This is a genomic window from Sphingomonas sp. Leaf62 (genome assembly GCF_001421915.1).
GTDB lineage: Bacteria > Pseudomonadota > Alphaproteobacteria > Sphingomonadales > Sphingomonadaceae > Sphingomonas.
Genome location: NZ_LMLN01000008.1, coordinates 31,944 through 82,029 on the forward strand (window position 1 = coordinate 31,944; position 50,086 = coordinate 82,029).

At 67.0% G+C, this 50,086-nt stretch carries 49 protein-coding genes and 1 tRNA gene; 24 read left to right on the forward strand and 26 right to left on the reverse strand.

Going from position 1 to position 50,086, the window contains the following annotated elements:
• Positions 1-98 precede the first annotated feature (98 nt).
• Positions 99-1,313: a tyrosine-type recombinase/integrase gene (locus ASE91_RS05515; RefSeq protein ID WP_056623681.1), complete on the forward strand. Its 1,215-nt coding sequence runs from the start codon at positions 99-101 to the stop codon at positions 1,311-1,313.
• Between the two features lie 220 nt (positions 1,314-1,533).
• On the opposite strand, the gene ASE91_RS19240 is transcribed toward ASE91_RS05515, so the two are convergent.
• Entirely contained in the window at positions 1,534-2,307 is a 774-nt protein-coding gene (locus tag ASE91_RS19240) for a hypothetical protein (RefSeq protein ID WP_156357692.1), read from the reverse strand.
• Positions 2,308-2,522: 215 nt separating this feature from the next.
• Here ASE91_RS19240 and ASE91_RS05520 point away from each other — a divergent pair.
• The 3 genes from ASE91_RS05520 (at position 2,523) to ASE91_RS19905 (ending at position 3,210) form a co-directional block, all read left to right on the forward strand.
• Positions 2,523-2,598 (forward strand) — tRNA-Ser (locus ASE91_RS05520).
• A 177-nt stretch (positions 2,599-2,775) separates the two neighbouring features.
• The gene (locus tag ASE91_RS05525; RefSeq protein WP_056623684.1) at positions 2,776-2,970 is read left to right on the forward strand and encodes a hypothetical protein; all 195 of its coding nucleotides are present in this window, start codon (positions 2,776-2,778) and stop codon (positions 2,968-2,970) included.
• Between the two features lie 84 nt (positions 2,971-3,054).
• Positions 3,055-3,210, forward strand: coding sequence for a hypothetical protein (locus tag ASE91_RS19905; RefSeq protein ID WP_162233628.1), 156 nt, complete (start codon positions 3,055-3,057; stop codon positions 3,208-3,210).
• 25 nt (positions 3,211-3,235) lie between these two features.
• On the opposite strand, the gene ASE91_RS05530 is transcribed toward ASE91_RS19905, so the two are convergent.
• On the reverse strand, positions 3,236-4,540 hold the full coding sequence (locus ASE91_RS05530) for an MFS transporter (RefSeq protein WP_056623687.1): 1,305 nt from the start codon (positions 4,538-4,540) through the stop codon (positions 3,236-3,238).
• Between the two features lie 123 nt (positions 4,541-4,663).
• On the opposite strand from ASE91_RS05530, the gene pgsA reads away from it, so the two are divergent.
• From pgsA to ASE91_RS05545, 3 genes are read left to right on the forward strand one after another with little or no spacing between them, the layout of a single operon-like run.
• Positions 4,664-5,230: a CDP-diacylglycerol--glycerol-3-phosphate 3-phosphatidyltransferase gene (gene pgsA / locus ASE91_RS05535; protein WP_056402572.1), complete on the forward strand. Its 567-nt coding sequence runs from the start codon at positions 4,664-4,666 to the stop codon at positions 5,228-5,230.
• Positions 5,230-5,487, forward strand: coding sequence for a molybdopterin converting factor subunit 1 (moaD, locus tag ASE91_RS05540; protein ID WP_056623690.1), 258 nt, complete (start codon positions 5,230-5,232; stop codon positions 5,485-5,487). The genes pgsA and moaD overlap by 1 nt, the downstream gene beginning before the upstream one ends.
• Positions 5,484-5,930: a molybdenum cofactor biosynthesis protein MoaE gene (locus ASE91_RS05545; RefSeq protein ID WP_056002903.1), complete on the forward strand. Its 447-nt coding sequence runs from the start codon at positions 5,484-5,486 to the stop codon at positions 5,928-5,930. The genes moaD and ASE91_RS05545 overlap by 4 nt, the downstream gene beginning before the upstream one ends.
• A 322-nt stretch (positions 5,931-6,252) precedes the next feature.
• On the opposite strand, the gene ASE91_RS05550 is transcribed toward ASE91_RS05545, so the two are convergent.
• Together ASE91_RS05550 and ASE91_RS05555 are read right to left on the reverse strand one after the other, a co-directional pair.
• Complete coding sequence (locus ASE91_RS05550; RefSeq protein ID WP_056623693.1) at positions 6,253-6,942, reverse strand: fasciclin domain-containing protein; 690 nt, start codon at positions 6,940-6,942, stop codon at positions 6,253-6,255.
• Between the two features lie 104 nt (positions 6,943-7,046).
• On the reverse strand, positions 7,047-7,946 hold the full coding sequence (locus tag ASE91_RS05555) for a hydrogen peroxide-inducible genes activator (RefSeq protein WP_056623695.1): 900 nt from the start codon (positions 7,944-7,946) through the stop codon (positions 7,047-7,049).
• Positions 7,947-8,072: 126 nt separating this feature from the next.
• Here ASE91_RS05555 and ASE91_RS05560 point away from each other — a divergent pair, with 126 nt between their 5' ends.
• Both ASE91_RS05560 and ASE91_RS05565 read left to right on the forward strand, forming a co-directional pair.
• A complete protein-coding gene (locus ASE91_RS05560; protein WP_056002912.1) occupies positions 8,073-8,615 on the forward strand; it encodes a peroxiredoxin in 543 nt (180 codons plus the stop codon).
• A 114-nt stretch (positions 8,616-8,729) separates the two neighbouring features.
• Complete coding sequence (locus tag ASE91_RS05565; RefSeq protein WP_055822545.1) at positions 8,730-9,251, forward strand: carboxymuconolactone decarboxylase family protein; 522 nt, start codon at positions 8,730-8,732, stop codon at positions 9,249-9,251.
• Between the two features lie 190 nt (positions 9,252-9,441).
• On the opposite strand, the gene ASE91_RS05570 is transcribed toward ASE91_RS05565, so the two are convergent.
• Positions 9,442-10,203 (reverse strand): sulfite exporter TauE/SafE family protein, encoded by a 762-nt coding sequence (locus tag ASE91_RS05570; protein WP_056623698.1) that lies wholly within the window; start codon positions 10,201-10,203, stop codon positions 9,442-9,444.
• A gap of 151 nt (positions 10,204-10,354) precedes the next feature.
• On the opposite strand from ASE91_RS05570, the gene epsC reads away from it, so the two are divergent.
• Positions 10,355-11,038 carry a serine O-acetyltransferase EpsC gene (gene epsC, locus ASE91_RS05575; protein WP_056002918.1) on the forward strand — a complete coding sequence of 228 codons (684 nt, stop codon included), beginning with the start codon at positions 10,355-10,357 and terminating at the stop codon, positions 11,036-11,038.
• The gene (locus tag ASE91_RS05580; RefSeq protein WP_056623701.1) at positions 11,038-11,379 is read left to right on the forward strand and encodes a DUF2794 domain-containing protein; all 342 of its coding nucleotides are present in this window, start codon (positions 11,038-11,040) and stop codon (positions 11,377-11,379) included. Before epsC ends, ASE91_RS05580 begins: the two co-directional genes overlap by 1 nt.
• Positions 11,380-11,431: 52 nt before the next feature.
• On the opposite strand, the gene ASE91_RS05585 is transcribed toward ASE91_RS05580, so the two are convergent.
• The 9 genes from ASE91_RS05585 to ASE91_RS05625 all read right to left on the reverse strand — a co-directional run bounded on the left by ASE91_RS05585 (position 11,432) and on the right by ASE91_RS05625 (position 20,329).
• A complete protein-coding gene (locus ASE91_RS05585) occupies positions 11,432-12,457 on the reverse strand; it encodes a hypothetical protein (protein ID WP_056623704.1) in 1,026 nt (341 codons plus the stop codon).
• Positions 12,458-12,661: 204 nt separating this feature from the next.
• Positions 12,662-13,075 carry a Fe-S oxidoreductase gene (locus ASE91_RS05590; RefSeq protein WP_156357693.1) on the reverse strand — a complete coding sequence of 138 codons (414 nt, stop codon included), beginning with the start codon at positions 13,073-13,075 and terminating at the stop codon, positions 12,662-12,664.
• Positions 13,076-13,153: 78 nt separating this feature from the next.
• Positions 13,154-13,846: a phosphate regulon transcriptional regulator PhoB gene (gene phoB / locus ASE91_RS05595; RefSeq protein WP_056002930.1), complete on the reverse strand. Its 693-nt coding sequence runs from the start codon at positions 13,844-13,846 to the stop codon at positions 13,154-13,156.
• 2 nt (positions 13,847-13,848) lie between these two features.
• A complete protein-coding gene (phoU, locus tag ASE91_RS05600; protein WP_056002933.1) occupies positions 13,849-14,550 on the reverse strand; it encodes a phosphate signaling complex protein PhoU in 702 nt (233 codons plus the stop codon).
• A gap of 10 nt (positions 14,551-14,560) precedes the next feature.
• Complete coding sequence (gene pstB / locus ASE91_RS05605) at positions 14,561-15,343, reverse strand: phosphate ABC transporter ATP-binding protein PstB (protein WP_056623711.1); 783 nt, start codon at positions 15,341-15,343, stop codon at positions 14,561-14,563.
• Positions 15,343-16,554: a phosphate ABC transporter permease PstA gene (gene pstA / locus ASE91_RS05610; protein WP_082453843.1), complete on the reverse strand. Its 1,212-nt coding sequence runs from the start codon at positions 16,552-16,554 to the stop codon at positions 15,343-15,345. The genes pstB and pstA overlap by 1 nt, the downstream gene beginning before the upstream one ends.
• Before the next feature lie 91 nt (positions 16,555-16,645).
• The gene (pstC, locus tag ASE91_RS05615; protein ID WP_056623714.1) at positions 16,646-18,028 is read right to left on the reverse strand and encodes a phosphate ABC transporter permease subunit PstC; all 1,383 of its coding nucleotides are present in this window, start codon (positions 18,026-18,028) and stop codon (positions 16,646-16,648) included.
• Complete coding sequence (locus ASE91_RS05620) at positions 18,028-19,059, reverse strand: substrate-binding domain-containing protein (protein WP_056623779.1); 1,032 nt, start codon at positions 19,057-19,059, stop codon at positions 18,028-18,030. The genes pstC and ASE91_RS05620 overlap by 1 nt, the downstream gene beginning before the upstream one ends.
• Positions 19,060-19,126: 67 nt before the next feature.
• A complete protein-coding gene (locus ASE91_RS05625; protein WP_056002945.1) occupies positions 19,127-20,329 on the reverse strand; it encodes an ATP-binding protein in 1,203 nt (400 codons plus the stop codon).
• Between the two features lie 87 nt (positions 20,330-20,416).
• Here ASE91_RS05625 and ASE91_RS05630 point away from each other — a divergent pair, with 87 nt between their 5' ends.
• The 4 genes from ASE91_RS05630 to ASE91_RS05645 are packed head-to-tail and all read left to right on the forward strand — an operon-like array spanning position 20,417 to position 22,950.
• A complete protein-coding gene (locus tag ASE91_RS05630; protein ID WP_056623716.1) occupies positions 20,417-20,818 on the forward strand; it encodes a hypothetical protein in 402 nt (133 codons plus the stop codon).
• A 5-nt stretch (positions 20,819-20,823) separates the two neighbouring features.
• Positions 20,824-21,099, forward strand: a complete 276-nt coding sequence (locus ASE91_RS05635) for an HPr-rel-A system PqqD family peptide chaperone (RefSeq protein ID WP_056623719.1) — start codon at positions 20,824-20,826, stop codon at positions 21,097-21,099.
• Positions 21,089-21,952, forward strand: a complete 864-nt coding sequence (locus ASE91_RS05640; RefSeq protein WP_056623721.1) for an HprK-related kinase A — start codon at positions 21,089-21,091, stop codon at positions 21,950-21,952. The genes ASE91_RS05635 and ASE91_RS05640 overlap by 11 nt, the downstream gene beginning before the upstream one ends.
• Positions 21,949-22,950: a nucleotidyltransferase domain-containing protein gene (locus ASE91_RS05645; RefSeq protein ID WP_056003072.1), complete on the forward strand. Its 1,002-nt coding sequence runs from the start codon at positions 21,949-21,951 to the stop codon at positions 22,948-22,950. The genes ASE91_RS05640 and ASE91_RS05645 overlap by 4 nt, the downstream gene beginning before the upstream one ends.
• 244 nt (positions 22,951-23,194) lie before the next feature.
• Here the strand turns inward: ASE91_RS05645 and wecC are convergent, their stop codons facing one another.
• The 4 genes from wecC to ASE91_RS05665 form a co-directional block, all read right to left on the reverse strand.
• Positions 23,195-24,448, reverse strand: coding sequence for a UDP-N-acetyl-D-mannosamine dehydrogenase (wecC, locus tag ASE91_RS05650; protein ID WP_056623724.1), 1,254 nt, complete (start codon positions 24,446-24,448; stop codon positions 23,195-23,197).
• Positions 24,441-25,565 carry a non-hydrolyzing UDP-N-acetylglucosamine 2-epimerase gene (wecB, locus tag ASE91_RS05655; protein WP_056623727.1) on the reverse strand — a complete coding sequence of 375 codons (1,125 nt, stop codon included), beginning with the start codon at positions 25,563-25,565 and terminating at the stop codon, positions 24,441-24,443. Before wecB ends, wecC begins: the two co-directional genes overlap by 8 nt.
• Before the next feature lie 99 nt (positions 25,566-25,664).
• Positions 25,665-26,450, reverse strand: a complete 786-nt coding sequence (locus tag ASE91_RS05660) for an SDR family NAD(P)-dependent oxidoreductase (RefSeq protein ID WP_056002962.1) — start codon at positions 26,448-26,450, stop codon at positions 25,665-25,667.
• 24 nt (positions 26,451-26,474) lie between these two features.
• Complete coding sequence (locus tag ASE91_RS05665) at positions 26,475-27,149, reverse strand: HAD-IA family hydrolase (RefSeq protein WP_056623731.1); 675 nt, start codon at positions 27,147-27,149, stop codon at positions 26,475-26,477.
• A 62-nt stretch (positions 27,150-27,211) separates the two neighbouring features.
• Between ASE91_RS05665 and glmU the strand changes: the two genes are divergently transcribed.
• The gene (glmU, locus tag ASE91_RS05670) at positions 27,212-28,576 is read left to right on the forward strand and encodes a bifunctional UDP-N-acetylglucosamine diphosphorylase/glucosamine-1-phosphate N-acetyltransferase GlmU (protein WP_056623734.1); all 1,365 of its coding nucleotides are present in this window, start codon (positions 27,212-27,214) and stop codon (positions 28,574-28,576) included.
• Between the two features lie 19 nt (positions 28,577-28,595).
• Positions 28,596-30,419: a glutamine--fructose-6-phosphate transaminase (isomerizing) gene (gene glmS, locus ASE91_RS05675; protein ID WP_056623737.1), complete on the forward strand. Its 1,824-nt coding sequence runs from the start codon at positions 28,596-28,598 to the stop codon at positions 30,417-30,419.
• 152 nt (positions 30,420-30,571) lie between these two features.
• Here glmS and ASE91_RS05680 read toward each other — a convergent pair whose 3' ends face one another.
• From ASE91_RS05680 to ASE91_RS05690, 3 genes are all read right to left on the reverse strand, one after another.
• Positions 30,572-31,456 (reverse strand): glycosyltransferase family 2 protein, encoded by an 885-nt coding sequence (locus ASE91_RS05680; RefSeq protein ID WP_056623740.1) that lies wholly within the window; start codon positions 31,454-31,456, stop codon positions 30,572-30,574.
• Positions 31,457-31,463: 7 nt separating this feature from the next.
• Complete coding sequence (locus tag ASE91_RS05685; protein WP_056002977.1) at positions 31,464-32,486, reverse strand: polysaccharide pyruvyl transferase family protein; 1,023 nt, start codon at positions 32,484-32,486, stop codon at positions 31,464-31,466.
• A 254-nt stretch (positions 32,487-32,740) separates the two neighbouring features.
• Positions 32,741-33,496: a DeoR/GlpR family DNA-binding transcription regulator gene (locus ASE91_RS05690; protein WP_056623743.1), complete on the reverse strand. Its 756-nt coding sequence runs from the start codon at positions 33,494-33,496 to the stop codon at positions 32,741-32,743.
• 206 nt (positions 33,497-33,702) lie between these two features.
• Between ASE91_RS05690 and ASE91_RS05695 the strand changes: the two genes are divergently transcribed.
• From ASE91_RS05695 to ASE91_RS05710, 4 genes are all read left to right on the forward strand, one after another.
• Positions 33,703-36,516: a TonB-dependent receptor gene (locus tag ASE91_RS05695; RefSeq protein ID WP_056623746.1), complete on the forward strand. Its 2,814-nt coding sequence runs from the start codon at positions 33,703-33,705 to the stop codon at positions 36,514-36,516.
• 168 nt (positions 36,517-36,684) lie between these two features.
• Positions 36,685-37,848 carry a histidine-type phosphatase gene (locus ASE91_RS05700; protein ID WP_156357694.1) on the forward strand — a complete coding sequence of 388 codons (1,164 nt, stop codon included), beginning with the start codon at positions 36,685-36,687 and terminating at the stop codon, positions 37,846-37,848.
• A gap of 13 nt (positions 37,849-37,861) precedes the next feature.
• Positions 37,862-38,386 (forward strand): gamma carbonic anhydrase family protein, encoded by a 525-nt coding sequence (locus tag ASE91_RS05705; RefSeq protein WP_056623750.1) that lies wholly within the window; start codon positions 37,862-37,864, stop codon positions 38,384-38,386.
• Positions 38,383-38,673: a YdeI/OmpD-associated family protein gene (locus ASE91_RS05710; protein ID WP_056623752.1), complete on the forward strand. Its 291-nt coding sequence runs from the start codon at positions 38,383-38,385 to the stop codon at positions 38,671-38,673. The genes ASE91_RS05705 and ASE91_RS05710 overlap by 4 nt, the downstream gene beginning before the upstream one ends.
• A 236-nt stretch (positions 38,674-38,909) precedes the next feature.
• On the opposite strand, the gene ASE91_RS05715 is transcribed toward ASE91_RS05710, so the two are convergent.
• Complete coding sequence (locus ASE91_RS05715; protein ID WP_056623781.1) at positions 38,910-40,406, reverse strand: UxaA family hydrolase; 1,497 nt, start codon at positions 40,404-40,406, stop codon at positions 38,910-38,912.
• A 69-nt stretch (positions 40,407-40,475) separates the two neighbouring features.
• On the opposite strand from ASE91_RS05715, the gene uxaC reads away from it, so the two are divergent.
• Complete coding sequence (gene uxaC, locus ASE91_RS05720; protein WP_056623755.1) at positions 40,476-41,885, forward strand: glucuronate isomerase; 1,410 nt, start codon at positions 40,476-40,478, stop codon at positions 41,883-41,885.
• Positions 41,882-43,297 carry a mannitol dehydrogenase family protein gene (locus ASE91_RS05725; RefSeq protein WP_056623758.1) on the forward strand — a complete coding sequence of 472 codons (1,416 nt, stop codon included), beginning with the start codon at positions 41,882-41,884 and terminating at the stop codon, positions 43,295-43,297. Before uxaC ends, ASE91_RS05725 begins: the two co-directional genes overlap by 4 nt.
• Before the next feature lie 254 nt (positions 43,298-43,551).
• On the opposite strand, the gene ogt is transcribed toward ASE91_RS05725, so the two are convergent.
• Positions 43,552-44,067: a methylated-DNA--[protein]-cysteine S-methyltransferase gene (ogt, locus tag ASE91_RS05730; RefSeq protein WP_235530345.1), complete on the reverse strand. Its 516-nt coding sequence runs from the start codon at positions 44,065-44,067 to the stop codon at positions 43,552-43,554.
• Between the two features lie 112 nt (positions 44,068-44,179).
• Between ogt and ASE91_RS05735 the strand changes: the two genes are divergently transcribed.
• Positions 44,180-44,950: a bifunctional transcriptional activator/DNA repair enzyme AdaA gene (locus ASE91_RS05735; RefSeq protein ID WP_082453840.1), complete on the forward strand. Its 771-nt coding sequence runs from the start codon at positions 44,180-44,182 to the stop codon at positions 44,948-44,950.
• A gap of 360 nt (positions 44,951-45,310) precedes the next feature.
• Here ASE91_RS05735 and ASE91_RS05740 read toward each other — a convergent pair whose 3' ends face one another.
• Genes ASE91_RS05740 through ASE91_RS05750 form a run of 3 tightly spaced genes read right to left on the reverse strand, consistent with a single transcriptional unit; the run spans position 45,311 to position 49,745 of the window.
• Positions 45,311-47,302, reverse strand: a complete 1,992-nt coding sequence (locus tag ASE91_RS05740) for a M3 family metallopeptidase (protein ID WP_235530346.1) — start codon at positions 47,300-47,302, stop codon at positions 45,311-45,313.
• An 11-nt stretch (positions 47,303-47,313) separates the two neighbouring features.
• Positions 47,314-48,666 carry an L-serine ammonia-lyase gene (locus ASE91_RS05745; protein WP_056623764.1) on the reverse strand — a complete coding sequence of 451 codons (1,353 nt, stop codon included), beginning with the start codon at positions 48,664-48,666 and terminating at the stop codon, positions 47,314-47,316.
• Complete coding sequence (locus ASE91_RS05750) at positions 48,663-49,745, reverse strand: PLP-dependent cysteine synthase family protein (RefSeq protein WP_235530347.1); 1,083 nt, start codon at positions 49,743-49,745, stop codon at positions 48,663-48,665. Before ASE91_RS05750 ends, ASE91_RS05745 begins: the two co-directional genes overlap by 4 nt.
• Positions 49,746-50,086: the final 341 nt, after the last annotated feature.

Below are 50,086 nucleotides of genomic sequence, written 5' to 3' on the forward strand. Positions count from 1 at the left end.
AGGCCACGGTCAAACTGTGCGCCGTGTTCGACCACAAAACAACCGAATTGGATGTGCCTGACTGGCACATTGGTTCGTGCTTTCAGATAGGAAACTAGATGCTGACCAACGCCGCGGTGCGATCCGCGCGGCCGAAGCCGTGCGCCTACAAGCTGTCCGACGGGCAGGGCCTGCACCTGTATGTCGCGCCGACCGGGCTCAAATCATGGCGTGTGCGATTCCGCGTCGCCGGCCGCGAGCAGCTGCTGGTGGTCGGCCAGTTTCCCGATATCGATCTGACGGCCGCACGCGAGGCGGCAGCAGCTGCACGGGACGCGCTGCGCGCCGGGCGAGATCCGCGCGAGGAGCGCGCAGCGCGTGTCGAGGTCGACCGGACGTTCGCCACCGTTGCCCGCGCGTGGCACGCGCACTGGCGATCGAGCTGGACGGACGTCCACGCCGGCGACGTCATCACCAGCCTTGAGCGGGACGTGTTCCCGGCGATCGGCGGACACGACGTCGACGATATCGGTGCCGGCGACATCCGCGACCTGCTGCGCGCCGTTGAGGCGCGCGGCGCGATCGAGACCGCGAAGCGCCTGCGCCAGCGCATATCGAAGGTGTTCGGCTTCGCAATCGCCAACGAGCTGGCCGAGGTCGATCCGTCGACAGCAGTCCGTCATGCGCTGTCGGCTGCGCCGATCGCCGGCGAGCAGCTGGCGCTGATCACGCTCGACGACGCGCGCGAGCTGTTGGCCGCGTCGACCGCCGCCGGCGGCCCGGCGATCGTCGATCTGGCATCGCGCTTCCTCGCGCTGACCGCTGTCCGGCAGGGCACGCTGCGCGGCATGCGCTGGGACGAGGTCGAGGGGCTCGACTGGACGGGCGACGTGGTGGGCCCGGCCGCGCCGGTGTGGCGCGTGCCGGCGGCACGCATGAAACTGGCGAAGGCAAAGAAGGGCGACGCGCGGTTCGACCACCTCGTGCCGCTGTCGCGGCAGGCGGTCGAGATCCTCCGCATCGTCCGCGCGTTCGGCATCGACGCCGACTTCGTCTTCGGCCGCCTGTCGGAGAGCGCGATCGGCGCGCTGTATCGGAAGGCCGGCTTCGCCGGCCGGCATGTGCCGCACGGTTGGCGCGCCACCTTCTCGACGATCCTGAACGAGAAGCTGCCGGCGGAGCGGGTGACGATCGACCGCGCGCTGGCGCACGCGGGGAAGAAAGAGGCCGACGTGAACGTGAAGGTTGAGGGTGCGTACAATCGATCGAAGCAGATCCGCGCGCGCCGTCGGCTGATGCAAATCTGGGCCGATCTCCTGTTACCCGCGGCCTGACCTGTCCCCGCGGGGGGCGGGGCGGCTCTTTCGGCACGGTCCGTGCTCGTCCCCGTCGCTAAGCCTCGGGGCGGCGCAGCCGCCCTGTCCCGCGGCGTCCACGGGACGCGAGGGTTCGTCTGCCGGGCGGTGGCAGGCGGGGACAAAACGCAAGGCGGGTCGGTTGGGCTGGGTGGTGCTGACTATTGATGCGTGTCGCGGAAGCGACACCTTCTCATCTTCATTCTGAGGGGGGAGACAGTCCATTATCCAGACTCGGGCCTGATCCTCGATCGAAGCACGCGCCTAAGTCGGCAAGGGCCGCAGCTAGGCTACCGCACGCGGCCGGGCGGGGAGCAGGGCTTGGCGTGGGTGGGGGTGGCGCTGTTGGGCGCTGTTTGGCCCGCAGCACCATGCGGGCCTTCACGCGGGCGAGTAGTTGGCGAAACCGGTCACGGACGTTGCGGCCGGCGCGGGAGGCAATGCGCGCCTCGTCGACAAAATAGCTGTTGTTCGTTTGCTGGCGGATCGGACCGCCGGGTACCGGGTCGCTTATGCGTATTGTGCGTCGAACCCATCCTATGAAGCCGTGACGCTCGAGGCGCTCCTTGCAGTCCATTACCGTCTGCCTGACATAGCCGGTCGCTTTCATCAGCTGACTGATCGCGGGATCGATCTTCCCAGACTGAAATTCGTGCCAGTGACCGCGCAGGATCACGCTTAAGAGGTTGATCGCGTATTCGCCAAGCGGTCGTCGGCCTGTTCGCTTTCGTTCGAACAGGTCGAACTCGCGGGCTGTCGCTACCAGTGCGTCAATGGATGCCAGTGTTGCAGCTTCGCTGCCGTCGGCCAACCGAAGGGACACCTGCGCACGGCTGTCATGGACGTCATAGCTCTCGCGGTGGACAGCGCGATCGCATCCGCGCTCCCGGCCCGCAAATCGTGCGCCGGCGTTGCGGATGAGGGCGCGTGATGCGCGAGCGATTTCACGGGGGGTCGAAGGGGTAAGCGACATCGGTCGGCTCCCAACAGGGAAGTCGATGGGCGCACGAAAGCGCCGCCAGAACCGGGGTCTGACGCCGCTAGTGCGTGGGTTAAGGAGCGCTGATCAGGCGCGTTTCCGATGGTGGGATCGGTGCCGAGCGGCTCCGGTGTTTCTCCGGTGACGCGTCGATTTCGGCACAGTTTGCCTTAGGGGCGCTTCACCCCTGCAATCCCTCCGCTTGCCCCGAAGCCGTTGAAATCCGGCCTGTCGGGTGCGATGGCATTGCAGAGGTCAGGGGTTCGATCCCCCTCGGCTCCACCATTTCCAAAAGACCCCGCGGCGACGCGGGGTTTTTTGTTGCCTGCGCCCGGTGATCCGAACACGATATGCGGTGTACCGCCAACGCAGCTGCACATAGGTGGCAAAACGGTCGAGAAGCCCGCGCGATTAAACCAGTATAGCGAACGGAACAGCAACAGCCGCTAGCGCAAATCCCCTATGATTGGGGTCCAAGCGCTGCCATATCGTTCGCGACTGTTCGCATTTTCCGGGTTACGCGCCGCCGACCGCGTGCTGATCGACGCATTGCTCGATCAGCGTCAGCGCGGCATCGCACCGCGCCGCGACATCGTGTCGGAAGGCGAGGTGTCGCGATTCGTGCATCTCGACCGGACGGTGGCGGTGGCGGAGTAGCCCGTGTCGTGCGTCCCGCTTCCGGACGGGCGGGGCACGATCGGCGTTGGGCGAAATCGTGATTAATTCGTTAAGGCGGTCATGATGAAACCGCAGCCGATCACTCCGCGCCGCCACCCGTTCCGTGCCAGCCTGCCCAAGCTGGCGAGCGTGCCGCTGTCGAACGAGGACAGCGACCTGAAGCTGTTCGCGGTCAGCTTCACCGCGTTCTTCATCTGCTTCTATACGTTCCTGCTGTAGGGCACGGCGCCGGCCTGCGTCCCGTTCAGGCCGGACAGCCGTCTTTGCACGCCCTGTTCAGCCGTGCGGCGAGCCATGCCGAGATCAGACACATGCCCGCGACGATCAGCAGCATGTCGGTCGGACCCAGCCCGGCCTTGGTCAGCAGGATCACGCTGATCGCGCCGACGGTCATCGACGCGCAGTTGACGACATTGTTCGCCGCCACCGTCCGCGCGGTCTGATCCTTGGTCACGGTGGTGGTCAGGAACGCATAGAGCGGCACCACGAACATCCCGCCGAAGATCGCGATCAGCGCCAGCGTCGCAAGCAGCAACAGCGACTGCGGATGGGTCACGAAGTCGACCACGCCGTACAGGCTGTCGCCCGGTGCCGGCACCCAGTTGCGCGCCTCGAACGCGAAGGCCAGCACGAACACCGCCATCGCGATCACCGATGCGGGCGAATAGCGCGCGGAGATGCGCCCCTTCAGCAACGCGTTGATGATGACCGATCCGATCGCGACCCCGATCGAGAAGATGGCGATGGTCAGCGACGCGACCTGCTGATCGGCGGTCAGGACGTTCTTCACCAGCACCGGGAAGATCACGATCAGCACCGACCCGATCGTCCAGAAAAAGCTGATCGACAGGATGGCGAGGAACAGGCGACGGATATGCATCGTCGCGGCGATCAGATGCCACGACGAGGTCAGCGGATTGAAATTGATCGTGAGTTCGGGGCCGCTGCGCGGGGCCGGCGGCACGAAGCGCGCGGTGAACCAGCCGATCAGCGACACGACAACCACCAGCCCGGCGGCCCATTCGACGCTGATCCAGCCCGCGACGATCGTACCGGTCAGCACCGACAGATAGGTCGCCGCCTCGATCAGGCCGGTGCCGCCCAGCACCTGATCGTCATCAAGATGCTGGGGCAGGATCGCGTATTTGATCGGCCCGAAGAACGTCGAATGAACGCCGAGCATCACGACCGCGCTGAGCATCATCACCACGCCGGTCGTCACATAGCCGGTCCGCGCGATCAGCATTCCCGCCGCGCCATAGAGCATGATGCCGATTTCCGCCGTCTTGACGATGCGGATGATCCGCGCCTTGTCATGCGTATCGGCGAGCTGGCCCGACAGGGCGGAAAGCAGGACGAACGGCAGGATGGCGAGGCCGGTGGCCAGCGCGTTGAAATTCTGTTCGCTCGCCGGATCGCGGAACAGTTGGTAGGTCGCGAACAGCACCATCGCGTGTTTGAAAAGGTTGTCGTTGAACGCCCCCAGAAACTGGGTGACGAACAGCGGCAGGAAACGGCGCTGCTTCAGCAACCCCAGCGCATTCATCATTCGGAAAACGACCTAGTCAGTGTCCCCGCAGGGTGTGGCGGCGGTGTAGCCGAGCCGAGCCGCCCGCTTCAATCGCCGATTGCCGCTTTCGCGCGAGGGGGCCGGGATGCTAGACGACCCGTCGTGTTGACGCTTCCCAATATCCTGACGCTGTCGCGTATCCTGGCGGTGCCGCTGCTGGTCGCGTTCCTGTGGTGGCCGATGTGGGAGGCGGGATATGCCATCGCCTTCGCCCTGTATTCGCTGATGGGAATCACCGATTATTTCGACGGTTACCTGGCGCGCGCGCAAGGGACGGTGTCGAAGCTGGGGGTGTTCCTCGACCCCATCGCCGACAAGATTATGGTCGCGGCGGTCATCCTGATGCTGGTCGGCACGCGGCATGACGTGGCAATCATCACCGGCATCCACCTGATCGCCGCGCTCGTCATCCTGCTGCGCGAGATCGCGGTATCGGGCCTGCGCGAGTTCCTGGCGGGCATTCAGGTATCGTTGCCGGTGTCGAAGCTGGCCAAGTGGAAGACGACGCTGCAACTGGTCGCGTTCGGCGCGCTGATCCTCGCCGGGGCGGTGCCTGCCTATGCGTTCGTCCATGTCACCGGGCTGGTGTGTCTGTGGGGGGCGGCGGTGCTGACCGCCATCACCGGCTGGGACTATCTGCGCGTCGGCCTGAAGCATATGGACAGCTGATGCCGGTCGACATCCTCTATTTCGCATGGGTGCGCGAGGCGATCGGGCAGGGCAGCGAACGGATCGACCCGCCCGCCGACGTGACCACCGTCGCCGGCCTGATCGACTGGCTGGCGGCGCGTGGCGGCGGCTATGCGGTGGCGTTCGAGGATCGCGACCGGCTGCGTGCGGCGGTCGATCAGGCGTTCGTGCCGCTCGACACCCCGATCGCGGGGGCGCGCGAAGTGGCGATCTTTCCCCCGGTAACCGGCGGATGATCCGCGTCGTCGTACAGGACGCGCCGATCGATCTGGCGGCGGAATTCGTCGCTGCCGAGGCCGAAGATGCCGGGGCGGTGGCGACCTTCACCGGGCTGGTGCGCGGCGATGACGGTGTGACCGAACTGGCGCTCGAACATTATCCGGGGGCCACCGAGCGCGCGCTGGAGGCGCTGTGCGAACAGGCCGTGGCGCGCTGGGATCTGGCAAGGGCGGTGGTGGTTCACCGCGTCGGGCCGATGGTACCCGGCGACCGGGTGGTGTTCGTCGCCACGACCGCGCGGCATCGCGGCGCGGCACTGGAGGCGTGTGCGTTCCTGATCGACCGGTTGAAGACCGGTGCGCCGTTCTGGAAGCGTGAGCGCCGTGGTGGTGATGCACGCTGGGTCGAGGCGCGGTCGAGTGACGATGCTGCAGCGGCGCGGTGGGGGCCCGAAGCGTAGTATCGGAGCCTGTCCTTCGATCCGCTATTTCGATTTCGCTCGACGGCTGCGCAGAACGAATGGCCGAGAACTCAATCTGAAGCCGGCCTTACCCGCTGGGTTCGAGTAGCGATCGAGCGAAGTCGAGAGCGCGTATCGAGAACGGGGTTCCGCCAGGGTAACCTGTGAAGGGTTCGCCCGGGGCCGGGCGTTCTCGACGGACGCTCCTCGACAGGCTCGAAGCGGTTCGAACCGAACGGAATTTCTAGGGCGTAGGGCCATGCCAACGAAAAGCCGGGCGGGATCGCTCCCGCCCGGCTTCGTCGTTCGACCTGAACCCGGATCAGCCGAGCTTGGGGGCAAGCACGCCGTTCACGACATGAACGACGCCGTTGGACTGCTGCACGTCATATTGAGTGACATAGCTCTTGCCGCCACCGACATCGGTCAGCACCAGCGCGCCGTTTTCCAGCGTCGCCTTGATCGGCTGCCCTTCGACGGTGGTCAGCGTGGCGGTGCCGCCGCCAGCCTCGATCTGAGACTTCAGTGCCGCCGCGTCCAGCTTGCCCGCCACGACGTGATAGGTCAGCACCTTGGTGAGCGATGCCTTTTGCTCGGGCTTCAGCAGCGTATCGAGCGTGCCGGGGGCGAGGCGCCCGAATGCTTCGTTGGTGGGGGCGAAGACGGTGAACGGACCCGGACCCGACAGCGTCGCGGTCAGGTCGGCGGCCTGCACTCCCTTGACCAGCGTCGACAGGTTGCTTGCCTTCGATGCGTTGGCGACGATCGTCGCGGTCGGCAGCATCGGTGCGCCACCGACCATCACCGGTGCGGTAGCGGCCGCGTTGGTGTTCGCTTGCGCGCCGGTCTGGACGGTACCGACAGGGGTAGCCACGGTCGCCGTGGTGCCGGTCTGTGCGCCGGTCGTCGCCGTCGGGGCGGGCTGTGCCGGCTGCGCCGGGGCGGTCTGGGCATGGGCCGCGCCGGCCAGCGACAGGCTGAGGGCGGCGGCGGAAATAGTAGCGCGAATCATCGGTTTTCTCCGGTGGTTGCGGTGAATTGATGCGCGGTGCGTCGCGCACCGACCCCGGAAATACGGTTCAACCGCAAAAACGGTTCCCCCCGGACGGAGCTGGATCAGCCCCGCTCAGCGGTCAGCACGTCGGCCAGCAGGCGGAAATCGCGTTCGCGCGGCGAGGCGCGCCGCCATACCAGCGCAATGCGACGCTGGGCGTTTTTCGACTCGATCGGTCGAGCGGTGACCCCGGTATGTTCGAGGATGCCGGCGTCGATCGCCATCTGCGGCAACATCGTGGTACCCAGCCCATTGTCGATCATCTGGACGATCGTGTGCAGCGACGTGCCCATCATCATCGCCTGCCCACGCACTTCGGGTTGTTCGCAGGCGCGCAGCGCATGGTCCTTCAGGCAATGCCCGTCCTCGAGCAGCAGCAGCCGTTCGGGATCGATGTCGTCGGCGACCAGCGGCGCGGTGTCGCCGCTGTCGTTGCCGGGCACGGCGAGCAGCAGCCGATCCTCGAACAGCGGCGCGACCTCGACCTCGCCACAGCCATAGGGGAGTGCCAGCAGCACGCAGTCGGTGCGGCCATGGTGCAGCCCCTCGCACGCCGCCGCGCTCGGTTCCTCGCGCAGGAACAGCTTCAGGTCGGGATAGTCGCGGCGCAGGCGGGGGAGCAGGCGCGGCAACAGGAACGGGGCGATGGTCGGGATGACGCTCATCCGCATTTCCCCCGACAGCGGGCGGCCGGCGGCGCGCGCCATGTCGGTTAGTTCCTCCGCTTCGCGCAGCACCTTGCGCGCCTTCAGGACGATGCTCTCGCCTAGCGGGGTAAACCGAACGACCCGGCGAGTGCGCTCGACCAGCACCACGCTGATCAGCGTTTCGAGTTCGCGGATGCCGGCGGACAACGTCGACTGGGTCACGAACGATGCCTCGGCGGCGCGGCCGAAATGGCCGGCGTCGTGCAGCGCGACCAGATACTGAAGTTGCTTGAGCGTGGGCAAGTACACCGACATGCGGCCCACTTATCGACTGCGCCGATCAATCCCAAGGGGAATTCCGATTGGAACGGTCCGTGCCGTACCCTATATCGCGATGCAGCAATTCACGGTGCGGCGACGCACCAAAAGAAAGGGCAATTCATGCTGACCGTTGGCGACACGCTTCCCGAATTCACCGTTCCCGTCCAGCAGGGCACCGCAGCGCTGCCTGCCGGCGAAACGCTGAGCCACGACGCATTCCCCGGCAAGTGGAAGGTGCTGTTCTACTGGCCGAAGGACTTCACCTTCGTCTGCCCGACCGAGATCGTCGGCTATAGCGAGCTGAAGGAAGATTTTGCCGATCGCGACGCCGTGCTGATCGGCGCGTCGACCGACACCGCGCATGTCCATCTGGCATGGCGCAAGTCGGACCCCGATCTGGCCGCCGCCGACTTCCCGTGGATCGCCGATAATGGCGCGGTGTTGGCCAGCAAGCTCGGCATCCTCGACAAGAACGAGCATGTCGCGTTCCGTGCGACCTTCATCATCGATCCCGACAACGTCATTCAGGCGGTGCAAGTCAACGGCCTGAACGTCGGTCGCAACCCGCAGGAAACGCTGCGCGTGCTCGACGCGCTGCAGACCGACGAACTGTGCCCGTGCAACTGGAACAAGGGCGACGACGTCCTCCAGGTCGCGGCCTGATCCTTTCGGGAGCGGGCATTCGGTCCGCTCCCCCCTTTTTTCGGCACCCCAGCGCAGACCCGGCGACGCGCCCGGTCGGCTGGGGTGTCGTGTATCTGCTGTATGGAGACGCCCATGTCGCTCAAGGAATTTGCGGGCCAGCTGCCCGATTTCGCCAAGGATATCCGCCTGAACGTCGGTTCGCTGCTGAACGAGACGGTGCTCGACCCGCAGAAGAAGTTCGGGACGATGCTCGCCTGCGCGCACGCCACCGGCCACAAGCCGCTGGTCGAGGCGGCCGAGGCGGAAGTCGCCGACAAGCTGTCGCCCGAAGCGGCGAATGCGGCGCGCGCGGCGGCGGCGGTGATGGCGATGAACAACGTCTATTACCGCTTCGTCCACCTCGCGAAGAACAAGGAATATGGCAATCTGCCCGCCAAGCTGCGGATGAACGTCATCGCCGCGCCGGGGATCGACAAGGTCGATTTCGAGCTGTTCAGCCTCGCGGTGTCGGCGATGAACGGCTGCGGCATGTGCATCGACGCGCATGAGGACGTGCTCAAGAAGCACGGCGTGAAGGCCGAGGTGATCCAGGGCGCGGTGCGGATCGGCGCGGTGCTGGCGGCGGTCGCTACCGTACACGCTGCGGTGGCTTGAAGAAGATTGGGTTCACGCGAAGGCGCGAAGACGCGGAGTGATTGCGGCTTACGATCGTCCCGCGATAGCGGGACTGTCACCTCTGCCGCAGCGTACTAAACGGCTGATCGCTACGCGATCGGCTTCCTCTGGCGAGCCTCCTCCGCGTCTTCGCGCCTTCGCGTGAACCAATTCTTCCTCCTGAACAGACCTACGACAACGCCCGATACACACTGTAAAGGCTGGTGATCGTCAGCACGATGCCGACCAAGATCAGCAGCGTGCGCGCCGGGATGTGCTTGGCGAACATCGCCCCGAACGGCGCGGCGACGATTCCGCCGATCAGCAGCCCGGCGACGGCGGTGGTGAACGCCTCCAGCCCGAGATGGATCAGGAACGTCGCCGAGATGCTGACCGTCAGGAAGAATTCGACGGTGTTGACCGTGCCGATCGTCGTGCGCGGCGTGGCGCCCTGAACCAGCAGGTTGGACGTCACCACCGGCCCCCAGCCGCCGCCGCCCGCCGCGTCGAGGAACCCGCCGATCAGGCCCAGTGGGGCGATGACCTTCGGCTCCCTGGGCTTGGGCGGATGGCGCAGGCCGCGCCACAGCAAATAAAGGCCGATCGCCGCCAGATAGGTCATCACGAACGGCCGCGTCACCGACGCGTCGAGCGATGACAACAGATACGCGCCGGTCACGCCGCCCGCGACACCCGGCAGCAACAGCCGCCAGAACAGTTTCCAGTTCACGTTCTTGTGCAGCACATGACTGATCCCCGACACCCCGGTCGTGAAGCATTCCACCACATGGACGCTCGCCGAAGCGGTGGCGGGCGGCACACCGAGCACGCTGATCAGCAAGGTCGACGAAATTACCCCGAACGCCATGCCGAGCGCCCCATCGACGATCTGGGCGGCAAATCCGGCGGCAACGAATTCGGCCAGACGCGTCCAGTCGATATTCTCGAACATCCAAATTCCTTCGACATCGGCTCAAGCGGCGGACAGTGATGACGGCAAACGACAATGCCTACAAGATACATAGGGTTTGTTACGCCTACAGCATGGCTTGGCGGCGGGCGGCCGGGTGCTTACATGCGATCGTCGTTTAAGGGGATTGCCCATGTTCGCGCGGCTGGTGCGCTATCTGGATTCGATCAAGGCGCGGGACCCCGCGCCACGGTCGCGCGCGGAAATCCTGACGTATCCGGGCGTATGGGCGGTGGCGCTGCACAAGGTCGCGCACCGGTTGTTCAAGGCGCGCCGGTATTTCGCGGCGCGCTGCGTGAACCATATCGCCCGCTTCATGACCGCGATCGACATCCATCCTGGCGCGACGATCGGGCGGCATTTCTTCATCGACCACGGTTTCGTCGTCATCGGCGAGACGGCCGAGATCGGCGACGGCGTCACCATCTATCAGAACGTCACGCTCGGCGGGACCAGCCCCGATAACGGCATCGCCGGCAAGCGCCACCCGACGATCAGCGACGGCGCGATCATCGGGTCGGGCGCGCAAGTGCTGGGGCCGATCACCATCGGCCGGCGCGCGCGGGTCGGCGCCAATGCGGTAGTAACGAAGGATGTGCCGGAGGGCACGACCGTTGTCGGCATCCCGGCGCGCCCGACCGTCGTCGAGGGTGGGCAGGCGGGCGACCCGCGCTTCGTGCCCTATGGCACGCCGTGCCGCGACATGTTCGATCCACAGACGCAGCGGATCGAGCTGTTGCGCTGCGAACTGGAAACGCTGCGCCGGCGGCTGGACGAGGTGCTGGCCGAACAACAGGACCAGCGCGACCGCGCCTGATGGGGGTCGTCACACCCTTTCCTGCCGCGCGCGAGCCGGGACAGATCGGGTTCGACCGCGCCGAACTGACGCGCATCCTCGATCTCTATGGCCGGATGGTCGCCGCTGGGCATTGGCGCGATTATGCGATCGATCTGGGGCGCGACGCGGCCGTGTTCAGCGCCTTTCGTCGCGCGACCGAACGGCCAGAATTCCGGATCGAGAAGCGGCCTTCCTTACGCAACAAACAGGGCATGTGGGCGCTGGTCGGCGAAGCGGGTGCGGTCGTCAAGCGCGGCCACGAACTGGGGCCGGTGCTGGCCCCGGTCGAACGACGGCTGATGAAGCTGGTCGAGGAATAGAAAAGGCGGCCCCGGTTGCCCGGGGCCGCTAGAGGTCGCACTAAGGAATGTTTCAGGCCATCGCCACGGGCGGCAGGCGTTCGCCCAGACCGCCGAGCACCCCAACTACCGTGCGGCGCATCGGTTGCCAGAATACCGACAGCGTCAGCAGCGCTGAGCCGATGACGAAGGCGGTGAACGCCGCCGACAGTTCGACTGCGCCGGCTTTCTCGAACAAGGCGTAGAGCGCGTAGAGGACATAGGCGAGGCTGGAGACCAGCAGCGCGCGGCGGTCGACGGCCAGCGCGACGATGCCGAACAGGATGTAGAGCGCGATCACGACCGCCGCCATCGGCAGCGTGACGCTGGGTCCGAACACGCCGAGCAACTGGAACAATGAATGCGCGATCAACGGCGCGGCGACGAGGTGCAGCCAGAAGGCGACGTCGCTGCGGCGGGTGCGACGATCGCGGTCGCTCATGTCCCAGCGCATCGCCGCGACGAACACGCCAAGGCCGCCGAGCAGAGTGATCGGGTAGACATTGTCCTTCAGCACCGGGAAGGCAGCGACCAGAAGCGCGGCGACGGTCGCGACCAGCGCAGCGGCACCGGCGGCGACGGTGATCGGCACCATGAACCGACGCCAGTGCAACCATGCCCCGCCGGCGGCGGCGATGCCGATGCCGGCAACGATCATTGCGGTGGTGCGGTCGGTCAGGTTCTGGGGCTCGAGTTCGACCATGACCCCGACCAGCGTGGCAGCGACCCCACCGACAAACGCGAGCAGCAGCAGGATGCTGGGCAGCGCCATGCGGCGACGCGCGGTGAAATATTCGGCAAGGAACCATGCGGCACCCGCAACGCCGAGGCCCCCCAGCGGCTTGAGGATGGTGCCCCCGATCCATGCGAGCGATACCAGCAGCAGGGCCAGCGCAACCGAGACGAAAATGTCGTTGAACCCGGTGAGCAGGCGGAAATGCTCTTCGTCGACCACCGGCGTCGCGCGTTGTCGCGCGATATGGGTGCGGAGGGCTTCGGCGGTGTCGGGCGACAACACCCCTGCCTCCACTGCGCCGTTCAGATCGCTCTCGCTGTACATGTTGCTACCTCCCTGTGTTGGTGGAGTATAGCAGTAGTGTATTGTTCGGACAATACGGTTGTTTTGGTGCCATCGATCGTAATTCCGGATCAGACCCGGTTTGATCGAAGGTCGGGCATTGTTGGTCGACCCTTCCCTTGAAACGACGCAAAAACGCCCCGCCGGTGAGGGCGGGGCGCTTGTTCGGCCATCAGGCCGGTGTGGTTACTTGCCGCCGGGGTTGCGGCAACCGTCCTTCACCGTCCGCGAACAGACCGGATAGCTCTGCGGCGCAGGCGGGGGCGGGGTCACCTGCGGCGGGGCGAAGGTCACCTGTGGCAAACCTGCCATCGGTCCGTTAGCCATCGGGGCGGGCGGGGCCATCGGCGCCGCTGCTGCGTTCGGGTCGCCGGGCATCGGTGCCGGCGGGGGTGGCGGCGGCGCGTTGGGATCGGCCGGTGCGCTGGCATCGGGTGCCATCGGTGCAGGCGGCGGGGTCATGTTGTCGGCGGGCGGGGTCGGCGCGCCCGGCGCGCCGGGCTGCATCGTCGAATCGGCGGGCGGCGTGGTCGGTGGGGTCGTCTGGGCGACAGCGGCACTACCAATCAGCAGAGCGGCCATGAAAGCGACAGTCTTCATCGGAAGATTCCTTTTCGACTTGTTTCGTTTAGGCTGCGGTCCAAACGAGCCAAGTCGAAAAGGTTTCCGGTGCAGTGTTCAGCCGGTCGCATCCAATGCGTAGCCGGCCGACCGCACGGTACGGATAATGTCGGGCCGTTCGCCGATATTGATCGCCTTGCGCAGCCGCCGGATATGCACGTCGACGGTACGCGATTCGATGTCCGAATCATGCCCCCACACCGCATCAAGCAGCCGTTCGCGCGAAAATACCCAGCCGGGATGTTCGAGGAAGTGTTTGAGAAGACGGAATTCAGTCGGGCCGAGCGGCACGACTTCGCCGCCGCGCCGCACGCGGTGGCCGACCGTGTCCATTTCGATATCGGCATAGGTCAGCGCCTCGCCTGCCAGCGCGGGGCGGACGCGGCGGAGCACGGCGTTGACTCGGGCAACTAGTTCCCGCGGTGAAAACGGCTTGGTGACATAATCGTCAGCGCCCGTTTCGAGACCGCGGACCCGGTCCTCCTCCTCGCCGCGCGCGGTCAGCATGATGATCGGTACGTTCTGCGTTTCGGCCTGCCGGCGCAGCTGACGACAGACTTCGATCCCCGACAACCCCTCGACCATCCAGTCGAGCAGGACGATGTCGGGGGTCGCCTCACGGGCGAGGAGCAGGGCTTCCTCGCCCTCATGCGTGCGGACGACCTCGAAATCCTCGCGCTGGAAATGAAAGGCGATCAGTTCGGCGAGCGCCGCATCGTCTTCCAGCAGCAACATGCGTGCCTTGGTCATGATTATCCTGCGAATTCGGAAGTTTCACGCTCGGCCAAGGTCCGGCCGGTCGCGGCGAAATAGACCATTTCGGCGACGTTGGTCGCATGGTCGCCGATGCGTTCGAGGTTCTTGGCAACGAACAGCAGGTGCGCGACCTGGCTGATCGTCTTGGGATTTTCGACCATATAGGTCACCAGCACCCGGAAGATGCTGTTGTAATAATCGTCGAGCGCATTGTCGCGCTTGCAGATTTCCACCGCCGCCTGCGCATCGCGTGCCGAAAAGGCGTCGAGCACGTCATGGACCATGTCGGCGGCGAGCTGTGCCATTGCCGGCAGGATGCTGAGCGGTTCGATGCGCGGGTCATGCGTTTCGCCATGGATCGACGACACGCGCTTGGCGATGTTCTTGGCATAGTCGCCAATGCGTTCGATCACCGCCGCGATCTTCAGTGCCGCGACCACCTCCCGAAGATCGTCGGCCATCGGCGCGCGCAGCGCGATAACGCGGACGACCAGCTTCTCGACCTCCGCCTCGATCGCGTCGATCGCCTTGTCCTGCGCGCGGACCTGCTTGGCAAGTGCGGGATCGTTGCGGGTCAAAGCCAGCATCGCGTCGCTGATCGCCTGTTCGGCGAGGCCGCCCATTTGCGAGATCAGCGCACGTAAATGCCCGATATCGCGGTCGAATGCCTTGACGGTGTGTTCGTGGCCGGTCGCCATCTCGTCTCCCTCAACCATAACGCCCCGTAATATAGTCTTTTGTGCGCTCTTGCCGGGGGTTGGTAAAGATGTCGGACGTACGGCCATATTCGACCAGCGTGCCGAGATGAAAGAAGGCGGTGCGTTGCGACACGCGCGCGGCCTGCTGCATGTTATGCGTGACGATGGCGATGGCGTAGCGGCCGCGCAGTTCGTGGATCAGTTCCTCGATCTTGGCCGTCGCGATCGGATCGAGCGCGCTGCACGGTTCGTCCATCAGAATGACTTCGGGATCGACGGCGATGGCGCGGGCAATGCACAGCCGCTGCTGCTGCCCCCCCGACAGGGCGGTGCCGCTGTCCGACAGGCGATCCTTGACCTCGTTCCACAGCCCGGCGCGGGTCAGCGAACGTTCGACGATGCCGTCCATGTCGCCCTTCGACGCGGCAAGACCGTGGATGCGCGGGCCATAGGCGACGTTTTCGTAGATCGATTTGGGGAAGGGGTTCGGCTTCTGGAACACCATGCCGACGCGGGCGCGCAGCTGCACCACGTCCATCGCGGGGGAATAGATATCCTCGCCGTCCAGCCGGATGTCGCCGGTCACGCGGGCCGAGGCGACGGTGTCGTTCATCCGGTTCATCGTGCGCAGGAAGGTCGATTTGCCGCAGCCCGACGGACCGATGAACGCAGTGACATGCTCCATGGCGATGTCGATCGACACGTCCTTGATCGCCTGTTTCTGGCCGTAGAAGACGTCGACGCCGCGCGCGGACAGCTTCGGCACGGCGTTGGTGAGGTTGGTGTCGGTCATTACCAGCGGGTCTCGAAGCGATTGCGGAGATAGATGGCGAGCGCGTTCATCGCGAGGAGGAACGCCAGCAGCACGAGGATCGCAGCGCTGGTCTTTTCGATGAAGCCGCGGCTGACCTGATCGGACCACAGGAAGATCTGCACCGGCAGCACGGTGGCGGGATCGGCGAACCCCTGTGGCGGCTGGCTGATGAAGGCGCGCATGCCGATCATCAGCAGCGGCGCGGTTTCGCCCAGCGCGCGGGCCATGCCGATGATCGTGCCGGTCAGAATGCCAGGCAGTGCCAGCGGCAGCACGTGATGGAACACGACCTGTACCTTCGACGCACCGATGCCGAGCGCGGCGTCGCGGATCGATGGCGGCACCGCCTTGATCGCGTTGCGCCCGGCGATGACGATCACGGGCATGATCATCAGCGCCAGCGTCAGTCCGCCGACGATCGGCGCGGAGCGCGGCAGGTTGAGCGTGCCGAGGAACACCGCCAGCCCCAACAGGCCGAAAATGATCGAGGGAACGGCGGCCAGATTGTTGATCGACACCTCGATCAGGTCGGTCCAGCGGTTTCGGGGGGCGTATTCCTCCAGATACAGGGCCGATAGCGTGCCGACCGGGAACGCGATCGCCAGCGTAATCAACATCGTCATCAACGAGCCTTTCAGCGCGCCCCAGATGCCGACCGCCGTCGGATCGGTCGAATCGGCCGATTTGAAGAAGTCCGCATTGAACCCGGTCGAGATCGCGCCGGCCTGTTCCAGCCGCGCGACCAGTGCCTCGGCCTCCGGATCGCCATCGGCCTTGGCGGCTTCCTCGACCGCCGGGGCGGCGGGGACGGGGATGGTGACCCGGCGCGACAGGATCGACGGGTCGGCCTTGATCGCGTCGCGGACGGTCAGCCATGCGCTGTCCGAGATGACGCGGTTGTCCTCGCCGAACGCCGCCGCCGCCGCGCCGTTGACGGCGTTTTCGACACCCGCCCCGGCCAGCGCCAGATCGGCGCCACGCCCCTGCAGCTGCGACCGTTTGACCTCGATCCCCGCGGTCGGGAAGTCGATCGGCAGCGCGACCAGCGTCCGCTGAAACCCGCCCGCACCGCTGATCAACATGGTAACCAGCAGGAAGGCGAGGAACCCGGCCGACAGGACGACGGCGGCCAGCCCGAAAAAGCGGAAACGGCGTTCGGCGGCATAGCGGCGGCGGATGCGTTTCTGCATCGCCCCCGTCTTCCAGTCGGTCGGCACGCGTTCCGGGACATGGGCGGGCACGTCGCGATCGATCGCGGGCGATCCGGCGACGTTCGCAGGACTATTCATACGCTTCCCGATACCGTTTGACGACGCGCAGCGCGACGACGTTGAGAAGGAAGGTGATCGCGAACAGCGTGAGGCCAAGCGCGAAGGCGGCGAGCGTCTTCGGGCTGTCGAACTCGGCCTCGCCGGTCAGCAGGTCGACGATCTGTTTGGTGACGGTGGTCGCGCTTTCGAACGGATTGAGCGTGATCGATGCCGCGCCCGATGCCGCCATCACGACGATCATCGTTTCGCCGATCGCACGGCTGACGGCGAGCAGCACGCCCGCGACGACCCCCGGCAACGCGGCGGGCAGCAGCACCTTGCCGATCGTCTCGCTGGTGGTGGCCCCCATCGCCAGACTGCCGTCGCGCATCGACTGCGGCACGGCGGCGATCGAATCATCCGCCATCGACGAGACGAACGGGATGATCATCACTCCCATCACCAGCCCGGCGGCGAGCGCGCTTTCCGAACTGGCGAACGGCATGCCGAGCATGACCGCGAGGTCGCGGATCGCAGGACCCACGGTCAGCGCGGCGAAATAGCCATAGACCACGGTCGGCACACCGGCGAGGATCTCGAGGATCGGCTTCATCCATTTGCGGACGGTCGGCTTGGCATATTGCGTCAGGTAGACCGCGCTCATCAGCCCGAACGGGATGGCGACGATCATCGCGATCACCGCACCGATGAAGAAGGTGCCCCAGAACAGCGGCACCGCGCCCAGCGTCGCGCCCGGATCGTTCGAGCGGATGACCTGCGGGCTCCAGTTGGTGCCGAACAGGAAATCGGTGACCGGCACGATGCGGAAGAACCGCCAGCTTTCGATCACCAGCGACAGGAAGATGCCGACCGTGGTCAGGATCGCGATGAGCGACGCGACCAGCAGCGCGAGCATCACCGCACGCTCCACCTGCGTCCGCGCGCGATAATCGGGACGGATGCGGGTAAAGGCAAAGGCACCGCCGGCAAAGGCGAGCAGGATGGCGAGCGTGGTGCCGATCCAGTCGTAGCGGCTCTGCGCGTCGGCATAGGCCGGGGCCAGCACCTCTGCCTGCGGATTGAATGCGCCATAGGCGTTGCCGAGCGCCAGCGAGCGCGCCTCGGCAAGGATCGCCGAGCGTTCGAAGCCGGGGCCGGGCAGGCCGGTGGCGGCGGGCGTCGACAGCACGGAATCTCGGACCAGCGTCGGCGACACGGCGCTCCAGATGCTGAGGAACAGCAGCGCCGGGGCGGCGATCCAGATCGCCATGTGCCAGCCATGCTGGCCGGGCAGCGAATTGGGGCGATCGGCAGCGGTAAGGGGCTTGGCGAACCGGGCGGCGCGGGCGCGGGCGACCATCCAGCCGATCCCGCCGAACCCCAGCACCAGCAGGATCAGCGTGACGCCGTGCATCAGTGCAGCTCCGCCGGGTTCATCGCGGTCTGACTGGCGATTTCCGCCGCCGATTCGGCGCGGACCGCCGCCGGGGCGGCGATCATGCCGCGCCGGGTCAGCGGACCGTCCGGGTCCCACGACCTGGCATACATGGCGAGGAAGTCGTTCATGCCGGGCACGGGTTTGATGTGCGCCTTCTTCACATAGATGAATAGCGGGCGTGCGCCCGGATAGGTGCCGCCGGCGATGCTGTCATAGCTGGGCGCAATGCCATCGATCGGCACGCCATGCAGCCGCGACTTGTTTTCCTCGAGATAGGAATAGCCGAAGATGCCGACCGCGTTGGGGTTGGTCGACAGGTTCTGGACGATCAGATTGTCGTTCTCGCCCTTGTCGACATAGGCCGCGTCCTCACGGATGCGGGTGCAGATGTCTTCGTAGCGATCCTTGTCGCTGTCCTTGAGCGCCTTGACCCCCGGCACCGCCGCTTCGCAGGCGGGGACCATGATGAGTTCGACCAGCGCGTCGCGGGTGCCGCTGGTCGCGGGGGGACCGAAGAACTGGATGGGAATGGCGGGCAGCGCCGGGTTGATCTGGTTCCACATCCGCGCGGTGTTGGGCTTGCCCAGCGGATTGGCCGACAGCGCCATATACACGTCGCGCTTGCTGAGTTGCAGCTTGGGGCCATTGTTCGATTCGGCCAGCGCCACGCCGTCGACGCCGACCTGCACCTCCATGATGTCCTTCACGCCGTGCGACAGGCAGGTCGCATATTCCGACTTCTTCAGCCGGCGCGACGCGTCGAGGATATCGGGATGCTGGGGACCGACGCCCGCGCAGAACAGCGACGCGCCCGCGCCGGTGCCGGTCGATTCGACCAGCGGCGCGCGCAGGTCGGGGTTCGCATTGACCAGCATTTCGGCCACGGCGGTGGTGAAGGGGTAGACGGTCGACGACCCGACGACGCGGATATGGTCGCGCGACGTCTGCGGCTCGCAAGCGACGAGCGCGAGGCCGAGGGTCAGGACGGACGCGATCCGAGCGGTCATGCGGTTCCGGATTCCAGGGGCGTCGACGGTCATTCGCGACGCTCTGCCGTGCTCTGTTACCATGGCGTTACGGCTTCATGACAGTGTGCAGCGGCAACAGGACGTTGACCGTCGTGCCGTCGCCGACGACGCTGCCGATATCGAGCCGCCCGCGATGCCGTTCCACGATGTGCTTGACGATGGCGAGGCCGAGGCCGGTGCCGCCCAGTGCCCGGCTACGTCCCGAATCGACACGATAAAATCGTTCGGTCAGGCGCGGCAGATGATCGATCGCCACCCCCTCGCCATGATCGCGCACCACCAGTTCGGCCATGGTATCGCGCGGGGCGAGCCGAATTTCGACCGGGGTGCCGGCGCGGCCATATTTCATCGCATTGCCGATGACGTTGTGCAGCAGTTGCGACAATTGCGCGCGGTCGCCGATCACGGTCACCGCCGGTTCGACCAGCAGCGACAGGTCGGCCCCACGCGCCGGGTTGGTCGCGCTCACTTCGTCGCGGACCGCGCGCAGCATCGCCGACAGGTCGACCGTCTGGTCGGGCGGCCGATATTTCTCCGCCTCGATCCGGCTGAGCGAGATCAGATCGTCGATCAGCCGCTGCATCCGCCGCGCCTCGTCGTTCATGACCTTCAGGAAGCGTTCGCGGACTGCGGGGTCCTCGCCCGCCTCGTCGCGCAGCGTTTCGATGAACCCCAGCAGCGAGGCGAGCGGGGTGCGCAGTTCGTGGCTGGCATTGGCGACGAAATCGACGCGCATCCGTTCGGTCGCGCGATTGCCGGTCCGGTCGGCGAGATGGACCAGCCGACGCTCGCCGCCCAAGGCACGGACCCGCATCTCCCAGCTCTGGTCGCGGGCACCAAGGCCGACCAGCCCGACCGGTTCGGGATCGTCGCTGTTGCCGAACAGGCGTTCGGCGGCGGCGGGATGGCGGATGGCAAGGCGGACGTCGCCGCCGACGATATGCTGGCCGAGCAGCGTGCGGGCGGCGGGGTTCGCGGCCTCGACATGACCGGCGACGACGACGAGGATCGGTTCGTCGATGGCGTCGATCGCCGCCTGCGTCGCAGCGGAGCCGTGTTGCCGCGCGGTATCCGATGATTCGGTCGTGCCGCGATCGGGGGTGTGCAGTCCGGCGACCAGCACCGCGGCGACCGCCCCGACCAGCACCACCGCGCTGGCGTTGATGTCCGCGCCCAGCAGAAAGGCCAGCAGGGCGACGCCGACGGCAAGCGCGATGGCGAGGGGCAGGCGGGGGCCGAATTCGTCCATCGCCCCCGATTAGGCCCAAGTGTCGCCTTAGGCCAGTGTGTCCGTCTTTACGATTGCGTAATCGCGCGGGTTCAGGAAGATGCCCCGATGGCCGACGATCCGCATTCCCCCGCCACGCCCGGTGCCGCGACCACGCGGCGCACGCTGCTGATCGGCGCGGCGGGGGCGTCGGCGGTCGTATCGATCCGGCCGGCGCTGGCGCAGACCCAGGCGTCGGTGATGACCTGCGAAATTCCGGTGCCCGACAATGCCCGGCGCGGACAGATGATCGATGCCGAGGGCAGCGTCGTCGCGCCGGGCACGCCGGGGGCCTTTCCGGGGGCCGATCGGCCGTTCACCGGCGAGGATGTGAAGCGCGCGATGAACGGCGCGAACCTGCCCGGTGCCGATGGCGACACGACCCGCGCCTATATGAAATATGTCCAGCGGCTGCAGAACGGGACCAGCGGCTTCACCTGCTTCGCATCGTTGCAGATGCCGCGCGGCTGACGCGCATGGGCGCACGCTATCGCGCGCCGCCGCCGGGGCATGTCCTGCTCCTGTCGCTCGATCCGCTGACGGCGATCTATCACCGCGCGTCGGGGCAGACGCATGTCGTGGCGCCGCCGGTGCCGGAGATGCTCGCGCTGCTGGTCGATCCGCTGACGCCCGAACAATTGCTGGCGGCGCTGGCGGAGCGGTATGACCTGCCCGACGGCGATCTGACGGCGCTGACCGCGCGGCTCGACGAATTGGCGGCGATCGGGCTGGTGACACGCGATGCGGCATAGCCGGACGCTACGCATCGGCCCGGTCGGGTTCCGCGTCGGCAGCGACTGGCGCGCGCCGATCGGGGCGCTCGACGACCTGTATCGCGACTATCCGCTGCCTGATGGCGGGATCGCCGATTTCAACGTCCGCCTGTTCGCCGCGCGGCCGTGGCGGCGCTTCGTCCGGCCGGCGGTGATGATCGGCGGCGACTATATGCTGCCCGACGCGCTGCCGCTGCCGCTGGCGCAGGGGCTGCTGGCGGCGGAGATGGGGATGAATCTGCAGATGGCGCTGGCGCAGCGGCGCTATCTGTTGCTCCACGCTTCGGCGGTCGAGCGGGGCGGGCGGGCGCTGTTGCTGAGTGGGGTGTCGGGAGCGGGGAAGTCGACGCTCGCCGCACTGCTAATGGCGCGCGGGTGGCGGCTGATGGGCGACGAGTTCGCGCTCGTCGATCCTGCCACCGGGCTGGTCCATGCCTTCCCCCGGCTCGTCAGCCTGAAGAACGAGGCGATCGCGGTGGTGCAGGCTGCCGCCCCCGAGGCGCGGTTCGGGCCGTTGCTGGCGGGCACGCCCAAGGGGGATATCCGCCATCTGGTCCCCGACGCGACCGCCATCGCGGCGATGGATCGACCGGCGGTTCCGGCGCTGCTGCTGTTCCCGACCTTCGGTCGACCGCAGGCCGTGCGGGCGGTCGGTGCGGCGGAGACGTTCGTGCGGCTGACTCAGGCATCGACCAATTATGTTGCGATGGGCGAGCGTGGATTCGGCGCGCTGGGGCGGCTGGTGCAGGACGTGCCGGTGCGGGCGATCGACTATGCCGATACGGATACCGGGCTTGCGCTGGTTGAGCGGCTGTGGGGCGCGCTGGCATGACCGATGCCCGCCTTGCCGGCGCGCTCGCCGATCCTGCCCTGTGGGACGGGTTGGATTCCCCCGACAGCTGGAACGCACTGATTGCGGCGGCGCGAGCGGAGCAGTTGATCGGCAGCCTCGCCACCCGGCTTGACGGCATCGCTATGCCGCCCGCCGCCGCGCGGATCATGGCCGATGCGCGGGCGTCGGCCGAACAGGGGCGGGTCGCGGCGCTGTGGGAGGCGGAGATGGCGCGCCGTGCGCTTGCGCCACTCGGGGTGCCGGTCGTGCTGTTGAAGGGGACTGCGTTCGTCGCCGCCGGGCTGGATGCGGGGCGGGGGCGGTCGATAGGCGATCTCGACATCCTCGTGCCGCGCGACGCCCTTGATGCGGTCGAGGCGGCGTTGCTGGCGGCGGGGTGGGAATGGGTCAAGCCCGACCCGTATGACGACGCCTATTATCGCCGCTGGATGCACGAGTTGCCGCCGCTGATCCATCGCGAGCGGGATCGAATGATCGACGTCCACCACACCATCCTGCCCCCGACCGCGCGGCCGACGCCGGATGCGGCGCTGCTGATCGCCGATGCGGTGCCGCTCGGCAACGGGCTGTCCGTGTTGTCGCCCGCCGACATGGTGATCCATGCCGCTGCCCATCTGTTCGTTGATGGCGATTTGCAGGGTGGCCTGCGCAACCTGTGGGATATCGACCGGCTGGTGCGGGAGTTCGACGATGGCGGGTTCGTCGATCGGTTGATGGCGCGCGCCGGGCGGCATGATCTGGTTCCGGCGACGGCGCGGGCGTTGCGGCTGGCGAAGCGAATTTTCGGGACGCCTTTGGAAGAGTTCGCGCCGGTCGCTTCGGATGCGCTGTTCGTCCGGCGGCTGCTGGCGCGCGATGGCTGGGGGCGGTTGCGGCATCGGGGGACCGAATTCGGTTTCTATGTCCGGTCGCACTGGCTGCGGATGCCGCCAGCGATGTTGGCACGGCATTTGTGGACGAAGTTTCGGAAGAAGTAGTTGGTTCACGCGGAGGCGCGGAGAAGAAAGAGGTTGTTCGCGCAAAGGCGCAAAGGACGCTGAGGGGTTGTGGACCGGGCCATCTCAGCCTGTCTGGCGCAGCCTTTTCTCTTTCGGCGGCCCAACGAGAGAGGGCCGCTGTCGCGGCGAGCGCAACATCTTCGCGTCCTTTGCGCCTCTGCGTGAAAATCAAACCTTCTTCTACTCCGCGTCTCCGCGCCTCCGCGTGAACCCCCCTAAACCTTCAGCGCCACATGCCCCGCGTATCGTACACCTGCTTGTCGACCCGAACCTCCGTCGGCACCCGCTTGAACACGCCATGGTCGACCAGCACGACCAGAATGTCGTTCGCCAACCCGTCGTCGAGCGATACCAGCCGCCCGCCCGCCAGCGCCTTTGGCAGGCTGGTGACGAACGGTTCGACCAAATCGATCCGGTCGCCGAACCGCTCGATCAGCGCGGCGGCGACCTTTACCGCCGGGCTTTCGCGCAAATCGTCGATATCGGCCTTGAACGCCAGACCCAGCAGCGACGCGCGCGCATCCGGCGACGCGTCGAGCAGCGCGGCGGTGCGGGCGACGACATGGTCGACCTTGCCGTCATTCACCTCGCGCGCGGTGCGGATCAGCGGGGTCTGTTCGGGGGCGGCATCGACGATGAACCACGGGTCGACCGCGATGCAGTGCCCGCCGACACCGGGGCCGGGCTTCAGGATGTTGACGCGCGGGTGACGGTTGGCCAGCTCGATCACGTCCCAGACGTTAAGGTCCATCCGGTCGCACACGATCGACAATTCGTTGGCAAAGGCGATGGCGACGTCGCGGCTGGTATTTTCGACCAATTTGACCATCTCCGCCGTCCGCGCGGTGGTGACGGTGCATGCCCCCTCGACGAAGCGGCGGTAGAAGGCGCACGCCGCCTCGGCACAGGCCGGGGTGATCCCGCCGATCGATCGTTCGTTCGATACGAGTTCGAGGATGATCCGCCCCGGCAACACCCGTTCGGGGCAATAGGCGACGGCGATGTCGGGCGTGTCCGACACGCCCGGCATAGACAGATCGGGGCGCAGTTCGGCCAGCAGGTCGCGAATCTGTTCGGTCGTGCCGACGGGCGAGGTCGATTCGAGGATGACGGTATTGCCCGGCGTCAGCACCGGCGCGATCGCGCGGGTGGCGTTCAGGACATAGGACAAATCGGGGGCATGGCCGGGGCCGAACGGCGTCGGCACCGCGATGACGAACACGTCGGACGGGGCGGGGGTTGTCGCGGTGGTCAGCCGGCCGAGCAGCACGACGTCGCGCACCAGCGTGTCGAGATCGGCTTCCTCGATATGAATGTCGCCGCGCGCGACGGTGTCGACCACGCGCTGGCTGACGTCGATCCCGATCACCCGCGCGCCCGACCGGGCGACGACGGCGGCGGTCGGCAGGCCGATATAGCCGAGGCCGACAACGCACACGTCATAGCTGTCGGCGGCGGTGATCCGCTGTTCAAGCATAGAGTGTCTCCACGATGCGTGCGGACGCATGGCCGTCTCCGAAGGGATTATGCGCCCGTGCCATGGCGGCATGAGCGGCCGGGTCGTCGAGCAGCCGCGTCACCTCTGCGACGATGCGGTGCTCGTCCGATCCGATCAGCCGGGCGGTGCCGGCGGCGACCCCTTCGGGACGTTCGGTCGTCTCGCGCAGGACCAGCACCGGCTTGCCGAGGCCCGGTGCCTCCTCTTGCACGCCGCCCGAATCGGTCAGGACGAGGTAGCACAGGTCGAGCAGGCGGACGAAATGCGGATAGTCCTGCGGATCGAGCAGCGCCACGCGCGGGTGATCGCCGAGCATCGCCTCCATCACGCCGCGCACCTGCGGGTTGGGATGCACCGGAAAGACGATGCCGATATCGTCGCGCTCGGCGATGCGGGCGATGGCGCGGGCGATGCTGTCCATGCCGCCGCCGAAATTCTCGCGGCGATGGGTGGTGACCAGCAGGATGCGCTTGCCCGCGAACCGTTCGGCGATGGCGTCCAGTCCGGCGGTGTGCCGCGGGTCGGCGGCAATGCGGTCGCGTGCCATGTGCAGCGCGTCGATCACGGTATTGCCGGTGACCTGCACGCGCGACGGCGGCACGTTTTCGGCGAGCAAGGCGTCGGCGGCGGTCCGGGTCGGGGCGAAATGCAGGTCGGCGATGCTGCCGACGATCTTGCGGTTCACCTCTTCGGGCCAAGGGTGATAGATATCGTGGCTGCGCAGGCCCGCCTCGACATGCGCGACCGGCACCTTGCGATAATAAGCGGCGAGAGCCGCGACCATCGCGGTGGCGGTGTCGCCCTGCACGATTACCCGGTCGGGCCGCTCGGCATCGAACACCGGCCCCAGCGCATTCAGCAAGCGCGCGGTCAGGGCGTCGAGCGACTGGCCGGCGGTCATGATGTCCAGGTCGATGTCGGGCACGATGCCGGCAAAGGCCAGCACCTGATCGAGCATCTCGCGATGCTGTGCCGTCACGACGACGCGCGTGTCGAAGCCGGGATGCGCGCGCAGGGCATGGATCAGCGGGAACAGCTTGATCGCTTCGGGGCGCGTGCCGAACACGACCAATACCCGTTGCACCTGCTTGCGCATCGACGACCCCCACGACCGGAATTGGCCGCTGCTGCGGTGTGTCCTAGCGGCAGGAGTTTAACAATTGGCCAAAATCCTCCCCGTGCCGGGAAGGAGCGGTCAGCCGTGATACCGCTCCGCCACCTTGTCGCGCGATGCGTTCGGGGCGACCTTCGCCTCCGCCGCGACCAGCGCGTCCCAGTCCGCGACGTCGGGCAGTGACGGGATGCAAACCGGCTCGCCCAGTTCCAGCCCGCGCAGCGAGGCGACGACCAGATCGTCGGGTTCCATCACCCGTTCGGGCGGGAAGTCGTCGACGCTCTTGCCCGCGACATGGTGGAAATCGGTCGCGGTGACGCCGGGGATCAGCAGCTGGACGCGGATGTCACTGTCCGCGGTCTCGGTCTGCATGACCCGGGTATAATAGGCGACATAGGCCTTGGACGCGCCATAGCCGGCATAGGTCTGCATCTTCGTGAACAGCGTGCCTGATCCGACGTTGATGATCGTCCCCCGACCATCCCGCTTCATGCCGGCCATCGCCGCATCGGCCAGCCGGCTGAACGCCACGACGTTGAGCAACAGCATATCGGTCATGTCCTCGCGGTCGCCTTCGCCCACCTTGCCGATCGCGGCGAAGCCGGCATTGTTGACGAACAGCGCGACGGGCTCGCCCGCCTCCAGCCGTTCCTCGACCACGTCGAGATCGTCGGGGTCGGCGAGGTCGGCGACGATCACCTCGATATCGATACCGTGGTCGACCGACAATTGCTCGGCAAGGTCGCGCAGCCGGTCCTCACGCCTCGCGACGATGACCAGATCGTGGCCGGTCCGCGCCAGGTGATGCGCGAAGCTGAGACCGATACCGGACGATGCGCCGGTGATGAGGGCGACGGGGCGGGGCATGGCAAATCCTTGGGTGAGGGAAGTTCAGGCCGACAAACGCGCCAGCGTCGGGATAAGCTCGTCGAAATGATCGATTACTGCATCGGCCCCCAATTCCCCCACCGGCTGCATCATGAACCCGAACGCGCAGGCGATCGACGGAATGCCGGCATTGCGCGCGGCATCGATGTCGAAATGCGAATCGCCGACGAATGCCGCGCGTCCGCCGCCGCAGCGTTCGATCATCGCATCGATCGGCGCCCGGTCCGGCTTCGACTTGCCCGGCCCCAGCGTGTCGCCGCCGAGGACGCAGCCGAATCGGTGGGTCAGGTCGAGTTCGTCCAGCAACCGCCGCGCCAGCGCCTCCAGCTTGTTGGTGACGATCGCGACCTTGACCCCGCCCGCCTCGAGCGCGTCGAGCGCCGCCATCGCGCCCGGAAACGGTCGCGAATGCACCGCGATATGCGCTTCGTAATAGTCGAGGAGCAGCCGGTTCAGCCGGTTCAACTCGTCTTCGTCGCAGCCGCCTGTCGCCTCCATCCCCTGGCGCAGCATGTGTTTCGCGCCGCCGCCGATCATCGGGATCACCTGTTCGCGCGTCAGCAGCGGCCGTCCGGCATCGGCCAGCGCATGGTTCACGGCATCGGTCAGGTCGCCGCTGGTATCGACGAACGTTCCGTCGAGATCGAAGCCGACGATATCGAATGAAATTGTTGTCATCTGGTCCGCTTTGGCGCGCGTGATATGGAATTGGCAAGGGTCGTATGCCAAGGAGCGGCCCCATGAACGCGCAACCGATCGCCGCCGTCATCCTCGCCGCCGGGCAGGGGACGCGCATGAAATCGTCGAGGCACAAGGTGCTGCACCCGCTGGCCGGACAGCCGATGCTGTTCCACCTGCTCGACAGCCTGAACGCCGCCGGCATTTCGCGCCGGGTCGTGATCGTCGGCGCGGTCGGCGAACAGGTCGAGGCGGCGGTGGCCGGGCGCGGCGTCGAGATCGCGTGGCAGCGCGAACAACTCGGCACGGCGCACGCCGCATTGCAGGCGCGCGAGACGCTGTCCGATCATGACGGCATCGTCCTCGTCTGTTTCGGCGACACGCCGCTCCTGTCCGCCGATACCGTCGCGCGGCTGGCCGCCCGGCTGGCGGCAGAGGACCAGCCGGCCGTCGCCGTGCTCGGCTTCCGCCCGCCGCACGCCGCCGCGTACGGTCGGATCATCGCCGACGACGCGGGCAACATCGCCAAGATGGTCGAATATAAGGACGCTTCGGCGGACGAACGCGCGGTCGACCTGTGCAACAGCGGCGTGACCGCCGTGCACAGCCGCGACGTGTGGGCGTTGCTGGACCGGGTGGGCAATGCCAATGCTGCGGGAGAATATTACCTGCCCGACATCGTCATGCTGGCGATCGCCGATGGGCGCGGTGCGGTGGTGATCGAAACCGGTGCGGACGAAGTGGCCGGCATCAACAGCCGCGCCGAACTGGCGGCGGTCGAGGGCGCGTGGCAGGCGAAGCGGCGTAGCCAAGCGATGGCCGACGGCGTCACGCTGGTCGCGCCCGACACCGTGTTCTTCGCGCACGACACCAAACTCGGCCGCGACGTGACGATCGAGCCGAACGTGGTGTTCGGTCCCGGCGTGACCATCGCCGACGATGTCATCATCCACGCCTTCAGCCATCTCGAAGGTGCGAGCGTCGCATCGAAGGCCGATGTCGGCCCCTATGCCCGGCTGCGCCCCGGCGCGGCGCTGGGCGAGGGCAGCCGCGTCGGCAATTTCGTCGAGGTGAAGAACACGACGCTGGGCGTGGGGGCCAAGGCCAATCACCTGACCTATCTGGGCGACGCGATCGTCGGCGCGAACGTCAATATCGGCGCGGGTACGATCACCTGCAATTACGACGGCTTCTTCAAATACCGGACCCATATCGGCGAGGGTGCCTTCATCGGATCGAACAGCGCGCTGGTCGCGCCGGTATCGATCGGTGCCGGCGCGCTGGTCGCCGCCGGATCGACCGTGACCCGCGATGTCGAGGCCGACGCGCTGGTGCTGGTCCGTGCCGAGCGCGCCGACCACCCCGGCTGGGCCAAGCGCTTCCGCGCGCGGCAGGCGGCGGCAAAGGCCGCCAAGTCCAAGAAATAATCCCGCCGGAGAGAGCGATATGTGTGGAATTGTTGGCATCATCGGCACCGACAGCGTCGCCGACCGGCTGCTCGACGGGCTCAAGCGCCTCGAATATCGCGGCTATGATTCGGCGGGCATCGCCACGGTCGAGGGTGGCGCGATCGAGCGTCGCCGCGCGTCGGGCAAGCTGAAGAACCTCGCCACCGAACTGGCCGCGCACCCGTTGCCCGGCCATGTCGGCATCGCCCACACCCGCTGGGCGACACATGGCGGGCCGACCACCAACAACGCCCATCCCCATGCGACGGCCGAGATCGCGGTCGTCCACAACGGCATCATCGAAAACTTCAAGCCGCTGCGCGAGGAACTGACCGCGCGCGGCCGGGTCTTCACCAGCGAAACCGATACCGAAGTCGTCGCCCATCTGGTCAGCGAACAGGTCGAGGCCGGACTGTCGCCGGCGGACGCGGTCAAGGCGATCCTGCCGCGCCTGCACGGTGCCTTCGCGCTCGCCATCCTGTTTCGCCGGCATCCCGACCTGCTGATCGGCGCGCGCCTCGGTTCGCCGCTGGTCGTCGGCTATGGCGAGGGCGAGGTGTATCTCGGCTCCGACGCGCTGGCGCTTGCTCCGCTGACCCAGCGTATCGCGTATCTGGAGGAGGGCGACTGGGTCGTCTGCCGCCGCGACGGCACCGACATCTTCGATCGGGACAACAATCCCGTCGATCGCCCGGTCACGCTGTCGGGCGTCACCGGCGCGCTGATCGACAAGGGCAATCACCGCCACTTCATGCAGAAGGAGATTTACGAGCAGCCGATCGTCGTCGCCCAGACGCTGCGCTCGTACCTGCAGCGGTTCGAGGGGCGCGTGACGCTGCCGATTCCCGATTTCGACCTGTCGGGGATCAAACGCGTTACCATCGTCGCCTGCGGCACCAGCTTCTATGCCGGCATGGTCGCCAAATACTGGTTCGAACAATTCGCCCGCGTGCCGGTCGACCTCGATGTCGCCAGCGAGTTCCGCTACCGCGCACCGGTGATGGAGGAGGGCGGCCTTGCCCTGTTCATCAGCCAGTCGGGCGAGACCGCCGATACGCTGGCCGCGCTGCGCCATGCCAAGAGCGAGGGCCAGACCATCGCCGTCGTCGTCAACGTGCCGACCAGCACCATGGCGCGCGAGGCCGACCTGCTGCTGCCGACCCATGCCGGGCCGGAGATCGGCGTCGCATCGACCAAGGCGTTCACCTGCCAGCTGGCCGTCCTTGCCGCGCTCGCCGCGAACCTTGCCAAGGCCAAGGGGCGGCTGAGCGAGGCCGAAGAGCGGACCATCGTCCGTCACCTCGCCGAGGCACCGGCTTCGATCAACGGCGCGCTCGCCTATGATGAATCGATCGAGGCGATGGCGGGCGTCATCGCCGCCGCGCGCGACGTGCTGTATCTGGGGCGCGGCACCGATTATCCGCTGGCGCTGGAAGGCGCGCTGAAGCTGAAGGAAATCAGCTACATCCATGCCGAGGGCTATGCCGCCGGCGAGATGAAGCACGGGCCGATCGCGCTGATCGACGAACATGTGCCGGTGATCGTCATCGCCCCGTCGGGGCCGCTGTTCGACAAGACCGTCAGCAACATGCAGGAAGTGCAGGCGCGCGGCGGCAAGGTCGTGCTGATCTCCGACTATGACGGCATCCAGGCGGCGGGCGAGAATTGCATCGCCACCATCACCATGCCCAAGGTCCACCCGCTGATCGCGCCGATCGTCTATGCGGTGCCGGTGCAGCTGCTGGCGTACCATGTCGCGGTCGCCAAGGGGACGGATGTCGACCAGCCGCGTAATCTGGCCAAGAGCGTGACGGTGGAGTGACCGTAAGCGGTATGGCCCAATCCGTTCTTCCCGAGTAGCCGTCGAGCTTGTCGATACGGGTCTTCGACTGCGCTCAGCCCCTACTCAACACGAACGGTTCGGCCGGTAGCAAGCGCACCAAATCCTCCCCGTGCCGCGGAGGAGCTGACCGGTCACCCCTTGTGGCGGAAATACGCGGCGAAACCGCGCACCTGATGCTTCAGCTTCAACAGGTCGCGGTTCTTGATCAGGTCGTGCTGCGACTTGCCCAGCACATCGCGCAATGCGGCGCGGACGCTTTCGACCATCCAGCTGCGCACCCGCTTCTGCCCCAGATGCTTGGCGAACAGCGCGCCGTTGCCGAAGCCATAGCCGCGATACATTTTCCGCGCCGCGTCCAGCCCGCGCCGGCCATGATAATGATCCACGCGGAAGGTCGGATCGTACAGGATCGGAATGCACAGATCCTGCGCGCGCACCAGATAATCGGTGTCGTCCGACCCGACGAACGCCGCGCCCGCGCCGAAGCGTTCGTCGAACGTGCCGATCCGCTGGGCAACCGCGCGTTGCATCGTGAAGTTCGCCCCGATGATGAAGCCGCTCGGCATCGCCGTCGGTCCCAGTTCGGCGGGATTGGCGGCGCGCTTGGTCGTGAACGGAATGTCGCGCGGATCGCCGAGGCCGACCATGCCGCCGCGGATCACCTCGCGCGGGTCCTTGGCATAGGCCGCACGGACATGGTCGAAATAATCGGGTTCCAGCGTGCAGTCGTCGTCGGTCATGACGATGATCCGCCCGCGCGCCGCCGCCAGTCCGGCATTGCGCGCGCACGACAGCCCGCGCCGTTCCTCGACCACGATCCGCACGGGCACCGCCTGCCCGCCCGCCCAGCGTTCCATGACCTGCTGCGTATCGTCGGTCGACCCGTTGTTGACCAGAACGACCTCGACCGATTGCTGCGCGCGCCCGACCGCGATGCCGAGCGCGTCGAGTGCCAGCGGCAACTGCGCGGCACGGTTCAGCGTGCAGATGATGACACTGAATTCCGGGTCGGTCATGGCGTCCTCAGTTTCCGACTTGTTTCAGCAGGTCGACGGCCTGCGGTGCCGAGGTCGCCTGACGCGCGATGCGCAGGCCCTTGGTCCATGCATCGGCATAGCGGCCGATCTTGCCGTAGGAATTGTCGAGGTAGACATGCGGGATGTCGAGCAGCGTGCACATGATGTGACCGTGCAGCCGGTCGGTGATGACCTTGCGCCCGTCGCTCAATACGCGTGCACCGCGATCGAACCGCTGGTTGGCGAGATAGTTGTAGACCGAAACCTGCCGCTTGCTCTTGGTCAACGCCCCCGTCGCGATCGCGCGGGCGTTTGCGAAACGGCGTTGCCATGTCCGCGATTTCGGCGACTCCGCCCGCCAGTCGGCTTCGCGCGCATTCGGGATGCTCTGCAAAAGGCTGGCGTCGAGGTTCACCTTTTCCTTGTCGGTGCGCAGCAGCATGACGACGTCGTGGGTTGGCGTCGCCGGGCGCGGCAACAGGCCAATGCCGAACGCCGCGTCGGGAACCAGCGTTGGGGACAGGCCGAGCCGTTCCTGTGCAAAGGTGACGCTGTGTCGATCGCGGACCATCAGGTGAAAGTCGGGGTGCGCGCCGAAGGAGTCGACGCATTGCTGAATGGCCGTGTCGTCCTGAAACTGGATCGACTGCGGCGCCTGTACCAGCCGCCGATCGGTGAAGATGCGCGCCATCTTTTCGCGGAATTGCTGGTGGCGCGGCCAAACGTCGCCGAAATTGCCGCCGCCATGCAGGAAGATCGGCCCGGTCGGTGCCGCGCGACGCAGCGCATCGGCGTCGAACCGCGCGAGGCTCGCCACATAGCTGGGATCGCGACCGGTCAGCTCGCGCAGGACGGACAGTTCGCCGAGATAGATCGCGCTGTCGCCGACATTGCCGTGATCGGGGAAGTCGATGATCGCGTATGGATCGCCCCGGCCGACATGCTTGCCGAACTCCGTCAGCAGCAATGCGCGCTGTGCGGCAATGACGCTTTCCGTCGAGCGCGAGGTCTCGTTACCGTGTTCGCTCATACGTCCCCCGATGATGATAAGGCGCGCATGATCGGGTTCGGCCGAAGAGTCAATTGAACAACCAACCGTGTTTAATCCACAAACGGGAAGTTGCGGTGGTGCGATGGTAATGCCGCGCCGCGACCCGCGCGGTGATTTAGGGGCGGTGCAGGATTTTCATGTGCGACCGATCGCTGCTCTCCGCCCGCCACCCCAACTCCTTCCCGGCATTGGGAGGGGCGCGCAGCGGCGGCCGGCGACTTGCCGGGGGCCGGTCACGCCGTAATCCACTCCACCCCGGCGGTAACCGCCGCATAGTCCGCATCGCATGCCCGGTCGCTGACGATCCGGTCGACCTCGGCGAACGACGCGACCGCTACCACGCTCGCCCGGTCGAATTTCGACGCGTCGACCGCCATCGTCACCCGCCGCGACTGACCGATCATCTGCCGGCACAATTCGCCCTCGCCGATATGATAGTCGGTAAAGCCCGCTTGGGCGTCGACCGATTCGGTCGACACGATCGCCATGCCCGGCCGGAATTGCGCCAGATACCCCCGCGCCGTCGCGTCGAAGAATGCGCGGTAGCGATCGTCCAGCTCGCCGCCCGCCAGATACAGCCGGTTGCCGTTGCGCCCGCCCAGTTCGGCGGCGACGCCCAGCGCGTTGGTAACCACCGTCAGGTCGCGCTTGCCCTTCAGCGCCTGCGCGATGTGGAACGCGGTCGAGCTGGCGTCGAGGTAGAGCGACTCGCCGTCGGCCACCACCTGCGCCACCGCGGCGGCGATGCGTTGTTTGGGCACGGCATTGCGGTGCAGCCGCGCCTCGAACGGCCCTTCCTCGACCGACTTGGCCAGCCGCGCCCCGCCATGGATGCGATCGATCAGGCCATCGGCCTCCAGCAGTCGCAATTCGCGGCGTACGGTTTCGTCGGATACCGCCAGCACATCGGCCAGCCCATGGATGCCCATCGCCTCACCCTGCGCCAGCAGGTCGAGGATTTCCTGGCGGCGGTCGCGGCGCTTCATCATGGGGGTGCAGCATATCGCCCAAACCGCCGGCCGCAACCGCCGATCGACCGATATCAACACAATATCATCATGATTGTTCGATTTCGTCCCGATCCGATCGTCAGTCCGCCAATATCCTGACCGCATGTAACAAATTATACGTATTGGCAGGCTAGGCGCGCCGTCGAACGGGGAACAACCCCGCATCCGATCCAAAGGGGAATTCCATGTTTTCGTTTTCGACGCTGCCGGCTCGCCGGTGGCGTGTCTCTGCGCTTGCCCTGTCCAGCGCTGTCACCGCCCTTGCTATCGCCGCGCTGCTGCCTGCGACCGCGCAGGCACAGGACGTGCCCGCCGCCGAACCGGCCGATCAGCAGACCGCCAGCGAATCGCTGACCGACGACATCGTCGTCAACGGCCGTCGGCAGCGCACCGCGCTGATCGAGGAACAGTCGGCGATCGCGACGATCGACATCGTCACGACCGGCGACGTCGCCATCCATTCGCAGACCAGCATCGCCGACCTTGCCAAGATGCTGCCCGGCGTCTCGGTCAGCCGCGATCAGGGCCGCAACCAGAGCGCGACCGGCGAAGCGCAGTTCGCGACGATCCGCGGCTTCGACACCAGCTACAACGCCTACACCCTCGACAGCCTGCGCCTGCCGCAGACCTCGGGCAGCAATCGCGCGATCTCGCTCAACCTCTTCTCGCCCTTCGCGATCGGTGGCATCGTCGTCGACAAGACGCCGGGCGCTTCGCGTGACGCCGACGCCATCGCCGGCATCATCGACCTGCGCACTCCGACCGCGTTCGACTTCGCGCAAGGCTTCACCCGCGCCCGTGTGCTGGGGCAGGTCGCCGGCCTCGCGCTCGACCGCGAACAGGAAGCGTTCGGCGGCGCGATCGGGCTGGACACCGCGCGGCGTTTCGGCAGCGACCATCAGTTCGGCGTCTATCTGGCCGGCTATTACGAGGAACGCGGCAACGCGGCGGAATCGACCGCGGTGCAGAATGACTACAAGACCACCAGCTTCGACGTCGGCACCCCGCGTGCCAACCCGAACGCGCTGTCGGCCGATGGCGTCCAGTGGAATTTCTACAACAACAAGATCAAGCGCTATGGCGCGACTGGATCGTTCGACGTCCGTGGCGAAGCGATCGACCTGTTCGCGCGGGTCAATTACGCGACCTATCTGAACACCAACACGATGAACCAGACGGGCCTGCGCAACGAAACGACCAGCGGCCAGTCGAGCGGCAACCCGCTGCGCACGCTGACGGGCGGCGGCACGACCCGCGCCTACAACGCGGCCGGCGTCTACACCCCGCAGGGCATCAATCCGGCAAGCTATTTCCGGACCGAGGATATCGAACAGGAACTGTTCTCCGCCCAGATCGGCGCGAAGGCGCACTGGAACGGCTTCACCGCCGCGCTCGAAGGTGCCTATGCCGATGGCCGCTTCGACCAGCCGACCCGGATCGAGGCGGCGTTCCGCGGCATCGCCTATAACGGTACCGCCACCAACACCGGTGCCGCGACCGAAGGCGTCGTCGTCGACCTGTCCGACCCGAAATCGCCGCGTCCGGTGCTGTCGGCGGGGGCGACGCGCTATGTGTCGTCGCTCGACCGTCCGACCCAGCTCTATGTCCAGCGCGGCTATGACTATCTGACCGAAACCAAGAAGACGCTGAAGGGCAGCATCGGCTGGACCGGCGAGGCTTTCCTGTCGTCGGTCGAGGTCGGCGGCCTGTACGAGGATGCCGACCGCACCGGCCGCAGCCTCGCGCCCGACAACACCCGCTACCGCTTCCTGACCCCGTTGCAGAGCGGCACGGTGCAGGGGCCGTCGATCAACCAGTATCTGGGCTATGTCCTCAAGGACTTCCTCGATTACTATCCCGCCCGCCCGATCAAGGTGCTGTCGCGTGCGCAGCTCGACGCGCAGGTCCGCGACTATGTCGACCCGATGGTGATCGCGGCGAACACGCTCAACCAGGGCCTGCTCGACGGCAACGAACAGCGCAAGGCGATCTACGCCACCGCGACGCTGAAGCTCGGGACGCTCGAAGTGATGCCGGGCATCCGCTACGAGGATAACCGCTTTCGCGCGCGCTATTTCCTGAACGACAATGCGGTGGACGGGGCGCGCTTCGTGAACGCCGGTCGCGATTACGACCATCTCGACCCCAGCGTGCTCGCGGCGTGGAAGCCCAGCGACCGGATCACGGTGCGCGCCGCCGCCCGGTCGAGCTATGCCCGGCCGTCGTTCGACCTGATCGCCGGTCCCACGCGCATCACCCGCGATCCGGGCCGGGGCAACGCGATCACCGCGATCAGCCAGCCCAACCCCGACCTGAAGCCGGTACAGGCGTGGAGCTATGACGCGGGCGTCGATTTCTACGCTGGGGTCGGCCGCTATTTCCAGCTGGCGGCCTATTACAAGGATCTGTCGAACTTCGTCGTGACCACCGCGACGCGGACGGCGGGCGAGACCATCGACGGCATCGTCTATACCCGCCCGATCAACGGCGGCGGCGGCAAGGCGAAGGGGGTCGAGGCATCGGGCCGCTTCACCCTCGGCGACATGGTCGACAGCAGCTTCCTCGGCAATTTCGGCGTGGGCGGGAACATCACCTATCAGCAGACCGAGGCGAGCTATGTCATCCCGCTGAACGGCGTGCGCACCACCCGCACCAGCGCGCTGCCGCAGGCACCGGACCTGATCTACAATGCCGAGGTCTTCTATGCCGGTGGCGGGTTCCGCACGAACCTGTGGTACAACCATACCGGTCGCATCCTCGCGGCGGTGCAGGACAGCCAGCCCGACATCTACGTCCAGCCGGTCGGCGAGCTGAACTTTGGCGCGGCCTATGAGGTGACCGACAATCTCGAAATCGGCATATCGGCGCGCAACCTGCTCGACCAACACACCTATTGGGCGACCGTGGGCAAGGACGAGACGTACATCTCGAACGACCGCAACGGTGGGTATCTGAAGACTGGCCGCGTGTTCCAGTTCAGCCTGACGATGAAGATGTGAGCGGGCGGGCGGGGTGGACATCGACGCCGGTCACCCCGCTTCCCCCTTCGTCATCCCGGCGCAGGCCGGGATCCAAGGTTCCGCGAACGCCGACACCGGGGAATATGCGGCACGATGGATCCCGGCCTGCGCCGGGATGACGACGTTTACGTGACAGAAGGATTGACCATGCGCCCCATCCTGTTCCTTGCCGCCGCGCTCGCCTTCGCGCCTCCCGCCGCCGCCCGCGACACGCTCGACCGCGTCGTCGTGCTGATGCGCCATGGCGTCCGCGCTCCGATTACCGGCGAAGCGCCGGCCGACACCAAAGTGACCGGCACATGGCCCGCATGGCCGGTCGCGCCGGAATTCCTCACCCCCCACGGCGCGGCGGCGATCGCGCAACTCGCCCGCTACGACCGGCGCTGGCTGTCCGCCAAAGCCTGCCCGACCCCCGGCAGCGTCCGCATCCGGACCAACACCGCCGAACGCACCATCGCCACCGGCCGCGCCTATGCCGACGCGCTCGCCCCCGGTTGCACGCTGCCGGTCGATCACAATCCGGCCGGACGGATCGACCCGCTGTTCGAACCGCTCCGCGCCGGCGCGACCGCGTTCGATGCGGACAAGGCGGTGGCGGCGATCACCACCTTTACCGGGGGCGTCGACGCGCTGACCGCCCGTCATGCCGATGCGATCCGCGCCCTCGATCGCGTGCTGGGTTGCGGCCTGCCCGCCGGCTGCTCGACCCCGGGACCGGCGACGCTGCAGCCGAGCCGTGACGGACGTGGTGTCGACTTTACCGGGCCGATCCGCGCGACATCGGGCACCGCGCAGGTGATCCTGCTGCAATATGCCGAGGGGATGCCGATGCCGCAGGTCGGCTTCGGCCGCGCCGATGCCGCGACGATCCGCCGGATCGGTGCGCTCCACGCCGCGCTGTTCGACGTGTTCACCCGCTCGCCCTACATGGCCGCGCACCAGGCGGGACCGCTCGGCGCGCACATGCTCGCCACCCTGACCGCCGCCAGGGCACCGCGCATCGAAATGCTGGTCGGCCACGACACCAACGTCACCGCGCTCGGCGCGGCGCTCGGCGTCGATCTCGACGCGCCGGGTTTCGCGCGGAACGACGTCGCCCCCGGCGGCGCGCTGGTGCTGAAGCGGTGGCGTGGGCGCAAGGGACCCTATGTCACCGCTTCCTACCGCGCGCAGCCGCTGGAGGCGATCCGGTCGGGCGCGGCGACGGTGGTCGAAACTCCGCTCGCCCTTCCCGGCTGCGCGATGCGCTGCCCGCTCGACCGGTTCGACAGACTGCTGCGCGCAAGGCTCGCCCCGGTCGTGGCGGGGTGATAGCATCGGTGGCATGCCTTGCTATGCGCTCGCCGATGCCGTCCCCGATCTCGCCCCCGACAGCTGGGTCGCGCCGTCCGCCGAGGTGATCGGCGCGGTACGGCTGGGGGCGGGGGCCAGCATCTGGTTCGGCGCGGTGGTGCGTGCCGACAATGGTGCGATCGTCATCGATGACCGCAGCAACGTACAGGACGGCGCGGTCCTGCACAGCGACCCGCACGCGCCGCTGACGCTGGGGCAGGACTGCACGATCGGCCACCGCGCGGTACTGCACGGCTGCACCATCGGCGACCGCGTCCTGATCGGCATGGGTGCGACCGTATTGAACCATGCGGTGATCGCCGACGACTGCGTGGTCGGGGCCGGTGCGCTGGTGACCGAGGGGAAGACCTTTCCACCGAACAGCCTGATCGTCGGTGCCCCCGCGCGGGCGGTCCGGACGCTGACCGACGAACAGCTCGCCGGGCTGAAAGCGTCGGCGGCGGTCTATGTCGAGAAGGCGCAACGTTATCGTCACGATCTGCGTCCGATCGCATGAAGTCCGGCACGGTCCATATCGTCCCCGACGATCTCGCCACCGCGCTGACCGCCGACGCAGCGATCGAGCCGCTATGGGATGCGCTGACCCCGCTCGGCCGCAACGAGTTTCTGTGCTGGATCGAGGATGCGAAGCAACCGGCTACCCGCCAGCGCCGCATCGCCCGCACCATCGCCGAACTGGTCGAGGGCAAAAAGCGCCCCTGTTGCTGGCCCGGCTGCATCCACCGCACCGACAAGGCTCCCGGCCGCTGGCAACAGGCGGTGCTGATCGACGGGAAGACGTGAAGCAGCCCTCACGTTAGTCCCGGGCTTGATCGAACCGCAGGCGAACGCCGTGCGCTCGACCCCAAGGCCGCCGTACCCCCGCGCAGGCGGGGGGCCAGAGCCAAGCAAAACAACCGCTTGCGACCGGGGGCCCTGGACCCCCGCCTGCGCGGGGGTACGGTGGATTTTCGGTGAGTATGCTCGCTCAGGTCTCGGCTCGATCCGGGGCAACGAACGGCGCAGTGGTCGCGCGCTCCCTACAGCGTAACCCCCGACTTCCAAATCCCGATCGCGCGTTCCTCGTTCACCTCGTTGCGCGCCGGCTCGCCCGAAGCGACCGCGACGATCCGCGCCAGCAGCGCATCCGCCGCCGCATCCTGCCCCTCGTCCAGCACGGTACTGGCATCGAAATCGATCCAGCCCGCCTTGCGTGTCGCCAAATCGCGGTTGGTCGCGATCTTCATGGTCGGCACCGGCGATCCCAAGGGCGTTCCCCGCCCTGTCGAAAACAGCGTGATCGTCGCCCCCGCCGCCGCCAGCGCGGTCGTCGACACCGCGTCGTTGCCCGGCCCATCGACCACCGACAGCCCCGCCCGCCGCACCGGTTCGCCATAATCGAGCACGTCGCAAACCGTAGCAAGGCCACCCTTCTGCACCGCGCCCAGCGACTTTTCCTCCAGCGTGGTGATCCCGCCCGCGATATTACCAGGGCTTGGGTTCTCCGACACCGGCTCGCCATGGTCGAGGAAATAGCGTTTGAAGCGGTTGGTCACCTCGACCAGCCGGTCGAACACCGCTTCATCGGCACAGCGTGCCATCAGCATCCGCTCCGCGCCGAAAATCTCGGGGATTTCGGTCATCAGCACCGTGCCGCCCGCCGCCGCGACCCGGTCGGTCATCCGCCCGATCAGCGGATTGGCGGTCAGCCCCGACATCGAATCCGACCCGCCGCACTTCACCCCCAGCCGCAGCGCCGACAGCGGCACCGCCTGCCGCTTCGCTTCCGCCGCCGCTTCGGCCAGTTCGTCGACCGCCGCCATCGCTTCGGCGAATTCATCGGCGCTCGCCTGCGCCCGCACCGTCCGCACCCGCGCCAGCACGTCCGCCGGCAACCGCGCCAGCATCGCATCCAACTGGTTCGATTCGCAGCCAAGGCCCAACAGCACCACGCCGCCGGCATTGGGATTGCACGCCAGTGCCGCGAGGATCGCTCCGGTCCGGTTCAAATCGTCACCCAGCTGCGAACAGCCGAACGGATGGTTGAACGCATGGACTCCGTCGATCCGTCCGGCATGGCGCGGCCCCGCCTGCGCAGCGATCCGCTCGCCCAGCCGCCCGACACAGCCGACCGTCGGCAGCACCCAGATTTCGTTGCGCGTCGCCACGCTGCCATCGGCGCGGACATAGCCGGCAAAGCCCGGCTCGACGCGCGGCTCGGGGGCGGGTGGAAGGGCAGGGGCGTAGCGATACGCATCCTCGCCGACCAGCGCGGTCGCGACATTATGGACATGAACATGCTCGCCCGCCGCGATGGGCGAGCGGGCGAACCCGATCGGGCTGCGATAGCGCCGCACCGGTGCACCGGCCGCAACGGCGCGCACTGCGATCTTGTGCCCGATCGGTATGTCGACCCGAGCGACGACACGCTCGTCATCGACCGCCACCACGTCCCCCGCCGCGACGGGATCGAGCAGCAAGGCGACATCGTCGTCGCGATCGACGCGCACGGCACGGGCGAGGGAAACATCGAGCATTACCCAGAAATAGGCCATTGCCACCGCTGGCACAATCCACGAAGAGACCGGGCACAAGGAGAACCGCGCATGGCTGCCCTGCTGCTGAACCCCGATCGCCTGTTCCCGGCCGATCCGACGACGCGTGGCATCGCGCGCGAGCTGTACGCCGCCGTCCGCGACCTGCCGATCGTCAGCCCGCACGGTCATACCGACCCGTCGTGGTTCGCGACCGACCGGCCATGGACCAACGCGACCGAGCTGCTGCTGTCGCCCGATCATTATATTTTCCGCATGCTCTACAGCCAGGGCATCGCGCTCGACGACCTCGCCGTGCCGCGCCGCGACGGCACCATCGTCGCCGACCCGCGCAAGGCGTGGGGATTGTTCGCCGCCAACCAGCATCTGTTCCGCGGCACCCCGTCGCGGCTGTGGCTCGACCATGTGTTCGGCGCGGTGTTCGGGTTCGAGGAGGCGCTGACCGCCGCCAACGCCGATGAGTATTACGACCGGATCGGCGAATTGCTGGCGACCGACGCCTATCGCCCGCGCGCACTGTTCGACCGCTTCGGCATCGAACTGATCGCCACCACCGAAGGGGCCGACGACCCGCTCGACCATCACCGCGCGATCCGCGCCAGCGGCTGGAGCGGGCGCGTCGTCACCGCCTATCGCCCCGATGCGGTGATCGACTGCGAACACGAAGCCTTCCGCCCCGCGCTCGCCAAATTCGCCGACCTGACGGGGGAGGACGTCCATGACTGGACCGGTTACCTGAACGCCCACCGCAAGCGTCGGCAGGACTTCATCGCCGCCGGCGCCACGTCGAGCGACCATGGCCACCCGACCGCCCGTACGGCCAACCTCTCGCCCGCCGAAGCCGAAGCGCTGTTCGCCAAGGTCATCGCCGGCACCGCCGACGCCGCCGATGCCGAGTTGTTCCGCGCGCAGATGCTGACCGAAATGGCGCGCATGTCGATCGACGACGGGCTGGTGATGCAGATCCACCCCGGATCGTTCCGCAACCATAATCGCGGCCTGTTCGACACGTTCGGCCGCGACAAGGGTGCCGACATCCCGACCCGCACCGATTATGTCGCGGCGCTGAAGCCGATGCTCGACGTGGTCGGCACCTCGACCGAACTGACTATCATCCTCTTCACGCTCGACGAATCGACCTATGCCCGCGAACTCGCGCCGCTGGCGGGCCATTATCCGTGCCTCAAGCTCGGCCCCGCATGGTGGTTCCATGATTCGCCGGAGGGGATGCGCCGCTTCCGCGAGATGACGACCGAGACCGCCGGCTTCTACAACACCGTCGGTTTCAACGACGATACCCGCGCCTTCCTGTCGATCCCGGCGCGCCACGACGTCGCCCGCCGAGTCGACTGCGGCTTCCTGGCCCGGCTGGTCGCCGAACACCGGCTGGACGAGGGCGACGCGCACAGGATCGCGCACGACCTGACCTATGGCCTGGTGAAGAAGGCGTACAAGCTGTGAAGCTGTCCAACGCGACCCTGAACGACCTGCCCGCCACGGTCGCCCGCCCGACGTACGACCGCACCACGCTCACCGCCGGCATCGTCCATATCGGCCCCGGCGCGTTCCACCGCGCGCATCAGGCGGCCTATGTCGACAGCATCCTCGGCGCAGACCCGCGCTGGGCGATCAGCGCGGTTGCGCTCAATTCGACCGGGGTCGCCGATGCGCTCGGGCCACAGGACGGCCTCTATACGCTGGCGCTGCTCGACCGCGAGACCAGCCATCGTGTTATCGGATCGATCACCGAATTGCTGACCGCGCACCGCCGCGACGCGGTGCTGTCGCGTATCGCCGCGCCGACCACCCGGCTGGTGACGACCACGGTCACCGAAAAGGGCTATCACCTCGACGGCACTGGCGCGCTCGACGTCGACCATCCGGCGATCGTCCGCGAACTGACCGGGGCCGAACCGTCGACGCTGTCGGGCTGGCTGGTCGCCGGCCTCGCCGCGCGCCGGGCGGCCGGGGGCGGGACGATCACGCTGATGTCGTGCGACAATCTGGTGGACAACGGCCACCGCTTCCGCCGCTCGGTCCGCGATCTCGCCGCCGCGCGCGATCCCGATCTGGCGATGTGGATCGACGATCACGTCCGCTTCCCCTCGACGATGGTCGATTCGATTACGCCCGCGACCGACGACACGCTGCGCGCATCGATCCGCACCGCCACGGGCCTCGACGATGCGTGGCCGATCCAGCGCGAAGGCTTCGCGCAATGGGTGATTGAGGATGATTTCGCCGGCGACCGCCCGCCGTTCGACGCCGCCGGGGTACAGTTCACCCGCGACGTGCGCGGCTTCGAAAACGCCAAGCTGCGGCTTTTGAACGGCGCACATTCGACGCTCGCCTATGTCGGGCTGCTGATGGGCCTCACGACCGTCCGCGACGCGATGGCGACCCCGCCGCTCGCGGCCTTCGCCGAACGGCTGATGCGGCAGGATATCGCGCCGTCGATCCAGCCGCCCGCCGAAATGGACCTGTCGGCCTATATCGACGCGGTGCTGGCGCGCTTCGCCAACCCGGCGATCGCCCACCAACTGGCGCAGATCGCATGGGACGGCTCGCAAAAGCTGCCCTATCGCCTGTGCGACACGATCCGCGACGCGCGCGCGGCGGGGCGGTCGGTCGATCGGCTGGCGGTGCCGATCGCGGCGTGGTTCCGCTTCCTCGAACTGCGTAAAGATAGCGGCGAGAAGCTCATCGATCCCCGCGCCGAAGCATTGCTGGCGCGGGCAGGGGAGCCGGCGGCGTTGCTGGCGATGCGCGATGTGTTCGGCGATCTCGGCGAGGATGTGGTGTTCGTCGCGGCGGTTGAGCGAGCCTATGCAGCGCTGGCGCCGGGTGCCGATCTGGCGGCGGCGTTGGTCTGACCGGGTAAATTGGTTCACGCGAAGGCGCGAAGCTCGCGAAGAGAAGAAGGTAGATCGTCGCGCAGAGGCGCAAAGGGATTTCGCTCCGGACGATCGGCTCGCGATCGGGAGACTATAGCGCGCTTTGCGGCGTAGGCTGAAGCCGCTGACGCGGGGGGACGCTGCGTCCAGCGGAACCCGCCGCGTCTCCACGTCTCTGCGCGGGAATCTACCTTCTTCTTCGCGTCATCGCGCCTTCGCGTGAACCCAATCCCTTAAACCAAACCAACCCCCTCATGCGCCAGCAACCACCGCTTGCGCTCCAGCCCCCCGCCGTACCCGGTAAGCGCCCCCGACCGCCCGATGATCCGGTGGCACGGCACGACGATCGCGATCGGGTTCGATCCATTGGCCAGCCCGACCGCCCGCACCGCGCTCGGCCGCCCGATCGCGCTGGCGATATCGACATAGGCGACCGTCCGCCCCGCCGCGACATCGCGCAACGCCTGCCACACCGAACGCTGAAAGTCGGTCCCGCCCGTCGCAGTCGGCAGCCGGTCGATCGCCGCCACATCGCCCGCGAAATAGGCGGTCATCGCCCGCATCGCGTCGCTGGTCCGCCCGGCCGGCACGACCCGCCACCCGCCCGGCCCATAGTGCAGCCGCAACAGCCGCTCCATCCGCGCGCCGCAATCCTCGAACTCCAGCACCCGCAACACCCCGTCGCCATCGGTCAGGATGGTGATCGTGCCGACCGGGCTGGGCAGCAGTTCCTCGTACAGCGTCATCATGCCGGCAACCTGCCCCCGCGTCCCACCGACTGCCAGCGGAAACCGGACACGACGCGACGTCCATGTCCGTTTTCCGCTAGTCGCGCTTCGCGGCGGCGATAAGGTCGCCCTCATGCTCGACCCCGACCATTGCTATGCCGCGATCGAACGCCGCGATCCGACGCAGGACGGGCTGTTCTTCACCGCCGTCCGCACGACGCGCATCTATTGCCGCCCGGTCTGCCCGGCGCGCACCCCGATCCGCGACAACGTCACCTTCTACGCCAGCGCGGCGGCCGCGCAGGCGGCGGGTTACCGTCCGTGTCTGCGCTGCCGGCCCGAAACCGCGCCCGACAGTCCGGCATGGGCCGGCACGCTCGCCTCGATCCACCGTGCGCTCCGCCTGATCGACGACGGCGCGTTGGCGGAGGACAGCGTTGCCGCGCTGGCCGATCGGCTGGGAATGACCGACCGCCATCTGCGCCGGCTGTTCGTCGATCATTTGGGGCTGACCCCCCTCGCGATCGAGGCGACGCGCCGCCTGCACCTCGCCAAACATCTGGTCCACGACACCTGCCTGCCGCTGACCGACATCGCCTTCGCCGCCGGCTATGGCAGCGTCCGCCGGTTCAACGAAGCGTTCCAGTCCGCTTTCGGCTGCGCCCCCTCGGCGCTGCGGCGCGAGGGCACGCCCCCCGATCCGGCCGCGCCGATCACGGTCACCATCGCCCACCGCCCCGATTTCGTGCCCGTCGGTCCGGTCCAGGTCGCGCTACCCGAAGGCCATGCCGAAGTGACGCCGGGCAAAAACCGCACCCTGCGCATCATGCTGACCGACGTCCCGCTTCCCGCCTTGGGCCGCGCCATCGCCGCCGCCAGACGCGCGGTGTTCGCGGGGAACTGAAAACACTGTCCTACAGGTGCGCGGACGGGCAGGATCGCTGCCGTTCTTTCTTATTCCTGTTCATCACGCGAAGGCGCGAAGGGCGCGAAGGTAAAAATCAGGGGTTCACGCGGAGGCGCGGAGACGCGGAGGAGTTGCGCTCGGTGCGACCTCCCCCGCGCCAGCGGGCCTCATGCCAAGCTGTCAGCGAGCGCACCGTCTCCCGATCGCGAACGGTTCGCAAAAAAGAGCAACCCCTCCGCGTCTCCGCGCCGCCGCGTGAAAACGACCTTCTTCTTCGTGCCTTAGCGCCTTCGCGCGAACCAAAACCGACCAGCTCAAAAACGCGCGCGAGTGTGACCTTCGTGACCTTTGGCCCGATCAGGCCAACCCATGCCGAGCCAGCATCGCCGCCGGATCGGGATCGCGCCCGCGAAACGCCCGGAACAGCTCGATCGCCGGCCGCACCGCGCCTTGGGCGAGCACCGTCTCGCGCAACCGGTCGCCCGTCGCCCGGTCGACCGTCCCCGCCTCGACGAACGCGGCAAAGCCGTCCGCCGCCAGCAGCTCCGCCCAGAGATAGCTGTAATACCCCGCCGCATAGCCCCCGGCGAAGATATGCGAGAAGGCATGGGGGAATCGATGCCATGCCGGCGGCCGCACCACCGACACTTCGTCGCGCACCGCCTCGATCACCGCGATCGGGTCGTCGCCCTGCGTGCCCAGATGCAGCAGCAGGTCGAACATCGCGAACTCGATCTGCCGCAACAGGAACATGCCCGACCCGAAGCGCCGCGCCGCCAGCATCCGCTCGAACAGGTCGCCCGGCAGCGGCTCGCCGGTTTCGACATGGCCCGACATCGCCGACAGCACCGACGGCTCCCACGCGAAATCCTCCAGCAACTGGCTCGGCAGCTCGACCGCATCCCATTCGAACCCGGTCGTCCCGGCGATGTCCGGTCGCGGCACGCGGGTGAACAAATGGTGCAGGCAATGGCCTGTCTCATGCAGCAGCGTGACGACGTCGTCATGGCTCAGCAGCGGCGTCGCCCCCCCGGTCGGCGCGAAGTTGCAGACCATATAGGCGACCGGGATGCCGTCCGCTGGATCGGCGCGATAGGGCCGGGCAGGGGCCATCCACGCGCCGCCCTTCTTCCCCGCCCGCGCATGCAGGTCGAGGTAGAGGCCGGCAAACACCCCGTTGCCGTCGGCGACATCGTAATAGCACGCATCGGGATGATAGGTCGCGACGTCCACCCGCTTGGTCAGCGTCAGCCCGAACAACTGCCCCAGCAGGTCGCGCCACCCGGCCAGCACCCGGTCGACCGGGAAATATTGCTTTACCACCGACTGGTCGATCGCATGGGCATGCCGCTTCAGCCGGTCGCTGACGAAGCCGATGTCCCAGGGTTGCAGGTCGGCAATGGCCAGATGGTCGGCGGCAAAGCCGCACAGTTCGGCCATCTCCGCCTCGGCATGCGGCCGCGCCCGTTTGGCGAGATCGCGCAGGAACGCCAGCACTTCCGCCACGTCCGGCGCCATCTTGGTGCTCAGCGACCGCGCGACCGGATCGGTGAAGCCCAGCAGCGTCGCCGCCTCGTGCCGCAGCGACAGGATGCGGCGGATGCGGTCGCCATTGTCGAACTTGCCCGCGTCCGGCCCCTGATCCGACGCCCGCGTGCCAAAGGCGCGATAGACCTCGGCCCGCAGCTCGCGATCCTCGGCAAAGGTCAGGACCGCGACGACGCTCGGCTGTTGCAGCGTCACGACCCAGCCGTCCAGCCCGCGCGCCGCTGCCGCCGCCGCCATCATCGCCCGGTCCGCTTCCGACAGCCCGGTGAGTCGCGCGGGGTCGGTAACGTGCAGCGTCCACGCATCGGTCGCGTCGAGCACCGCGCTCGCGAACTCGGTCTGGAGCGCCGACAACTCGGTCACGACGTCCTTGAACCGCGCGCGATCGACATCGTCCAGCGCGACGCCCGCCAGCGTGCGGTCGCGGATCGACCGTTCGACCGCGACCCGGTCGGCATCGTCCAGCTCGGCGAATTCGGGCGCGACCGCCAGCGTCCGCAGCGTGTCGAACATCGCCCGGTCCTGCTGCGCCGCGATCCCGCGCGCGGTCAGCACCGCCTGTCCCGCCGCATGTGCCTCGCGCAATTCGGGCGTGTCGGCAACCGCATGCAGGTGCCAGACGGTCGACCAGAAATCGTCGATCGCAACGTCCGCCGACTCGACCGGCAACCACGTATCGGCAAAGCCGGGGCGCGCCGCCTTGGCCTGTTCGGCAACGGCATCGCGCTCGGCGAGCAGCGTGTCGAGCGTGGGTGCGATCGCGGTCGGGGTGATCGCGGCGAAATCGGGAAGCTGGGACAAGCGTAAATCCTTCAACATTCGACGACATTGACCGCCAGGCCGCCCTGGCTGGTCTCCTTGTACTGGCTCTTCATATCCTCGCCGGTCTGGCGCATCGTCTCGATCACCTGATCGAGGCTGACAACGTGGCGACCATCGCCGTGCAGCGCCAGATAGGCGGCGTTGATCGCCTTGATCGCGCCCATCGTATTGCGCTCGATACACGGGATCTGCACCAGTCCGCCGATCGGATCGCAGGTCAGGCCCAGATTATGCTCCATGCCGATCTCGGCGGCATTCTCGACCTGTGCCGGCGTCGCGCCAAGGGCCGCGGCAAGCCCGGCGGCCGCCATCGAACAAGCGACCCCGACCTCGCCCTGACACCCCATCTCGGCCGCGGAGATCGACGCGTTCTGCTTGTAGAGAAACCCGATTGCCGCCGCCGTCATCAACAGCGTGTGCGCCCCGGCACGGGTCGATCCATGGACGAACGTCTCGTAATATTTCAGCACCGCCGGGATCACTCCCGCCGCGCCGTTGGTCGGTGCGGTGACCACGCGGCCACCCGCCGCATTCTCTTCGTTCACCGCCAGCGCCCACAGGCTGACCCATTCGAACACGACGCTGGGATCGCTGCGGGGGCCGCGCTCCAGCAGTTTCTCGCGAATCGCCCGCGCCCGCCGCTGCACCCGCAGGCCGCCCGGCAGTTCGCCACTGCCGGTACAGCCGCGATCGATCGAGGCGAGCATCGCCGAGCGCACTGCATCGAGGAAGCTGAGTGTCTCCGCCTCCGGCCGCCATGCGCTTTCGTTGGCAGCGACGATCTCGGCGATCGACTGGTGGGTGTCGGCGCAGAGCGTCAGCAGTTCCGCGCCGCTGGCAAAGGGGTGGGGAAGCGTCAGGTTCAGCCGTGGCGGCGTCTCGCCCTCGGCCCGGATCGCGCCGCCGCCGATCGAATGATAGCGCCGCACGATCCGGCTCCCGTCCGCAAGGACTGCCGTGAACGCCATCGCATTGGGATGGCCGGGCAGGAAGCCGGGATGGAAGACGATGTCGCGCGCCGGATCGAACGTGATCGGCCGTTTCCCCGCCAGGTCGATCGACCAGTCGGCATGGATCGCAGCGACCATCGCCGTAACAGCATCCGGATCGATACCCTCGGGCGTCGCGCCCGACAGCCCCAGCAGGATCGCGACGTCGGTGGCATGGCCTCGACCGGTCAGCGACAGCGACCCATAGAGGTCGCACAGGACTCGTTCGGGCGCGATGCCGTCTTCCTCCAGCATCGTCGCAAAGGCATGGGCGGCGCGCATCGGCCCGACGGTGTGCGAACTCGATGGCCCGATACCGATCGTGAACAGGTCGGTGATGCTGAGCGGGGTCATGCCGGATGGCCGAGCAACGCCGCGAATCGGTCCGCCGCCGGCCGCCAGTCGATCTCGCGCGCCGCCAGCCAGTCGTCGTCATAATAGGTATCGCCGTAGCGCAGCCCCGAATCGCACAGGATCGTCACGACCGATCCCCGCTGCCCCGCCGCCGCCATATCCGCGATCAGCGTGGCGCAGGCGACGATGTTGGTCCCGGTCGATCCGCCGACCGGCCGCCCCAACCGTGCGCTGATTGCCCGCATCGCGCCGATACTGTCGGCATCGTCGACGGCGATCATCCGGTCGATGACGGCGGGCACGAAGCTCGGCTCGACCCGCGGCCGTCCGATACCTTCGATGCACGAACATTCGCCTTCGACCGTATGGATCGTCGGGTCGGCATAATGGCGGTGAAAGACCGATGCCGCCGGGTCGGCGACGCACAGCCGTGTCGCATGCCGACCATAGCGGATGAAGCGGCCCAGCGTCGCCGACGTGCCACCGGTTCCGGCACCGCACACGATCCAGCTCGGCTCGGGCGAATCCTCCTTCGCCATCTGCGCAAAGATCGATTCGGCAATGTTGTTGTTGCCCCGCCAGTCGGTCGCGCGCTCGGCATAGGTGAACTGGTCGAGATAATGGCCACCGCTGGCGTCGGCCAATGCCTGTGCCGCCGCATATACGTCGCGCGGATCATCGACGAAATGCACTTCGCCGCCCTGGAACCGGATCGCATCGATCTTCGCGCTGGCGATGGTCCGCGGGACGACGGCGATGAAGCGCAACCCGATCAACCGCGCGAAATAGGCTTCCGACACTGCGGTCGACCCGCTGGTCGCCTCGACCAGTACCGTGTCCGGGCCGATCCATCCGTTGCATAGCCCGTACAGGATCAACGAACGGGCGAGCCGATGCTTCAGGCTGCCGGACGGATGGACCGATTCGTCCTTCAGGTAGAGCGTAATTCCCGGTGTCGCCGGCAGTTCGACGCGGATCAGATGCGTATCCGCCGACCGGCAGAAATCGGCTTCCAACCGGCGGATCGCATCCAGCGTCCAGATACGATCATGCGAGGGCGGCGTGCGAGCGGCGGTCAACGGGATGATCCTCTCAAAAGATACTATCATCCGCCTTATGACGCGGTCGGCGAAGAGGGGGAAGGGCGGGCCAATATCGCCGCAATCGCCCGGAAACGGCACGCAGGATCGCAAAATCACATGGAACCGTAAAAAATGCGAAAACGTTGTTGACGCCTTCTGAAGCTGCCCATATAAGCAGCTTCACCGGACGACGAGACGCTCTTCGCTTCTCCCGCCGGTCGCCTCGTTGATCTTCGGATCGTGCCGCTGATGCGGATAGCGAGTTGCTCTTTTTATCCGGGACCTGGTACTGACCTGCTGGTTGGTGCCATGTGTTCCGGTCTCTCTATCGCCGGTTC

Excerpts from the sequence above, each read along its gene's own strand:
- ASE91_RS05515 (WP_056623681.1), top strand. The coding sequence starts at position 99 with ATGCTGACCAACGCCGCGGTGCGATCCGCGCGGCCGAAGCCGTGCGCC.
- ASE91_RS19240 (WP_156357692.1), bottom strand. The coding sequence starts at position 2,307 with ATGTCGCTTACCCCTTCGACCCCCCGTGAAATCGCTCGCGCATCACGC.
- ASE91_RS05525 (WP_056623684.1), top strand. The coding sequence starts at position 2,776 with ATGATTGGGGTCCAAGCGCTGCCATATCGTTCGCGACTGTTCGCATTT.
- ASE91_RS19905 (WP_162233628.1), top strand. The coding sequence starts at position 3,055 with ATGAAACCGCAGCCGATCACTCCGCGCCGCCACCCGTTCCGTGCCAGC.
- ASE91_RS05530 (WP_056623687.1), bottom strand. The coding sequence starts at position 4,540 with ATGATGAATGCGCTGGGGTTGCTGAAGCAGCGCCGTTTCCTGCCGCTG.
- moaD (WP_056623690.1), top strand. The coding sequence starts at position 5,230 with ATGCCGGTCGACATCCTCTATTTCGCATGGGTGCGCGAGGCGATCGGG.
- ASE91_RS05545 (WP_056002903.1), top strand. The coding sequence starts at position 5,484 with ATGATCCGCGTCGTCGTACAGGACGCGCCGATCGATCTGGCGGCGGAA.
- ASE91_RS05550 (WP_056623693.1), bottom strand. The coding sequence starts at position 6,942 with ATGATTCGCGCTACTATTTCCGCCGCCGCCCTCAGCCTGTCGCTGGCC.
- ASE91_RS05555 (WP_056623695.1), bottom strand. The coding sequence starts at position 7,946 with ATGTCGGTGTACTTGCCCACGCTCAAGCAACTTCAGTATCTGGTCGCG.
- ASE91_RS05560 (WP_056002912.1), top strand. The coding sequence starts at position 8,073 with ATGCTGACCGTTGGCGACACGCTTCCCGAATTCACCGTTCCCGTCCAG.
- ASE91_RS05565 (WP_055822545.1), top strand. The coding sequence starts at position 8,730 with ATGTCGCTCAAGGAATTTGCGGGCCAGCTGCCCGATTTCGCCAAGGAT.
- ASE91_RS05570 (WP_056623698.1), bottom strand. The coding sequence starts at position 10,203 with ATGTTCGAGAATATCGACTGGACGCGTCTGGCCGAATTCGTTGCCGCC.
- epsC (WP_056002918.1), top strand. The coding sequence starts at position 10,355 with ATGTTCGCGCGGCTGGTGCGCTATCTGGATTCGATCAAGGCGCGGGAC.
- ASE91_RS05580 (WP_056623701.1), top strand. The coding sequence starts at position 11,038 with ATGGGGGTCGTCACACCCTTTCCTGCCGCGCGCGAGCCGGGACAGATC.
- ASE91_RS05585 (WP_056623704.1), bottom strand. The coding sequence starts at position 12,457 with ATGTACAGCGAGAGCGATCTGAACGGCGCAGTGGAGGCAGGGGTGTTG.
- ASE91_RS05590 (WP_156357693.1), bottom strand. The coding sequence starts at position 13,075 with ATGAAGACTGTCGCTTTCATGGCCGCTCTGCTGATTGGTAGTGCCGCT.
- phoB (WP_056002930.1), bottom strand. The coding sequence starts at position 13,846 with ATGACCAAGGCACGCATGTTGCTGCTGGAAGACGATGCGGCGCTCGCC.
- phoU (WP_056002933.1), bottom strand. The coding sequence starts at position 14,550 with ATGGCGACCGGCCACGAACACACCGTCAAGGCATTCGACCGCGATATC.
- pstB (WP_056623711.1), bottom strand. The coding sequence starts at position 15,343 with ATGACCGACACCAACCTCACCAACGCCGTGCCGAAGCTGTCCGCGCGC.
- pstA (WP_082453843.1), bottom strand. The coding sequence starts at position 16,554 with ATGCAGAAACGCATCCGCCGCCGCTATGCCGCCGAACGCCGTTTCCGC.
- pstC (WP_056623714.1), bottom strand. The coding sequence starts at position 18,028 with ATGCACGGCGTCACGCTGATCCTGCTGGTGCTGGGGTTCGGCGGGATC.
- ASE91_RS05620 (WP_056623779.1), bottom strand. The coding sequence starts at position 19,059 with ATGACCGCTCGGATCGCGTCCGTCCTGACCCTCGGCCTCGCGCTCGTC.
- ASE91_RS05625 (WP_056002945.1), bottom strand. The coding sequence starts at position 20,329 with ATGGACGAATTCGGCCCCCGCCTGCCCCTCGCCATCGCGCTTGCCGTC.
- ASE91_RS05630 (WP_056623716.1), top strand. The coding sequence starts at position 20,417 with ATGGCCGACGATCCGCATTCCCCCGCCACGCCCGGTGCCGCGACCACG.
- ASE91_RS05635 (WP_056623719.1), top strand. The coding sequence starts at position 20,824 with ATGGGCGCACGCTATCGCGCGCCGCCGCCGGGGCATGTCCTGCTCCTG.
- ASE91_RS05640 (WP_056623721.1), top strand. The coding sequence starts at position 21,089 with ATGCGGCATAGCCGGACGCTACGCATCGGCCCGGTCGGGTTCCGCGTC.
- ASE91_RS05645 (WP_056003072.1), top strand. The coding sequence starts at position 21,949 with ATGACCGATGCCCGCCTTGCCGGCGCGCTCGCCGATCCTGCCCTGTGG.
- wecC (WP_056623724.1), bottom strand. The coding sequence starts at position 24,448 with ATGCTTGAACAGCGGATCACCGCCGCCGACAGCTATGACGTGTGCGTT.
- wecB (WP_056623727.1), bottom strand. The coding sequence starts at position 25,565 with ATGCGCAAGCAGGTGCAACGGGTATTGGTCGTGTTCGGCACGCGCCCC.
- ASE91_RS05660 (WP_056002962.1), bottom strand. The coding sequence starts at position 26,450 with ATGCCCCGCCCCGTCGCCCTCATCACCGGCGCATCGTCCGGTATCGGT.
- ASE91_RS05665 (WP_056623731.1), bottom strand. The coding sequence starts at position 27,149 with ATGACAACAATTTCATTCGATATCGTCGGCTTCGATCTCGACGGAACG.
- glmU (WP_056623734.1), top strand. The coding sequence starts at position 27,212 with ATGAACGCGCAACCGATCGCCGCCGTCATCCTCGCCGCCGGGCAGGGG.
- glmS (WP_056623737.1), top strand. The coding sequence starts at position 28,596 with ATGTGTGGAATTGTTGGCATCATCGGCACCGACAGCGTCGCCGACCGG.
- ASE91_RS05680 (WP_056623740.1), bottom strand. The coding sequence starts at position 31,456 with ATGACCGACCCGGAATTCAGTGTCATCATCTGCACGCTGAACCGTGCC.
- ASE91_RS05685 (WP_056002977.1), bottom strand. The coding sequence starts at position 32,486 with ATGAGCGAACACGGTAACGAGACCTCGCGCTCGACGGAAAGCGTCATT.
- ASE91_RS05690 (WP_056623743.1), bottom strand. The coding sequence starts at position 33,496 with ATGATGAAGCGCCGCGACCGCCGCCAGGAAATCCTCGACCTGCTGGCG.
- ASE91_RS05695 (WP_056623746.1), top strand. The coding sequence starts at position 33,703 with ATGTTTTCGTTTTCGACGCTGCCGGCTCGCCGGTGGCGTGTCTCTGCG.
- ASE91_RS05700 (WP_156357694.1), top strand. The coding sequence starts at position 36,685 with ATGCGCCCCATCCTGTTCCTTGCCGCCGCGCTCGCCTTCGCGCCTCCC.
- ASE91_RS05705 (WP_056623750.1), top strand. The coding sequence starts at position 37,862 with ATGCCTTGCTATGCGCTCGCCGATGCCGTCCCCGATCTCGCCCCCGAC.
- ASE91_RS05710 (WP_056623752.1), top strand. The coding sequence starts at position 38,383 with ATGAAGTCCGGCACGGTCCATATCGTCCCCGACGATCTCGCCACCGCG.
- ASE91_RS05715 (WP_056623781.1), bottom strand. The coding sequence starts at position 40,406 with ATGCTCGATGTTTCCCTCGCCCGTGCCGTGCGCGTCGATCGCGACGAC.
- uxaC (WP_056623755.1), top strand. The coding sequence starts at position 40,476 with ATGGCTGCCCTGCTGCTGAACCCCGATCGCCTGTTCCCGGCCGATCCG.
- ogt (WP_235530345.1), bottom strand. The coding sequence starts at position 44,067 with ATGATGACGCTGTACGAGGAACTGCTGCCCAGCCCGGTCGGCACGATC.
- ASE91_RS05735 (WP_082453840.1), top strand. The coding sequence starts at position 44,180 with ATGCTCGACCCCGACCATTGCTATGCCGCGATCGAACGCCGCGATCCG.
- ASE91_RS05745 (WP_056623764.1), bottom strand. The coding sequence starts at position 48,666 with ATGACCCCGCTCAGCATCACCGACCTGTTCACGATCGGTATCGGGCCA.